This is a genomic window from Streptomyces sp. Tu 3180 (genome assembly GCF_009852415.1).
Lineage (GTDB): Bacteria > Actinomycetota > Actinomycetes > Streptomycetales > Streptomycetaceae > Streptomyces.
In genome coordinates this window covers 856340-912831 of sequence record NZ_WOXS01000002.1, presented here as the reverse complement: position 1 = coordinate 912831, position 56492 = coordinate 856340, and the positions used below count along the sequence as shown (strand labels likewise).

Here is a 56492-nt window from a genome sequence, read left to right as displayed (position 1 = left end):
AGGCCGAGTTGCGGCATGTCCAACGAGACCGTGGCCTCCTGGGTGTGGTGGGGGTCGAGGTTGGCGACCACGAGCACGACGTCGTCACCGCTGCGCTTGCTGTACGCGATGACGGCGTCGTTGTCGGTTCCGTGGAAGCGGAGGTTCCTGAGGTGATGGAGCGCGGGGTGTGCCCGCCGGATGGTGTTGAGGCGGGTGAGGAGCGGGGCGATGGTGCGGCCCTCGCGTGCGGCCGCATCCCAGTCGCGGGGCTTGAGCTGGTACTTCTCGCTGTCGAGGTACTCCTCGCTGCCCTCGCGCAGCGGGGTGTTCTCGCACAGCTCGTAGCCGCTGTAGATGCCCCAGGCCGGCGAGAGGGTGGCGGCCAGCACCGCGCGGACCTCGAAGGCGGGCCGGCCGCCGTGCTGCAGGTAGGCGTGCAGGATGTCGGGGGTGTTGGCGAAGAGGTTGGGCCGCATGTAGCAGGCCGCCTCCCCGGACAGCTCGGTCAGGTACTCGGTCAGCTCCTGCTTGCTGTTGCGCCAGGTGAAGTAGGTGTAGGACTGCTGGAAGCCGATCTGCGCCAGGGTGTGCATCATCGCCGGGCGGGTGAACGCCTCCGCCAGGAAGATCACGTCCGGGTCGGTGCGGTTGATCTCGCCCAGCACCCGCTCCCAGAACACCACCGGCTTGGTGTGCGGGTTGTCCACCCGGAAGATCCGCACCCCCACCCCCATCCAGTGCCGCAGCACCCGGCAGGTCTCGGCGACCAGCCCCTCCAGGTCCGCGTCGAAGGCGATGGGGTAGATGTCCTGGTACTTCTTCGGCGGGTTCTCCGCGTAGGCGATCGACCCGTCCGGGCGGTGGTGGAACCACTCCGGGTGCTTGTGCACCCAGGGATGGTCCGGCGAGCACTGCAGCGCGAAGTCCAGTGCCACCTCCAGCCCCAGCCCGGCCGCCCGCCGGACGAACGCGGCGAAGTCCTCCAGGGTGCCCAGGCGCGGGTGCACCGCGTCGTGCCCGCCCTCCGGCGAGCCGATCGCCCAGGGCACGCCCACGTCGTCCGGCCCGGCGTCCAGGGTGTTGTTGGGGCCCTTGCGGAAGGTGGTGCCGATCGGGTGGATCGGCGGCAGGTAGACCACGTCGAAGCCCATCGCGGCGATCGCCGGCAGGCGCCGCGCGGCGGTCTCGAAGGTGCCGTGCGGCTGCTCGGGGGTGCCCTCGGAGCGCGGGAAGAACTCGTACCAGGACCCGAACAGCGCCCGCTCCCGCTCCACCAGCAGCGGCAGCGGCTCGCTGCTCGTGACCAGCTCCCGCAGCGGATGCCGGGCCAGCACCGCGTCCACCTCCGGCGTCAACGCCGCCGCCAGCCGGGTGGCACAGGGCAGGGAGTCGTCGCGCAGGGTCCGTGCCGCGGCGAGGACCACGTCCTGTCCGTCGTCCTGCGGGACCCCGGCGGCCGCCCGTTCGTGGAGATCGGCGCCCTCCTCCAGGACCAGACCGGCGTCGATGCCCGCCGGGACCTTGATGGTGGCGGTCCTGCGCCAGGTCGCCACGGGGTCGCCCCAGGCCTCGACGCGGTAGGTCCACCGGCCCACGGTGTCCGCCGCGACCTCCGCGCCCCACCGGTCCGTGCCGGGCGCCAGCTCCCGCATCCGGGTGAACGGCCCCGGGTGCCCCTCGGGGTCCTTCAGGACGACGTTGGCGGCCACCGCGTCGTGCCCCTCGCGAAAGAGAGTGGCCGTGACCTCGAACGGCTCGCCCACGACGGCTTTGGCCGGCCGCCGGCCGCACTCGACGGACGGCCGGACGTCCCGTACCGGGATGCGGCCGATGGTCCGGGTCGTCTTCATGGGTCTTGCACCTCCGCCGTGCTCGACGCCGGGCCGACGCCCGGTCGTGGGGACCAAACTGCGGCGGGAAGGCCCTTACCTTCCCGCCGGGGAGCGCCGCTTGGCCGTCGGCGGGCCCCGCCTGGCCGGGGCGGCCGGACGGGGCCGGTCGTTCTGTTCCTGCAGGTAGGTGACGAGGGGGGTGCGCAGGTACCGTTCGGCGGCGTCCGCCGCCTCCCGCGCGCAGCGCTTGCCCATCAGGACGCAGAGGGTGTAGCCGGAGTCCTCGAAGGTGGCCCGTACGGTGCGATCGGCCGGTGCGGCGAGCATCACGCGTTCCCAGGCCCGGTAGCGACGCAACTGCCGGGCAACTTCGGCTCTGGCGGGTAGCAGCATGGCGCCGTTCACCTTTCCGTGGCTCGATGGGGGCGCGTTGTCCCGGCGGTCGGGCGGAGGCCGTGCGCACGGGGGCACGGAACCGTAACGGCGATCGAGGTCTTACACATGGTGCACGGGTGATGACGCAACGTCTTGTTGGCTTTTCAATCACCCATGGCGGCCCGAGGCGTCCGCTCGCCGGCGGTCCCGTCCCGGTGGTGCGCTCGTGTTGCACGAATGGACCAACCCCCTCACGCTGAAGGTGACTCAGAAGCGATGACCGCTCGCGTTCCGTGTTCGGGGCCCGTCCCGCGAGGGCGAGGAGGAACGGAGCTTCGCGGTGAGGAGCCAACGACCATGAAGACCGCAGTGCCCTGCTACTACCACCTCGACGTGGAAGTCAGCCCGGAGAAGGTGGGACAGGTCAGCCGCATACTGGCCGCTCACCTGCGGTTCTGGGACCTCGAGAACCTGATGGAGCCCGTCTGCAGCGGCACCGAGATGCTGCTGCGGGCCATCGACGAGCACGCCACCGACAAGAACACGTCGATCGAGATGTGGTGGAACGGCCAGCACCTCATCACCGCCGTCGGTGACAACGACCGCGGCCTGCGCCCCGACCAGGAACTGCGCGGCTGCCTGGAGCACATCGCGGCGAGCAGCGACGGCTGGGGCTGCTGCGCCACCGAGACCGGCGGCAAGGTCATCTGGTTCTCGCAGCGCGCCCGCGCCGGCGAACGCGTCCCGCTGGTGCCGACCGCTCCCGACCCGCGCGAGAGCGAGGGCCTGGACGTGCCCCGCGAGGTGTCCGTCACCCAGCTGACCGGCCGGGTCCGCACGACGGACGGTGTCCTGGAGGAGACCCGGTGACCCGGTCGCGGAACCGGATAGGGGCGCCCGTGTGGAGCGGGCGCCCCTATCCGCTGGGTGCGGCCTTCGACGGGGAGGGCACCAACTTCGCCCTGTTCAGCGAGGTCGCCGAACGCGTCGAGCTGGTCCTGGTGGACGACCACGGCCGCCACGGCACGGTCCGGCTCACCGAGGTCGACGGCTTCGTGTGGCACGGCTACCTCCCCGGCGTCGGCCCCGGGCAGCGCTACGGCTACCGGGTGCACGGACCGTGGGCCCCGGCGGCCGGCCACCGCTGCAACCCGGCGAAGCTGCTCCTCGACCCCTACGCCACCGCGGTGGACGGACAGATCGACAACCACCCCTCGCTGTACGAACGCAGCCCGCACGGTCCCGATCCGGCCGACAGCGCCGGGCACACCGTGCTCGGCGTGGTGACCGATCCGGCCTTCGACTGGGGCGAGGACACCCGGCCCTGCCGCCCGTACGCGGACACCGTGATCTACGAGGCCCACGTCAAGGGCCTGACCCGCACCCATCCCGACGTGCCCGAGGAACTCCGCGGCACGTACGCCGGGCTCGCGCACCCCGCGGTCGTCGGGCACCTGACCTCGCTGGGCGTCACCGCGGTGGAGCTGATGCCGGTGCACCAGTTCGTCCAGGACGGCGTGCTCCAGGGCCGCGGCCTGGCCAACTACTGGGGCTACAACACCATCGGCTTCTTCGCCCCGCACAATGCCTACGCCGCCCGTGGCAGCCGCGGGCAGCAGGTCACCGAGTTCAAGGAGATGGTGCGCACCCTGCACGCGGCCGGGCTCGAGGTGATCCTCGACGTCGTCTACAACCACACCGCCGAGGGCAACGAGAAGGGCCCCACGCTCTCCTTCCGGGGCATCGACAACTCCTCGTACTACCGCCTGGTGGACGGCGACTGGTCGCACTACTACGACACCACCGGCACCGGCAACAGCCTGCTGATGCGCCACCCCTACGTGCTCCAGCTGATCATGGACTCGCTGCGGTACTGGATCACCGAGATGCACGTCGACGGCTTCCGCTTCGACCTCGCGGCCACCCTGGCCCGGCAGTTCCACGAGGTGGACCGGCTGTCGGCGTTCTTCGACCTGATCCAGCAGGACCCGGTGATCAGCCGCGTCAAGCTGATCGCCGAACCCTGGGACCTGGGCGAGGGCGGCTACCAGGTGGGCAACTTCCCGCCGCTGTGGTCGGAGTGGAACGGCAAGTACCGTGACGCCGTCCGGGACTTCTGGCGCGGCGAGGAGCACACCCTCGCCGAGTTCGCCTCCCGGCTGACCGGCTCCTCCGACCTGTACGCGCACAGCAGGCGCCGGCCGCGCGCCAGCGTCAACTTCGTCACCGCGCACGACGGTTTCACGCTGCGCGACCTCGTCTCGTACAACGACAAGCGCAACGAGGCCAACGGCGAGGGCAACCGGGACGGCGAGAGCGCCAACCGGTCCTGGAACTGCGGCGCGGAGGGCGACACCGACGACCCCGCCGTCCTCGAGCTGCGCGCCCGGCAGCAGCGCAACCTCCTCGCCACGCTGCTGCTGTCGCAGGGCATCCCGATGCTCTCCCACGGGGACGAACTGGGCCGCACCCAGCGCGGCAACAACAACGCCTACTGCCAGGACAACGAGACCTCCTGGATCGACTGGCGGCTGACCGGCGAACAGCGCGAGCTGCTGGACTTCACGCGAAGGCTCATCTCCCTGCGCCTCGCCCACCCCGTGCTGCGCCGGCGCCGCTTCTTCCGCGGCGAGACCGTGCGCCACGCGGACCAGCCGCTGCCCGACCTGGTGTGGCTGCTGCCCGACGCGCAGGAGATGACCGACGACGACTGGCGGCGCTCCGACGCCCACGCGATCGGCGCCTTCCTCAACGGCGACGCCATCGTCGAACCCGACCCCCGCGGCCGGCTGCTGGTCGACGACTCCTTCCTGCTGCTGCTCAACAGCCACTGGGAGGCGGTCGACTTCCGCCTGCCGGACGCCGCCTACGGCGAACGCTGGACGGCACTGATCGACACGGCCGATCCGGCCGGCGCCCCCGACGAGCGCGAGTACAAGGCCGGCACGGTCCTCACCGTGGACCCGCGCGCCCTGACGCTCCTGTCCCGTCCGTCCCGCCTGTCCCGCACACCACGGTGACCGGCGGCGGCCCGGCCGGAGGGGGCGCGCCCGGGTCAGCGTGCGCGGCGCGAGGTCACGGTGAACTGGGCGCCCTCGTTGTCGCGCAGGACGGCCTCGTCGTCGGTGAGGGACAGCACGCTGCCGCCGTGCTGCTCGGCCGTGCGGGCGCAGGCGGCCACGTCCTTCACGGCGAAGTGGACCTGCCAGTGCGGCCTGATCCGGGGATCGGGAGCCGACTCCACCGCCCCCGACTCGATGCGGGCCACCAGGTCCCCGCCGCTGCGCAGCACCACTTCCTCGCCCTCGTACTGGACCTCGCAGCACCCGGGCTTGTCGGACGCCCAGTCGAAGACCTGGCCGTAGAAGATCGCGGCGTCGAACGCGTCACGGGTGTGCAGCCTGACGAACGCCGGCTGCGCGCGGCGCCAGGTGGGCCAGTCGGTGAACAGCTCGCCCTCCCAGACGCCGAAGGTCGCCCCGTCCCGGTCGGCCAGCAGTGCCGCCCGCCCCGGGGCCAGGGAGATCGGGCCGACCGCCAGGGTGCCGCCGCGCTCCTGCACCCGCGCCACGGCCTCGTCGGCGCTGCGCACCGCGAAGTACGGCGTCCACGCCACCGCCATCTGCCACATGCCGGCGACCGCCGCGATGCCGGCCACCGGCGCGCCGTCGGCCAGGGCGATCCGGAACCGGTCGCCGAGGCGGACCGGCCGCCACTGCCAGCCGAGCACGGCCCCGTAGAACTCCTCGGTCGTCTCCACGTCACGGCTGGTCAGGCTCACCCAGCAGGGCGCCCCGAACACGGAGTGCGTCGAGAAGACGTCCGTCGCGCCGGCGGGGGAGGGCATGTCGTGGTTCATGGCAGTCGCGTCCTGATCTCGTCGGGCCTGGCAGCCACCGGCAATGCCCCCAGTGTCCGCCCTGTCCCGGTCCGGGCGCCTGCCGAGTACCCCGGCGGGAGTGCCGAAACGGTGCGCGGGGCCGCCCTCGGGCCGCCCCGGTGGCGCAGGGCGGGACGAGTGGCGACGATGGATGGATCGGACACTGGGTGAAGGCACTCAAGCACCATGCGAAGGCACCACGAGAGCGGCACACCGAACCCGGAGGTGACCATGCCCACGGACGGGGGCCCGGACCGCATCCTCCAGCTGGAGGAAGAGGTACAGCAGCTGAAGGACGCGGTCGTCTCGCACGCGGTGGTCGACCAGGCGATCGGCATGGTCGTCGCGATCGGGCGGGTCTCGCCCGATCAGGGGTGGACGGTGCTGAAGGAGGTGTCCCAGCGCACGAACATCAAGCTCCGCAGCGTCGCCGAGATGATCCTCGTCTGGGGGCGCACCGGACTCATGCCGGCCGAGGTACGGGCGGTGCTGGAGGACGTGCTGGACCGGTCCGGCCCGACCCAGATCCCGGGTGCGCCGCCGGAGCGCTGATCCGCCCGGCGGCGCACCCGTTCAGCCGGTCTCGGTCAGCAGTTCCTCGCGCAGGTGGGCGAAACAGCTGCTGAGCAGCCGGGAGACGTGCATCTGCGAGATGCCGAGCTGCTCGGCGATGGTGCTCTGCGTCATCCCCCGGAAGAACCGCAGGTAGAGGATGATCCGCTCGCGCTCCGGGAGCGCCTCGAGGCAGGGCCGGACCGCCACCCGGTCGACGACCGTGTCGAACGCCGGGTCCGGCCCGCCGACCGCGTCCCCGAGGGCGTAGCCGTCCGTGCCGGGCATCTCCGCCTCCAGCGACAGCGTGGAGAAGCACTCCAGCGCCTCCATGCCGGTCCGCACCTCGCTCTCCGTCAGCCGGGCGTACCCGGCGATCTCGGAGACCGTGGGGGGCCGCCCCGGAGTGGTCTGCGCCAGCTCCCTGACCGCGTGCCGCACGCGGTTGCGCAGGTCCTGCACCCGGCGCGGGACGTGCAGGGTCCACATGTGGTCACGGAAGTGGCGCTTGATCTCCCCGGTGATGGTCGGCACGGCGTACGCCTCGAAGGCGTTGCCGCGCGCCGGGTCGTAGTGGTCGACGGCCTTGACCAGACCGAGGGCCGCCACTTGGTACAGGTCCTCCAGAGCCTCACCGCGCCCCCGGAAACGGACCGCGATCCGTTCGGCCATGGGGAGCCAGGCCTCGACCAGCTCGTCGCGCAGCATCTTGCGCTCGGGCCCTTCTGGCAGCCGGGCCAGGCGTGCGAAGTCCCCGGCCGTGTCGGGGGCGTCGTCGTGGGGGTGCGGCTTCGTGGGACTGCCGGTACGCATGGTGCGCACCTCCCTGAACAGGTGCCGGGTGGACAGACACCGCGGGAAGCACTGACTCGGACCACGGCAGGCCCGGGGCCGGCGAGCCGGTTCCCGCGGACGTGCCTCCTGTCCGAAGCACTGAGATTTCTTTTCCCGTACCCCACCATTGTGAAACGGTTTCCCGAATTCGGCGGTCCGGCATTTCACGGGGTGCACGTTCCGGAACCGAGGCAATTCGCGGCGTGAATTCCCGGTGGCGGGACGGGCGGGCCGCACCCCGCCCGCCCCGCGGCGTGCCGGGCCGCTCCCGCGGCGCGCCGGTGATCACGGCACCGGAGTGATGTGCGGCACGCCGCCGCGGCGGGCGGGGCGGCCGGTCGGGGGGATTCCTCCAGCGCAGCGCTTGATCAACGATCAGATGGGGGCGAACTGCCTGACCACGGCGCATTCCGCTCATTTGACAGTGCCCTCGGCCCACAGATAGGAAGCAGCCACGGAAGTCGAGAGGTGCACTGTGTACGAGCCGAACGTGGTCGGGGACTGGCAGGAGTACGACGAGCATGCCGGTCTGCGGGTCCGCGTCCACCGTCTGGAGGCGGGCGAGCCGCCGCGCGGACGGGACGACGCCGCCGAGGGGCTGACGTATTTCAGTGTCCGGGTGACCGTCGAGAATCGCGGCGACAAGGCCGTCGGAATTCATCTCGAGGACGGACAGATCGACGTACGGATCGGTCCCGACGGGGAGAGCGCCTTCATCGACTGGCGCAACTCGCAGTTCATCGAGGGCTTCGACGTCTACCCGCTGCGCCGCGCCACCGCCGTGCTCTACGCGGCCGGCCCCGAGGCGGCCCTGAGCCACGTCGACGTCCAGGTGCAGCTGCGGGTGGACGAGGAGTGGACCGGCCGCCGGCTGTGGGCGGGCCGCGTCGGTGCGCACGAGAGCGCGGCCGGGACCCCCGTGGGCGCGTGCCGGGACAGCCTCGCGCACCAGGTGAGCGTCTTCCTGCAGGAGCAGGCGGAGGAGGGCACCGCCTGAGCCGGCGTCAGTGCGGGATGCCGTCGATGATCTCGCGGGCGCCCTGACGCAGCAGGGCCACGGCGACCGACGTGCCGAGCGTGGCCGGGTCGAGGCGGCCGGCCCACTCGTGCGCGTTCAGCCGGGTCTTGCCGTCCGGGGTGAAGACGCAGGCGCGCAGGGACAGTTCGCCGCTGCGGTCCACGCGTGCGTACCCCGCGATCGGGCTGTTGCAGTGCCCCTGCAGCACGTGCAGGAACATGCGCTCGGCGGTGGCCTCCCGGTGGGTGTCCGGGTGGCCGAGGGCGCTGATCGCGTCGATGAGGTCGGTGTCGCCCTCGCGGCACTGCAGCGCGAGGATGCCCGCGCCGATGGGCGGCATCATCACCTCGGGGGAGAGGACCTCGCTGATCACCTCGCTCCGGCCGATGCGCTCCAGGCCGGAGACCGCGAGCAGCAGGGCGTCCACCTCCCCGGCCGAGAGCTTCGCCAGCCGCCGGTTGGCGTTGCCGCGCAGCGGCACGCACCGCAGGTGCGGGTGGGTGGCGGACAGTTGGGCGACCCGGCGCACCGACGAGGTGCCGATCCGGGTGCCGGCCGGGAGCTCGTCCAGGGCGAGTCCGTCCGGGTGCACGAGGGCGTCCCGGACGTCGTCCCGCTCCAGGAACGCGGCGAACACCGTGCCCGCCGGGAGCGGCCGGTCGGCGGGCACGTCCTTGACGCAGTGCACCGCGACGTCCGCCTCACCGGCCAGCAGCGCGGCGTCCACCTCCTTGGTGAACGCGCCCTTGCCCTCCACCTTCGACAGATCGCCCAGCCACTTGTCCCCGGTCGTCCGCACGGGGACGACCTCGGTGCGCACACCGGGACGGGCGGCCGCCAACTCGGCCCGGACCCGGTCCACCTGGGCGAGCGCCATGGGGGAGTCGCGGGAGACGATACGGATCAGTTCGGGCAAGGACATGCCGACACGATAGACCCTCCCCGCCGCTTGCGTACCGGACGGACGAAGAAGGCGGGCCCGGCCTCGAGCCGTTCGGGAGCCCGGGCGGCGGGCCGTCCGGACTCCCGGCGCAAGTGCGGTCAGGCGTTCGGGTCGAACGGGATGCCCGCGGGCTTGGCCGCGGCGAGGTGGGAGGCGAAACTCCCGTCCTTCAGGCCGAAGTTGGCGCTGCCGAAGTCGTAGGAGACGAGCCTGTCCCGCAGTCCGGCCGGGTAGCCGTTCCAGCCGACCAGCGTCGGGTACTGCCAGCTGCCCTCGTGGTTCTCCGGCGGCTCGTCGCCCGCTCCCGCGAGGCGGAAGCAGTGCGTGCTGATGCCGTCCTTGTGATACACGATCTTCGGGTGCGTCCCGTCGAAACGGACCGCCGAGCGCGCGTGGATCGAGAACGAGCCGTGGTTGGACGTCGAGACGTACTGGGCGGTGTTGTTCTGCACCCACACCACGACGTGCTCCCAGTCGTGGCGGTGGCCCCCGAGGCTGGTGCCCGGCAGGGCCTGGTCCTTCTCGAAGTACAGGGCGTAGACGACGGCGCACCAGCCGTTGTTGCACTTGGAGCGCGCGTAGCCGTTGGTGTTGTCCAGGTCCGACGCGTCACGGCAGTTGCCGTTGAGGGCGCCGGTCGGATGGAGACCGGTGTTGACGGCGCCGTCCGGGCCGATCGCCGCTGTGGGGTAGCAGCCGTCGGTGTCGTAGTCGTAGGCGGGCTGGAACGTCTGCTCCAGGCTGTCGGCGTTGGCCGGCAGGGCGGGCGGCGGTGCGGCGAAGGCGGTGGCGGGGAAGGCGATGACCAGTGCGGCCGCACCGGCGAGGCCGGTCAGCCACCTCCTGCGGTGCGTGCGGAACGCGGTCGACGACACTGCGTCCTCCTCTTGACTCGGGCGCAGCCCAACGGCTGTGGGGGGCAAGGGAGTTCAGAATCACGGCTGCGTGCTTCCGTGCCAAGGGGGCCCAGGCGTACCGGTGGTGAAGCCCGGCCCAACACTCGACGAGGCCGGCGCCGGATCGGGAGGGTCGTCCGGAATGTCGACGTCCGCCGCCCGCCGGACCGCTCTGCGGGGGCGTGCGGGACCGCGGCGACCGGAAGCTCGTGCGCCGTGCTCGTCCGGGGCGGCACCCCGCCGTGCGGGACCGCGGGCACGTCACCGGGTGCGGCGACCCGGGCGGGGGTGCGGGGCGCGCGCCCGTACCGGGGGCGCGGCGCACCGCCGCCGTTCCCGGGGAGCGGTCACCGCGCGCCGGCCGGAACGCGCCCGCTCCCCGAGGGGGTGCGCCCGGACGGCGGCGGCGCGGGTCCGGACGCGGGCCGGCAGGGGCGTCCCGCAATTGATTGAGTTACGCAATGAGATGGTAAAATGGCCGCATGCCCACACCCTCGCTCCCCGACACGCCCGCCTCCGCGGAAGTGGCCGAGATCGAGCGTGCGCTCAGCCGCATCACCTATCTGATCTCGCGCGCCCGGCAGCACGAGCGGCTGACGGCCCTGGCGGGTGTGCCGCTGGACCGCGCCGCCCTCGCGCTGCTGCGGCAGATGGCCGACGTGGAGCCGATGCGGCCGGGGGAGCTGGCCGCCCGGCTGGGAGTGGAGGCCTCGCACGTCACCCGGACGGTGCAGCAACTGCAGAAGGCCGGCCACGTCACCCGCGTCCCGGACCCCGACGACCGCCGCGCCCAGCGCATCGAGCTCACCGGGACCGGCCGGCAGGCCATCGCCCGGATCCGCGAGACCGGGGCCCGGGCCATGCAGGTGGCGCTGGCCGACTGGTCCCCCGAGGACCTCAGGCAGCTCGCCACCCTCTTCCACCGCATGGTCGACGACCTCCTCGCCCACTCCGCCGACGAGGAGGCGGAAACCGCCCGGACCCCCTGACGCCGCCTCACCGCGGGTCCGTCCCCCGCGCCTTCGCGGGGACCGGGACGGGCTCGCGCAGCCCCCGCAGCAGGAGCCGCCCCAGCAGCGGCAGGGCGATCAGCGGCAGCAGGGCGGTGCGCAGCGAGGTCGCGTCGGCCAGCGCGCCGAGCGCCGGGGCCGCCAGTCCGCCGGCGCTCACCGCCAGCCCCAGCGTGACCCCGCTCGCGGTACCCACCCGCCGGGGCAGGAAGTCCTGGCCCAGGGTGATGTGCAGGGAGAACGGCACGTAGAGGCCGGCCGACGTCAGCGCCACGAACACGTACACCGCGGGTCCCGGCACCAGCGCCACCCCGGCGACCGCGAGGACGGTCAGCGCGTAGGAGCGGCGCACCACCGTGAGCCTGCCGTACCGCTCGGCGAGCCGGCCCCCGGCCACGGTGCCCACCGCGCCCCCGGCGTAGAGCAGGCACAGCGCGGCCGTGCCGGCCGCGTCCCCGCCGCCGGCGCGCTCACGGACGTACAGCGAGACGAACGCGCTCAGCCCGACGAAGACGACCGACCGGCAGACCACGGCACCGGACAGCCGCAGGAAGGACGGCCAGTCGTCCCGGCCGGCCGCCACCGGGGCGCCCCTGCCGGCCGTGCGGGACCCCGCCGGGCGCACGGCCGCCGCGCACAGCACGGCGCCCGCCAGGGCCGGGACCACCAGCAGCGGGGAGGCGCGCAGCCCGCCCACGGCGACCACGGCCGCGACGAGCGGCGGAGCCAGGGCGAAGCCCACGTTGCCGCCCAGGGAGAAGCGGCCCATCGCCGTGTGACTGCCGCCGGCCGCCGCACGCGCCGCGCGGGCCGCCTCCGGATGGTAGGCGGCCACGCCGACGCCGGAGACGGCCGTCACCGCCAGGGCCAGCGGGTAGGAGCCGGCGACCCCGCTGAGGGCGACCCCGGCTCCGGCGGCCAGCGCGCTCAGCGGCAGCAGCCACGGCATCGCCCACCGGTCGGTGAGCGCGCCGAACAGCGGCTGCACCAGGGAGGACACCAGGGAGGCGGCCAGGACGAGCCCCGAGGCGGCCGCGTAGGAGTAGGCGCGCTCGGCGACGAAGTACGGCACCAGGGCGGCCACGGTCCCCTGGTACACGTCGACGCACGCGTGCGCGAGGGTCATCAGCGTGATCGGGCGGCCCCGGCGCGGTGAAGGGAGGTCTGCGGTCACCCCACGATCCTCGGCGGGCGGCCGGCCGTCCTGCTTCCGATAATCTGCCGAGTTGTGTCGCACATCCGCCACGCCCCCACCGCCCCCACCCGCGCACGCCGGCTGACCGCGGGGGAGCGGATCGACGCGCACCGGCACGACGACCACCAGATCGTCTACGCCGGTTCCGGCGTCGTCGAAGTGACCACCGACGCGGGCACCTGGTTCGCGCCCGGCACCCGGGCCATCTGGGTCCCCGCCGGGACCGTGCACGCCCACCGGGCCCACGGCCGCCTCGAACTCCACCTGGTCGGGCTGCCCGCCGACGACAACCCGCCCGGCCTCCACTCCCCGGCCGTGCTCGCCGTCGGCCCGCTGCTGCGCGAACTGATCCTCGCGTACACCCGCGAACCCGCCGACGACAGCCCCGAACGCGCGCGCCTGCTCGCCGTCCTGCGGGACCGGCTGCGCGTCTCGCCGCAGCAGCCGCTGCGGCTGCCCGCACCGGCCGACCCGCGCCTCGCCGCGGTGTGCGCCCTCGTCCACGCCGACCCGGCCGACGGGCGCACCCTCGCCGCCCTCGGCGCGGCGACGGGGGTCGGCGAACGCACGCTCAGCAGGCTCTTCCGGCGCGAACTGGGCATGACCTTCCCGCAGTGGCGCACCCAGTCACGGCTCTACCACGCCCTGCGGATGCTGGCCGACGGACTGCCCGTGACCACGGTCGCGCACCGCTGCGGCTGGTCCTCCGCCAGCGCGTTCATCGACGTCTTCCGCCGTTCGCTGGGCTACACGCCGGGAACCCACCGCGGGCGGCCGTGACGTACGCGGGACCGGTGGCCCCCCACCTGCTTACCGCCCGGTAATATCGCGCCGCCGGTCGTCTGAGGAGGAACCATGGCCAGGTCCGAACGCTCGCCCCTGCTGCTCGCCGGCCTCCTGGCCGCCGCGGGCACCGCCCACTTCGCCGCCCCCCGCCGGTTCGACCCCCTCGTGCCGCGCTCCCTGCCCGGGTCGCCCCGGGCCTGGACCCACGCGAGCGGCGCCGCGGAGCTCGCGCTGGCCGCCGGCGTGGCGCTGCCCCGGACCCGCAGGGCCGCCGCGCTGGCCACGGCGGCCTTCTTCGTCGGGGTGTTCCCCGCCAACGTGAAGATGGCCGTCGACTGGCGGGACCGCCCCGCCCCGCAGAGGGCCGCGGCCCTCGGACGCCTGCCCCTGCAACTGCCGCTGGTGCTGTGGGCGCGCGGCGTCGCCAAGGGCGCGGAGGGCCGGTCGTGACCGGGCGGGTGGAGAAGGGCGACACGGTCGAGGACTTCGCGCTGCCGGACGAGACGGGCACCGTCCGCCGGCTGTCCGACCTGCTCGCCGAAGGGCCGGCGGTGCTGTTCTTCTACCCCGCCGCGCTGAGCCCCGGCTGCACCGCGCAGGCCTGCCGCTTCCGCGACCTGGCCGCCGAGTTCGCCGCGGTCGGCGCACGGCCGGTGGGCATCAGCGGGGACGCCGTCGAGCGGCAGGCGGAGTTCGCCGGACGGCACACCCTCGGCATGCCCCTGCTCTCCGACGCCGACGGCACGGTCCGCGAGCGGTTCGGCGTGAAGCGGGGGATCTCCCTGGCGCCGACCAGACGGGCCACGTTCGTCATGGGCCGGGACCGGACCGTCCTGGAGGCCGTGCGCAGCGAGCTGCGGATGAACGCGCACGCCGACCGGGCGCTCGCCGCGCTCCGCGACCACCGCGCGTGAGACCGCCCGGGGTGCCCGGCCGAGGTTGAGACGGGGCGGCGATGGGATGATCCTGGACCAATGGAGGACGCCTCCGCCGCGGTGGTCGTCGATGCCCGCGGCATCGTGACGGGGTGGAGCGAGGGTGCCCGGCGGCTGACCGGCCACCCGGCCGAGGAGGCCGTGGGACGGGCCGCACGGGAACTGCTCGCCGGGGACACGCCGTCCGGCGCACCGCCCGTTCCGTCGGGCGACGTGGTGCTGCGCCACCGCGACGGCCGGCCCGTACCGCTCCACCTGACGGTCTGCCCCGTGTCCGGCGCGGGCGACGCGCCGGGCGGGTACGTGATCACCGTCGGGCCGCCCGGACCCGTCGGGAGCCCCCTGGTGGGACAGGCCTTCCAGCAGGCGTCGATGGCGGTGTCCGTCCTCGACACCGAGCAGCGCTTCCTGCGGCTCAACGATCTCGCCCGCGAGGCGCTGGGCAGGTCCGAGGAGGACCTGCTCGGGCGCTCCTTCCTGGACGTCGTGGGGCGGACCGAGCGCACCCTGGGCCTCCACCGGCAGCTGCGCCGCGTCGCCGAGACCGGCGAGCCCCTGCACCACGAGAGCTTCGGCCGGGCGCCCGGCGACTCCCGGCTGCACGCCTGGAAGGTGGAGATGTGGCCGGTGCGGGGTCCCGCCGGCGAGGTCGTCGGCACCGCGATGGCGGGCTTCGACAGCACCGAGCAGCACCACGCCCGCCGGCGGCTGGCCCTGCTCAACGGGGCGGCCACCGCCATCGGCACCACCCTGGACGTCGTCCGGACCGCCGAGGAACTGGTGGAACTCCTGGTCCCGGGGTTCGCCGACTTCGCCGCCGTCGACCTGCTCGACTGGGCCCTCGGCACCGAGGAACCACCAGCTCTTCCGGACAGCGAGGCCCCGCTGCGCCGCGTGGCGCACCGCTTCGCCACCGGGGGCGCCCCCGGGACGGACGCGCCCCCCGGCCGGGCGGACGCGCACCCGCCCTCCTCCCCATCCGCGCGGGCACTGCGGGAGGGCAGGGCGGTGCTCGGACGCGCCGGCGAGCCGGACTTCGACCGGTGGATGCGCGAGCGCGGCGCACCGCGGCCGGTGGACGGTGTCCCGGCCCCCGCCGGCGTCCACTCGCTGCTGGCCGTGCCGCTGCGCGCCCGCGGCACGACGCTCGGCGTCGCGCTCGCCGTCCGCACCACCCACCCCGACCCGTACGTCCCGGACGACGCCGTCCTCGCCGAGGAACTCGCCGGCCGCGCCGCCGTCTGCGTCGACAACGCCCGCCGCTTCGCCCGCGAACGCGCCACCGCGCTGACGCTCCAGCACAGCCTGCTGCCGCGGGAACTGCCCGGGCAGGCGGCCGTCGAGGTCGCCCACCGCTATCTGCCCTCCGGGTCGGCGGCCGGCATCGGCGGCGACTGGTTCGACGTCATCCCGCTGGCCGGCAGCCGGGTCGCCCTGGTCGTGGGCGACGTCGTCGGTCACGGCATCCCCTCCACGGCGGCCATGGGCCGGCTGTGCACGGCCGTGCGCACCCTCGCCGACGTGGACCTCCCGCCCGACGAACTCCTCACGCACCTCGACGACCTGGTCACCCACCTCGCCGCCGGCCACCGCGACGACATGGGCGAGCTCGGCGCGACCTGCCTGTACGCCGTCTACGACCCCGTCTCGCGCCGGCTGGCCGCGGCCTCCGCCGGGCATCCCGCTCCCGCTCTCCTGCTGCCCGACGGCACGTGCCGGCTCGTCCCCCTGAGCGCGGGGCCGCCCCTGGGCGTCGGAGGGCTGCCGTTCGAGGTGACGGAGCTCCGGCTGCCCGAGGGCTCCGTCGTCGCCCTCTACACCGACGGCCTCGTCGAGGCCCCCGGCCGCGACATCGACCACGCCATCGAGGAGCTGCGCCGTGCCCTGGCGGTGCCCGCCGACTCGCTGGACTCCCTGTGCGACAGCGTGCTGAAGGCCGTACTGCCCGGGGAGCCCGGCGACGACGTGGCCCTGCTGCTGTCCCGCACCCGCGCGCTGGGCGCCGAGCAGGTGGCCACGAGGAACGTGCCGCCGGACCCCGCCGAGGTGCCCGCCGCCCGGCAGTGGGCCACCGAGCGGCTGACCGCGTGGGGGCTGGACGAGATCGCCTTCGTCACCGAACTCGTCGTCAGCGAGCTGGTCACCAACGCCATCCGGTACGGCGCGCCCCCCGTCCAGCTGCGGCTGATCCGCGACCGCACCCTGATCTGCGAGGTCGCCGACGCCAGCTCCACCTCACCGCACCTGCGCCGCGCCCACGCCTACGACGAGGGCGGCCGCGGCCTGCTGCTGGTGGCCCAGCTCACCCGGCGCTGGGGCAGCCGCCAGACCGACGGCGGCAAGACGATCTGGGCGGAGCAGCCGCTGCCGGACGGCTGATCCGCCGGGCCGCCGCTCACGTCCCGTCGCGGGGCCGCCGAAAAGCGGTGGGGTCACCGGGAAGGGGCGGGTGAGCGGGGCCCGGGCACCCGGTCAGAACTCCTCGTGCACCTCCGGGTCACCGCCGATCCGCCGGTGGGCGCGGTCGGTGAGGGTCCGCATCTGGGCGGCGTCCAGCTCGAAGCCGAAGACGTCGAGGTTCGCGCGCTGCCGCTCGGGGTCCGACGACTTGGGCACGGGGAGCGCGCCGAGCTGGATGTGCCAGCGCAGCACCGCCTGGGCCGGGGTGACCCCGTGGGCCTCCGCGACGGCGGCGACGGCCAGGTCGTCCAGGAGCCGCGAGCCCCGGCCGAGCGGGCTCCAGCTCTCGACGAGCACGCCCTTGTCCGCGTGGTGGGCGCGCAGCTCCTCCTGCGGGAAGAAGGGGTGCAGTTCGACCTGGTTGACCGAGGGCAGCACCCCGGTCTCCTTCTCCAGCCGCTCGATGTGGGCGGGCGTGAAGTTGGAGACGCCGATCGACCGGACGAGCCCGTCCTCGCGCAGTCTGATCATGGCCCTCCAGGAGTCGACGTACCGGTCGACCCGGGGGAGCGGCCAGTGGATCAGATAGAGGTCGACGTACTCCAGGCCGAGCCGGGCGCGGGACTCCTCGAAGGAGGCGAGGGTCTCCTCGTAGCCGTGGTGGCGGCCCGGGAGCTTCGTCGTCACGACGATCTCCTCGCGCGGGACGCCGGCCCGGGCCACGGCACGGCCGACGCCGGTCTCGTTGCGGTAGTTGGCCGCGGTGTCGACGAGGCGGTAGCCCGTCTCCAGGGCCGCGGTCACCGCGCGCTCCGCCCCGGCGTCGTCCATCGGCCAGGTGCCCAGGCCCAGGGCGGGGAGCGTCGTGCCGTCGTTGAGGGTGCGGGTCGGGATGCTGATCACGACGAGGCCTTCCCGTTGACAGTGTCGTGCGTCCAGCCTCGGGGACGCGGCGGGGGCGATCAACCGGGCGGACGGACCGGCCTGCCGCCGGCGGCGTCCCCGACGCCCTGTCGCCACGGATCCGTATCGCTGCCACGATCCTCCCGGAGGGCCGGTCCGTACGGGGACCGTACGGGCGACGACGGAGCGGACGGAGCGGACACGCATGACGACGGACAGGGACCGCGCGGCGGACGGAGAGCGGGCCGTGGCGGTGGAGGTGCGTCCGGTCGCCGGGCACATCGGCGCCGAGATCACCGGTGTCGACCTCGCCGGCGGGCTCGACGACGCCGTGATCGCCGCGATCAGGGCGGCGGTGCTGCGCTGGAAAGTGGTGTTCTTCCGCGGGCAGCGCCTCGACCACGCCGGACACGTGGCGCTGGCGCGCCGGTTCGGCGAACCGGTCGTGCTGCCCCGGCGCGGCAAGGCGTCCCCGCCGGACTTCCCCGAGATCGAGACGACCGCCGACCGGCTGGAGCTCGGCGGGCGGTTCGGCATGGAGCACGACGAGTGGCTGCGGCGCCGGCGCCACACCCTGCTGCGCGGCTGGCACTGCGACCACGGCGCCCGCGTCGACCCGCCCGCCGCGACGATCCTGCGCGCCGAGACCGTTCCGCCGTACGGCGGCGACACCACCTGGTCGAACCTGGCCGCGGCCTACGCCGGACTGTCCTCCCCGGTACGGGAGTTCGCCGACCGGCTGCGCGCCGAGCACCGGCTGGGGGTCGGCTACCAGCCCCGTCCGGGCGACGACGCCTACGTGCGCCACCTGCTGGACCGTCAGACCGCCTCCGAGCACCCGCTGGTGCGCGTCCACCCCGAGACCGGCGAGCGTGTGCTGTTCGTCAACGGCTACTACGTCGAGCAGATCACCGGCCTGTCCCGGCCGGAGAGCGCGGCCGTCCTCCAGATGCTGCTGGAGCAGGCGACCCGGCCCGAGTACACCGTGCGGTTCCGCTGGGAGCCGGGCAGCGTGGCGTTCTGGGACAACCGGGCCACCATCCACCTGGCCCCGGGCGACACCGCCCATACCGACCACCCGCGGATCATGCACCGGGTGATGCTCGCCGGTGACGTGCCGGTCGGTGTCGACGGCCGTCCCTCGGAGCCGCTCGCCGGCACCGCGCCGGGACGCTGGTGACCGGCCGGCGCGGACACCTGCCGGCGCCGCGCACCGAGCGCCCCGCGTCGGCCGCGGCACGGCCGGCGCGGGGCACCGGGGGCTCCCGCCCCGCGTCCCGTCGCCGGCGAACCGCGGTGGGTGCCGGGCCCGTTCCCCCGGCGCGGGGCGGGTCACGGCCGCCGTGACACCCCGGGCCCGGCCCGGCGCTACTCGAACCGCGTGACGTCGCCGGCGCCGTGCCGCACGATCTCCGCCTCGCCGCCCGAGAAGTCGATCACCGTCGTCGGCTCGGTGCCGCAGTCGCCGGAGTCGAGGACCGCGTCCACCATGTGGTCGAGCCGGTCCTTGATCTCCCAGCCCTGGGTCATCGGCTCGTCCTCGCCGGGCAGCAGCAGGGTGCTGGACAGCAGAGGTTCGCCGAGCTCCGCGAGCAGGGCCTGGGTGACGACGTGGTCGGGGATGCGCACGCCGACCGTCTTCTTCTTCGGGTGCTGCAGCATGCGCGGCACCTCCTTCGTCGCCGGCAGGATGAACGTGTAGCTGCCCGGAGTCGACGCCTTGACCGCGCGGAACACGTCGTTGTCGATCCGCACGAACTGGCCGAGCTGCGCGAAGTCCCGGCACACGAGGGTGAAGTGGTGCCGGTCGTCCAGCTTGCGGATCGTGCGGATCCGGTCGATGCCGTCGCGGCTGCCCAGACGGCAGCCGAGTGCGTAGCACGAGTCCGTGGGGTATGCGATCAGGGCGTCGGAGCGGATGCTGTCGGCGACCTGGGCGATGGTGCGCGGTTGGGGGTTGTCGGGGTGCACGTCGAAGTACTTCGCCATTCACTGAGCTTATGCCGTCCGCGGAGGGCGGACCGCACGCGCCGGACCGCGCGCGGGGGCTCCGGCCCCGTCGTCCCGGACGCGGGCGCCCGCCGGGGCCGGGCTCCGCGCACGGGTGGGGTAACGTCCCTGACCTGGGCCGGGAACGGCGGACGAACGAGGGGAAGGCCGAGGTGACGGGCGGCGGCATCCGGGGGACGGGGACGACGGCCGGGGTGCACCCGGCGTGGGCGCGGGAGCTGCTCGAGCACCTGCGGCCGGCCGGACGGGACGTCCGCAGGGTCGTCGACTGGCTGGCCGGCACCGTGCGGGCGTCGGTGTGCCTGCGGGACGCCGACGGCACGCTTCTCGCCGGGGTCCGGCTGCCGCTGGACGAGGTGCTGGTCGCCGACATCACCTCCGGCCGGATCGCCTCCGCCGCCTGGGAGGGGGAGGGGCGCCACCTGCGTCTGGTGAGGGTCGGGCACCCCTCGCGGACCTGCGTCCTGGCCGTCTCCCGCGACGCTCCCTTCGACCGGCACGCCTCCGACGTCGTCACGCACACCGCCCAGGTGGTCGAACTCCTGCTGACCGCGCACGAGTCCACCGCGGCCGGGCACCGGCTCCGGCGGGCCACCGCCGATCTGCGGCTGGCGATCCTGCAGCTGCTGATGGTCGAGGACACCGTCGCGGCCCGCCGGGTCGCCGCGGGACTGTGGCCGGGCCTGCTCGACGCCGACATGGCGTGCGTCTACGTCGTCGAGTCCGACCCGGGACGGCGCGACCGGCTCGCGGAGGAGTGCCTGGACACCACGGGGGAGGAGGCGCTGGTCGTGCGGTGTCCGGCCATGGACGGACACGTGATCGTCGTCAGCCCCCGCGAGGCCACCGCCGGCGATCTGCGGTCCCTGGTCGGACGGCACCCGGACACCTTCCTCGGCGGCAGTGCCCGCCAGAGCCTCGCCCGGACCGCCACCGCGTACGGACAGGCCGTCAGCGCGCTCGCGGTGGCGCACTTCCGGGCGGACAAGACGGCCGTGTACGCCGAGCGCACCCATCCCGAGCGGCTGGTCGACCCGGCGGCGCTGCGCGGCTGGACGGCGCGGGTGCTGCGCCCGCTCGACGCGCTGCCGCACCACGTCCGCGCCGAACTCCTCGCCACCACCCGCCTCGGCCTGGAGTTCACCGCCGTCAACACGGCCAAGGTGCTCGGCGTGAGCCGCAACACCGTGCGCGCCCGCATGGAACGCGTCGAGACCATGCTAGGCGCCGACTTCGACGACCTCACCGCCCGTGCCGTCGTGCACCTGGCGCTCCACACCCAGATCAACCTCCTGGACGGGCAGTCGGGTGCCGACCCCGGCGCGGCCTCCCCGCGCCTGGCCGACCTGCTGGCCGGTCCCGCCGTGCGCGCCTGGGCGCAGGACCTGCTGGGCCGGCTGGACCGGGACGCCCGCAACCTCCGCCGCACCCTGCGCACCTGGATCGCGGCCGGGGGCAACGCCGAGCGGGCCGCGCAGGCGCTGGGCGTCCACGCCCAGACCGTCCGCGAGCACGTGCGCGGCGCCGAGCCGGTCCTCGAGCGCCAGCTCCTGGCGGCCGGAACCGACCTGTACGAGGTCGTCCTGGCCCATCTGGCGGTGGGCGACCTGGAACAGCCGGTGTTCACGGGCGTGCCGCAGGCGTCCCCGCCCGGGTGAACCCCCGGCCCGGGCCCTCGTCCACGCGCGTCCCGTGCGCGCCGCACGGGACGAAGCCGGGTCTTTCGGACTCACTTGTGCACGGATGAGCCCTCGGGCCGCCGCAGCGGGCATCGGTGCGGTACACACGCCGTCCCCGCTCCGCATAGGTTCGAGCCATCGCGGGGGCACGACCGGAACGGGGGACCGGTCGGTGCCCCCGCCGCTTCTCGGCCGCACGGCCGCCGTGGAACCCGGACGGGCCGGCGCCGACGCGGCCGCCGGCCCCGGCCGTCCCGGCCCCTGGCGGCGAACCGCCCCCGGCGCGGCCCGCGTCGTCACCGCCGCGCCGCCGCGCCCCCGCACGGTGCGGCGGCCCGCGGCACGCCGCTTCCGCGGCGCCGCTCGCGTCGGCACGGTGTGCCCCCGGCGAGGACGGGTACTCGGCCCGCGCTGTGGAGGCCCGCCGCCCGGACGACGCGGATCGGGGCGGCGGACCCGTGACGAGAGCACCGCGAACAGGAGGCCTCAATGACCAGCGAGACGGAGACCGGCGGCGTGACCGGCACGCAGGACAAGGACTACAACCTGATCTGGTACGTCGAGGCGTGCCTGAGCAACGCGCTGCGCCTGGAGACCTACATCCAGGACGCCGAGCGCGCCAAGGACACCGAGGTCGCCGACCTCTTCCGCAAGGCTCAGGCGGACAGCCGCAAGGGCGCCGAGCTGGGCAAGGAGCTTCTGCGCGCACGGCTCAGCGGCAGCTGAGCACGCCGCTCCTCCGGGCCCGGACACCGTGGGCGACCCGGTGTCCGGGCCCTTCGCCGTCCCGGGGACCGGACCGCCGCGCCTCCGTGGCCACCGTGCGTGACCGTCCGGGTGCTCCGAGTCGCCGTCCCGTGCGATCCGCGGCAGCATGACCCTCGTACGCACACACCGGTGGAACGCGCGCGACGGCCGTGCGCCGACCCCGGCCCGGAATGTTCAAGATTGGACCGCCGTGGCGTGAGTGACGTCGCGGCGCCGGGTACCCGGGCCGTCCGCCACGACCGGCCGGCGGCCGGCACCGCCCGTCCCGGCCCGCCCGCCACCAGCCATGAGCAGCCGAAGGAGCTCACGATCATGACGGACGTATCGAGCCAGGGTCCCGCTCCCGGCGACGAGCGCAGGGTACTCACCAACCGGCAGGGCCATCCGGTCTACGACAACCAGAACCAGCGCACGGTCGGCGCCCGCGGCCCGGCCACGCTGGAGAACTACCAGTTCCTGGAGAAGATCAGCCACTTCGACCGGGAACGCATCCCCGAGCGCGTGGTGCACGCCCGCGGCGTCACCGCCTACGGCTACTTCGAGGCGTACGGGAAGTGGGGCGACGAGCCGATCTCCCGCTACACCCGGGCCAAGCTCTTCCAGGAGGAGGGCAAGCGCACGGACCTGGCCGTCCGCTTCTCCACCGTCATCGGCGGACGCGACTCCTCCGAGGCCGCCCGCGACCCCCGCGGCTTCGCGGTGAAGTTCTACACCGAGGACGGCAACTGGGACCTCGTCGGCAACAACCTGGGCGTCTTCTTCATCCGGGACGCGATCAAGTTCCCGGACGTCATCCACGCCCTCAAGCCCGACCCCGTCACCTTCGAGCAGCAGCCGCGCCGCATCTTCGACTTCATGTCGCAGACACCGGAGTCGATGCACATGCTGGTCAACCTGTTCAGCCCGCGCGGCATCCCCGCGGACTACCGCCACATGCAGGGCTTCGGCGTGAACACCTACAAGTGGGTCAACGCCGAGGGCGACACCAAGCTGGTCAAGTACCACTGGATGCCCAAGCAGGGCGTGCGCAGCATGACCGAGGAGGACGCGGCCAACGTCCAGGCCCAGGGGCTCGGTCACGCCACCAAGGACCTCTACGAGGCGGTGGCGCGCGGCGAGTACCCGGAGTGGGAACTGCTGGTCCAGATGATGGACGACCACGACCACCCGGAACTGGACTTCGACCCGCTGGACGACACCAAGACCTGGCCCGAGCAGGACTTCCCGCCGAAGCCGGTGGGCAGGATGGTGCTGAACCGGATGCCGGAGAACTTCTTCGCCGAGAACGAGCAGATCTCCTTCGGCACCGGCGTCCTCGTCGACGGCCTGGACTTCTCCGACGACAAGATGCTCGTCGGCCGGACCTTCTCCTACAGCGACACCCAGCGCCACCGGGTCGGCCCGAACTACCTGCAACTGCCGGTCAACCAGGCCAAGAACGCCGAGGTGCGCACCAACCAGCGCGACGGCCAGATGACGTACTACGTCGACGGCGGCGGCGAGAACCCGCACGTGAACTACGAGCCGTCGATCACCGGCGGTCTGCGGGAGGGCCAGTACCCGACGCACGACGACCAGGGCCCGGAGATCCGGGGCCGGCTCACCCGCAAGCGCATCCCGCGCACCAACGACTACCTGCAGGCCGGCCAGCGCTACCTGCTGATGGAGGACTGGGAGCGCGACGACCTGGTGAAGAACTTCGTCACCCTGATCTCCCAGTGCGACCGGGAGGTGCAGGAGCGCATGGTGTGGCACTTCCTGCTGGTGGAGAACGACCTCGGCCGCCGGGTCGGCGAGGGGCTCGGGATCATGCCGGAGGACGTCGCCCACCTGGAACCGCTCGCGAGCCAGGACCTCACGGACGAGGACCGCAAGCGGCTGGCCAGCCTCGGCGACAACCCGCCGCGCGACGTGGAGGGACTCACCATGACCCACTGCGTGCCCGACGAACGGCACGTGGTGACCCGGTGAGCGGTCACCCGGCCGCCACCGACCGCGCGACGGCGAGCGCCCGCTCGGCGTAGCCGCGGCCGAACAGCACGGCGTGCACCAGCAGCGGGAACAGCTGGTGCACGCCGACGCGTGTCTCCCACCCGCCGGCGAGCGGCGCCGTCTCCCGGTAGCCCTCCAGGACCGCGTCCAGCCGGGGGCAGCCGAAGAGACGGAGCATCGCCAGGTCGGTCTCCCGGTGCCCGCCGTGCGCGGCCGGATCGATCAGCCGGACGTGCCCGTCGGCGCCCCACAGCACGTTGCCGTTCCACAGGTCGCCGTGCAGCCGCGCGGGCGGCTCGGCGGGCCCGGCGAGCTCCGGCAACCGCTCGCACACCCGCTCCACCACACCCGCTTCCGCACGGCGCACGGTGCCGTCGTCGACCGCCCGGCGCAGGTACGGCAGCACCCGGTGCTCGGCGTACCAGTGCGGCCAGTCGTCACCGGTGACGTTGCGCATGGGGGCGGGCCCGACGAACGCCTCCACCGGACCGCCCGGCGGCGGCGCCCCGAACGCGGGCGCTCCCGCGGCGTGCAGCCGGGCCAGATCGCGGCCGAACCGGACAGCCGCCCGCTCCCCGGGCCGCCCCTGCGCCACCCGGTCGACGACCAGCCGGCGTTCGTCGTGCCCGTGCACGGCCGGCACCCGCACCGTCCCCGCCCCGGCCAGCCAGCGCAGCCCCGCCGCCTCGGCCCGGGCCGCCTCCGCGCCGTCGGCGCGCTTGACGATCACCACCCGGCCGTCGTCGAGGGAGACCTCGGTGAGCGAACCGGACAACGGGCGCTCGCCGGTGACCGCCCGCCCGGTGAACCGCGCCGCGACGGCCCCCGGCCCGTCACCGCCCTGGACCGCCGGACCGGGACGCACGGTCATGGGCGGGGCTCCTCACCTGTGCGGACGGTACGGACGAGGCCCCCAGGGTACGGGGCCCCGCGCCCCCCCACGCGCGGCCGGCCGGTCACGCGGGACGGTGAAAAACCCGCCGTCCGCCGATCGAACGGGCCGTCCCGGGGGAGCACTCCGGCATGACGAGTTCACCGTTCCAGCGCACCCTCACCCTGCCCGCCACCGTGTGCGAACAGGCCGCACAGCACCTGGAGCAGGCCTCCCGGCGCACCGTCGAGGGAGCGGGGGCCCCGCTGAAGGCGTTCCGCGCGGCCGCCGACAGCGACTACACCCTCCCGGTCTCCATGGTGGAACAGGCGGCGTCCTGCCTGCTGGTCCTGGCCACCGAGACCGCCCAGAGCGTACGGCCCTCGGCCCTGCGCGCCACCATCGCCGTCGCCCTGCGCCTGCGCGACGCCGTCGAGGCGGTCCACCAGCCCGCGCTCACCACCCGGTTCTGGTGAGGACGCGCACTGCCGCGTGTGACGGCGGAGCAGGGGGGCACTCCGGCCGTACCGAAGCCGAGGAGGTGCCATGACGGCGCAGGAATCCGACTACGACGAGGGCGGGACGCCCCTGGGCGGCTACGCCGCGCTCGCCACCACGTTCGCGGCGAGCGTCGCCCTGTTCACTGTGGTGGCCCGGCGCCGCGGGGTGCGGCTGCCCGACACCGTGCCGCCCTGGGACCTCGTCCTGCTGGCGACGGCGACGTTCAGGGGCTCCCGGCTGCTGTCCAAGGACAAGATCACCAGTTTCCTCCGGGCGCCGTTCACCCGGCGGGAGAGGGAGGCCGAGGCCGGCGAGGTGATGGACGAGCCCCGCGGGAACGGGGCGCGCCGCGCCGTGGGCGACCTGGTGTCCTGCCCCTTCTGCACCTCCGCCTGGGTGGCCGGCGGCCTGGTCTGCACGTACGCCTGCGCGCCGAGGGCGGCCCGCCTGCTGTGCGCCGGCCTGACCGCCGTCACGGCGGCGGACTGGCTGCAGTACGCCTGGAGCCGGACGGAGCAGTCCGCGCAGGGCTGACCGGACCGGCCCGTGCGGGCCCGCCGAATGGTCCCCGCCCGGAAGGGAACCCGGCGAGCCCGCACCACCGACACCCCAGGAGAAGGCCATGAGTCTGTTGCGCGTCGTCGGCCGCCCGATGCTGGCCTCGATGTTCGTCGCGGGCGGACTGGAATCCGTCCGCCACCCCAAGAACGTCGTCCCGGTCGCCGAGCCCGTCGTACGGCCCGTCACCGACCGCGTCCCGGTGCTGCCGGACAGCACCGAGCAGGCCGTACGGCTGAGCGGCGCCGTCCAGGTCGTGGCCGGGCTGCTGCTGGCCGCCGGACGCATGCCCCGCCCCGCCGCGCTCGCGCTCGCCGCCACGCTCGTGCCCACGACGCTCGCGGGACACCGGTTCTGGGAGGAGGAGGACCCGGAGCAGCGCGGCCAGCAGCTCATCCACTTCCTGAAGAACCTGTCGATGCTCGGCGGCCTGCTGATCGCCGCCGACGACACCGGCGCCGCCCCCTCGCTGCTGTGGCGCAGCCGGCACGCCGCCCACGACCTGCGCCGCGACGCCCGCCTCGTGCAGCGGTCCTTCCGGGCCGGGACCCGCCCCGCCTCGGCGGCCGGCCGGGTCCGCGCCGTGCTGCCCCGCTGACCCCTCCGGCCGCGTTAGCCCCCGGGAGGCCGGGGGACCCGGTGCCGGGTGGCCCCGGCCGGGTGCCACCACGAACCGGAGGTGAAGAGGGATGGGACACGGCGGAAACGTCATCGACGAGCTGGTGACCGACCACCGGGAGGTCGAGGAGCTCTTCGGCAGGATCGAGGCGCTGCCGCCCGGCCACGAGGACCGCAAGGTGTACGCCGACCGGGCCACGATCGAGCTGGTCCGGCACTCGGTGGCCGAGGAGGCGTACCTCTACCCGGCCGTGCGCGAGCACGTGGAGAACGGCGACGCCCTGGCCGACCGGGAGCTCGAGGACCACGCCAAGGCCGAGCAGATCATGAAGGACCTGGAGGGCTGCGACGCGGGCGACGCCGAGTTCGACCGGCTCGTCGGCATGCTGATGACCGAGATCCGCGGGCACATCGCCGACGAGGAGCAGAACCTGTTCCCCATGCTGCGCGCCTCCTGCTCCCCGGACAAGCTCGACCAGCTCGGCGACAAGGTCCGGCAGGCCAAGAAGACGGCCCCGACCCGGCCGCACCCCGCCGCCCCGGACAAGCCCCCGGCGAACAAGCTGCTGGCACCGGGAACCGGCATGGTCGACCGGATCCGCGACGCGCTGAGCGGACGCGGCAAGCACGCCTGACGAGACCCGGGCCACACGAGGGCGTGTCCGGGCGCCGCGGAAGGGGCCCGTCGCTCCGGCGGCGGGCCCCTTCCGCGTGCCCCCACCCGCACCCTCGTGCCCGGCCGCTGTGATCAACCCCACTCGTCATCCCAAGTACCCGACACAGCAGCGCGTTTGGTGCGCGCCCCGCGGTGACGCCCGGACGTTCGGAACCGACTCGGCGGTCCCTTCTGCCACGATGGTCCGCGCCTTGTCCCGGTGACGGGAGCCGCCGCGCAGCGCAGCCGGTGTTCCGCTTCCCGCACCCTCCCCAGAGTCCTTCGACTCGTCTCCGAGTGGCGCACTGTGTCTTCCTCACCCACCCCCGCCCGGTCCACCCCCGTGCCGGTCCCCACCGCCCCGGCCGCCGAAGCCGCGTCACGCTCGCCCTGGCGGTCGCTGAGGCACCGCAGCATGCGCTGGTGGTCCGTGGCGAACTTCGTGTCCAACGCCGGTACCTGGATGCAGCTCACGGTCCAGAACCTGCTGGTCCTCCAGATCACCGGATCCGCCGCCGCGACGGGCCTGTCCATGTCCGTCCAGGCCGCGCCGGCCCTGCTCATGAGCGTCCTCGGCGGCGCGGCGGTCGACCGGTGGCCGCGGAAGCCGACGGCCGCCGTCAGCCAGGCGCTGCTGGCCCTGATCGCGTTCACCACGGCCACCCTGGTGGCGCTCGACCGGCTCGACATGACGTCCCTGATGGTGCTGGCCGCCGTCACCGGCATCGTCGCCACCGTCGACAACCCGGCCTGCGCCCTGCTGGGCAACGACCTCGTCCCGGCCGAGGACGTGCCCTCCGCCATCGGAGTGGGCGCGCTGGTGTTCAACGCGGGCCGGCTCGCGGGCGCCGCGCTCGCCGGGGTGACGGTCGGGTTCCTCGGCACCTGTGCCGCCTACTTCGCGAACGGGTTCTCCTTCCTCTTCGTGACCGCGGTCATCCCCTTCCTGCGCCCGGCGCCGGGAGCGGCCCGGCCCGTGGCCCGAAAGGGCGGGCGCCCCCAGCGGGACATGACCGTGCGGGAGGGGCTGACCTTCTTCGCGCGCCGGCCGCGCCTGCTCGCGCTCGCCGGGGTCACCGGGGTCAGCGCGGTCTTCGGCCGCAACTACGGGCTCACGCTCGCCGTCCTGGTCACCGGGCCGCTCGCGGGTGGCGCCGGGGCGTTCGGCACCGTGTCCACCGTCCTCGCCGTCGGCGGGATCATCGGCGCGGTGCTCGGCGCGCGGCTGCGCAGGCCGTCCGTGCGCCTCGTCGGCGCGCTGGCGGCGACGGGCGGGCTGCTGCAGGTGGTGGCGGGGACGTCCCCGTCGCTGGCCGTGCTGCTGGTGCTGGTCCTGCCGATGGCCGTCGTCGAGTCCGTCTCCGACACCGCGGGAACGGCCGTCCTGCAGACCGACCCGCCCGCCCGTCTGCGCGGACGCGTGCTCGGCGTCTGGAGCAGCGTCGGCACCGTGTGGAGCCTGGGCGGCCCGCCCGCCCTCGGCCTCCTCATGGAGCTGGCCGGACCGCGCGGCGCCCTGATCAGCGGTGGACTGATCATCGCCGGGACGATCGGGGCGGGCCACCTGCTGAGGGGCCGCAGGACCACCACGCCGGTGGCGCTGCGGACGGGGGAGGGCGACGTGACCGGCCGGGCCGCGCTGGAGACGGCCGCCTGACCCGAGCGGCCCGCCGCCCCCCGCGGATCGAGCGGCCCCGCCGCGGGCGCCGGGCCGTCGGAGACCCCGGCGGCCCGGTCGGCGGGCCCCGCCGGTGCGGCCGTCATGTGCCCGTGGGCCGGCTCGGGGCGGCCCGCGGTCAGCGGTCCGCCCCGGCGCGGAACCAGGCGATCGTGCGCCGCAGCCCCTCCTCGGCGTCCACCCTCGGCTCCCAGCCGAGCTTGTCCCGGGCCAGCGTGATGTCCGGGCAGCGCACCGCCGGATCGTCCACCGGGCGTTCGATGAAGCGGATCTCCGACCCGGAACCGGCGAGTTCGACGACGAGGCGGGCCAGGTCCAGCATGGTGATCTCGCCGGGATTGCCGATGTTGACCGGGCCGCGCATCCCGTGGGCGGCGGCCGCGAGGACGCCCCGCACCGTGTCGTCGACGTAGCACAGCGACCGGGTCTGCTGCCCGTCCCCGGTCACGGTGAGGGGCTCGCCGGCCAGCGCCTGCCGTACGAAGGTCGGCACGGCACGGCCGTCGTGGCCGCGCATCCGCGGGCCGTAGGTGTTGAACAGCCGCACGATGCAGGTGTCGGTGCCGTGGGTCTCGGCGTGGGCGGTGGTCAGCGCCTCGCCGAAGCGCTTGGCCTCGTCGTAGACGCTGCGCGGGCCGACCGGGTTGACGTTGCCCCAGTAGCGCTCGTCCTGCGGGTTCTGCTGGGGGTCGCCGTAGACCTCCGAGGTCGAGGCCAGGACGAAGCGGGCCTCGGCGGCCTGGGCGAGCCGCAGGGCGTTGCGGGTGCCGAGGCTGCCCGTCTCCATGGTGTGCAGCGGCATCCGCAGGTAGTCGGCGGGGGAGGCCGGGGAGGCGAAGTGCAGCACGAGGTCGGGCGGCCGCCGCACCGGCAGCTCCTCGGCCACGTCGGCCTGCACCAGCGTGAACCCGGGCCGTTCGAGCAGCGGGGAGATGTTCTCCGGCCGGCCGGTGCTGAAGTCGTCCACGCAGGTGACGGCGGCGCCCGCGTCCAGCAGGGCGGCGCACAGGTGGGAGCCGACGAATCCGGCGCCGCCGGTGACGACGGCGTGCTCCCAGTTCCGGGATATGGCGGTGGTCATGTCGCTCAGCCCTCCGTCGGAGGCGTCGGGAACCGGGCCGGCCGGGGGCCTGCGGCGCCGGGCCGGGCCGTCGAGCCCCGGGGGTGTCGGGCACCCCTCGGATCAGGGTGGGCCGACGGCGTGGACGCGGCACGGCCGTGTACTGCGATCGGGTGAATGACGGAGCGTGACGACGGCTGCCGGCACACGGTTCTCACAGGTGGGAGGCGTGGTGACGGCGCGTTCGCGGTGCGCGGCGGGCGGTGCGGGGCCCGTCCCGGCGGACCCCGGGCGCGGAGGGCGGGCGGCGCGGCCGGCGAGGGCGGGCCCCGCCGGGCTCGCGCGGCGGCTCAGGCGATGAGGGTGTGGTCCGGGTCGAGCCGGTCGAGCAGGCCGGAGTGGTGGAGCCCGGCCACGGGCGCGAGCAGGTCCGGGTGGCGCAGCAGCGCCGCCGCGCTCCGGTCGGTCTCGTCGGGGGCGAGCAGCCGCCGGAACTCGGTCGGCAGGCCGCCCGTGTGCCCGCCGCCCCGGCCGAGCACGGCCACCGCGCGGGAGGCCAGCTCCGGGTCGGTGAGCAGGCAGGCGGCCCAGCTGGCCACGACCTCGTCGACCCAGGTGCGCCAGGCGTCCGCCGCGACGTCCTCGCCCGTGTCGGCGCCGGTGACCCAGTCGAGCCGCGCCGAACCGCCGGGGCCGGCCAGCCCCAGCAGGGCCGCGTCCATCGCCGTCGGGTACCTGAGCCACGCCGCGACCGTCACGGCCTGCCGTGCCTGCACCTCGCACAGGGCGGAGGCGAGCGCCCCGCCGGGAGCGGGGAAGGAACGGGTCAGCCACTGCGCGGTCGCCGCGATGACCGGGGAGAGATCTGCTTGCACTGCCGGGCCGTCCCAACGGGTGAAGTAAGGGGAACCTCACCGGCACGGTAGTCCCCGGCCCGTCCGTCCCGACGTGATCCGCACCTCGTTCGGCACGTGGTCTCGGACACACCCGTTCGGGCGGCTCGCCCCCCGGCGGGGTGTCCCGGTGATCCGCCGGGGCACCCGGCGACCATGGACGTACTCAGCCGCCCCCTGATCGACCGCACCCTGCCGCTGCTCGCCGAGGGCTACGCCTGGCTGCCCAACCGGATGCGCGACAGCACCGGTCCCGTGGTGCGCACCCGGCTCCTGGGCCGGCCCGCACTCGCGCTGCGCGGACCGGAAGCCGTGCGGTTCTTCTACGACGAGCACAACGTGCACCGGCACCGCGCGATACCCGAGCCCGTGCTCTCCACCCTGTTCGGCCACGAGGCGGTGCACACCCTCGACGGTGACGCCCACCGCGCCCGCAAGGCCCTGTTCCTGCCGCTGCTGGCACCCGGCCGCGTCGCCGGGCTGGTCGAGCAGGTGACCGCGGCCTGGGACGACGCCGTGCCCGCGTGGGGCCGGCGCGGCTCCGTCGTGCTGTTCGACGAGGCGAGCACGGTGCTCACCCTCGGCGTCCACCGCTGGGCCGGGATACCCCTGGAGGACTCCGCGGCCGGGGCGGTGGCCCGCGACATGATCGCGATGGTCGACGGCTTCGCCACCGCCGGGCCGCGTCACCTGCGGGCCCGGCGCGCCCGCGCCCGCCAGGAGGACCGGCTGGCCCGGCTGGTGCGGGACGTGCGGTCCGGCGAGGCCACCGCCCCCGCGGACTCGGTGCTCGACCTGGTGTGCCGGCACCGCGACGCGGACGGCGAGCCGCTCGACGAGAAGACGGCCGCGGTGGAACTGCTCAACGTCGTCCGCCCGACGGCCGCCGTCGCCTGGTTCGTCGCCTTCACGGCGCACGCCCTGCACCGGTGGCCGGAGCACCGCGCGCCCCTGGCGGACGGCGACGCCGCGTTCACCGCGGCGTTCACGCACGAGGTGCGCCGCTTCTACCCGTTCGTGCCGTTCCTCGGCGGTCTCGCCGCACGGGACCTGTTCTGGCGGGGCGAGTGGGTGCCGGCCGGGGGACTGGTGGTGCTCGACGTGTACGGGCAGAACCACGACGCGTCGCTGTGGGGCGATCCGTACGCCTTCCGCCCGCGGCGCTTCCTCGAACGGCCCGTCGAGCGCGACGAGCTGATCCCGCAGGGCGGCGGCGACCCGGCCACCGGCCACCGCTGCCCCGGCGAGGGCATCACCATCGGCGTGCTGGAGGCGCTCGCGGTGCGGCTGGCCCGGCTGGAGTACACGGTGCCCGAGCAGAACCTCACGATCCCGCTGAACCGCGTCCCGACCCGCCCGCACAGCGGCGTCCTCCTCGCCGACGTGCGCCGGCCCGACGCCGGGACCACCGCGGGGACCGCCGTGAGGACCGCGGCGGGGGACGGCCGCGGCGCCGGGGCGGTCCGGTAGGCGGGACGGTCCGGCGGGCGCGGCCTCAGCCCGCGCGCTCCTCGTGGTGCCGCGCCCAGGCCTCCTGCCGCACCTCGGGGCGGAGCAGCACGTCCGCCGCGGTGCACGCCAGGGCCCCGGCCGCGGCGACGAGCACCTCGCGGGCCCGCGGGGAGGCGGCGGCCGCGGCGAACCCGGGGGTGTGGTCGGAGCCGTCCGCCCCCATGATCGCGACGAAGGGGTGGATCGCGGGCACCCGGGCGCTGACGTTGCCGACGTCCGACGACCCGAGGTACACGCCCGGGGCGGGCGGGGTCAGCGCGATACCCGACCGGGACAGGTGCGCGGCGAACCGCTCGGAGAGCACCTCGCTGTCGCGGAAGTGCTCGTAGCGCACGGTGGCCCGCTCCACCTCGACGGTGGTGCCGGTGGCGCGGGCCACGCCGTCGGCGCACACCCGCAGACGGTCCGTCAGCTCCTCCAGCGCCCGGGTGGTGGCGGCGCGGAGCCCGAACAGGCCCTCGGCGTACTCGGGGACGATGTTGGTGGCCGTGCCGCCGTGGGTGACGATGCCCTGCACGTGCGAGCCCTCCGGCAGCCGGCGTCCGAGCACGGCCAGGACGTTGAACAGTTCCACGAGCGCCGCGAGCGCGTCGATCCCCTCGGTCGGGTTGCCGGTGGGGTGTGCCGCGCGCCCGTGGAACGCCACCCGGTACTGCACCTGCGCGGTCAGCGGCGCCCGCGCCCAGTCGTACACGCCGGGGTGGAACATCAGCGCCGCGTCGACCTCGTCGAACACCCCGGCCTCCACCTCGAGGGCCTTCCCGCCGCCGCCCTCCTCGGCGGGCGTGCCCACCGCCAGCACGCCCCCCGCGCCGGCCGTCTCCGGCACGGCCCGCAGGGCGAGCGCGGCGCCCAGGCCGGCGGCCGCGATGAGGTTGTGGCCGCAGGCGTGGCCGAGGCCGGGCAGCGCGTCGTACTCCAACAGCAGGGCCACGGCGGGGCGGTGACCGCCCGAGCGCGCGGTGAACGCGGTCGGCATCCCGGCCGTCCCGCGCTCCACCTCGAACCCGGCCCGTTCCAGCTCGCCCGACAGCAGGGCCGCCGCCCGGTGTTCGGCGAAGGCGTACTCGGGGTCGGCGTGCAGCCGGAGGGCGACGTCCCACAGCGCGTCGGCCCGGCCGGCCACCTCCGCGCGGATGTCCCGGTGGACGTCGTCGACGGTGCGGGCCACGTGTGCCTCCTCGGCGTCGGTGAGGTGCGGTCGGGTGCCGCGTATCCACCGGGTCTCACCGCGCGCCGTCCTGACACCCGCCGTTCCCGCGCCCGCCACCCGTTCGCGGCCACCGCGCGGGTCCTGCCCGCCGAGGGGGACGGGCGGCCCCGGCCCCTCCCGGGGAACAGGCCGGCGCCGGCCGCGGCAGGAGGCCGCCGCCGGCGCCGAGGGGCCCGTACCGGTCACGGGGTCACAGGCGCTGCCACAGGGCCGGTGTGCCGGCGGGCGCCCACGCGCCCTGGGCCTGGTGGGTCTGCAGGCACTGGTAGCGCACGCCGTCGCGGGTCACCGTGTCCCCGGCCTCGTAGACGCGGCCCGCGGCCCACTCCTGCGCGGTGCCGTCCTGCGGGGCCGGCGTCGTCACCTGCGCGGCGGCCGTGGTCAGCGTGAGCCCGAAGTCGGCGAGGACCGGGTTGACCGGCTGGTAGAACGTCGTGCCGCCGCCGGTGCAGTCACCGGAGCCGCCGGAGGTGACGCCCTGCGCCTGGGCGCCCGCGACGTACGGCCCGCCGGAGTCGCCCGGTTCGGCGCACACCGTCGTCCGGGTCAGCCCGTCGACCCTGCCCTGCGGGTAGCTGACGCTCGTGCCGTGCTGCTCGATGGTCCCGCAGTGCCATCCGGTGGTAGAGCCGGAGCGGCACACCGACGCCCCGACGAGCGCCTGTACCGAGCCGGTGACCTGCACCTCCTGGCCGTCCTGCGCCTTGACGTCGGGCGTGGGCGTCCACTGGTCGCCGGTGGCCACCCACGCCATGTCCTCGCCGGGGAAGGTGGAGGCCCGGAAGGTGCCCTGCGCCGTCCGGTCGTACCCGGTCGTCGTGTCGCCGGGGCGGCCGCAGTGGCCGGCGGTGACGAAGCCCGGCTGCTCGCCCCCGGTGACGGAGAAGCCGACGGAGCAGCGCGCGGAGTCCTCGATGTAGAAGGCGTCGCCACCGGTGATGTCCTGCAGCAGACGCGGCCGTTCCTGCGTCATGCGGATCCCGACGTCCTCGCCCTCGAGCCCCGCGGCCTCGACGAAGGCGGCCCCCGCCTCCTGGCTCGTCGCCTGCACCACGACCCGGTTCTTCGGCACGTCGACGTACCACACGGGCGTGTCGAGGGTCTTGACGCGGTCGGCCGCCGCGTCCAGCTTCGCCTTGGCCGCCTCGAGGCCGGCCAGCGTCCGCTCCACGACGACGGCCTTCGCGCCCTGGGCCTCGATGGCCGGCACGTCCTCGGCGCCGGTGGTCGCGACCGTGAGCTCCCGGGAGGTGTCGCCGCGCACCCAGGCCCCGGCGAACCGGTCGCCCAGGGCGAGGCGCAGCCGGCCCGCGCGGGTGCCCGCCTCCGCCTCGTTGACCAGCCGTTCGGACGCCTGAGCCGGCGTCAGTCCCAGGTCGCGCTGGAGGGCGCCGAGCAGAGGGGGCGACGGCCGGTCGGCGCCGAGGGTCCGTGCGGCGCTCGGCGCGTTCCCCGCCACGGGCGCGGAGTCGGCCGCCGCGGCGGCGGGGAGGCCGGCGAGCACCAGAGCTCCGATCGCGGTGGCGGCCGACCGGCGCGCCGTCCGGGCATGTCTGTGGGCCATTCGGTACGTCTCCTTCGTTCGGGGTGGAGCTGTCGCGCGCCCGGCGGGGAGCGTCAGACACCCCTAGGCCTTGCCCGCCGCGCCGGGGGCGATGTCGCGGGCGGTCCGCTTTCGCGCTTTGGTGGGCGAACGGACGCCATGTGCAGTACCGGGGCGCGACGGACGTGTTCCGGGGCGTCAGACGGGCTGCAGGCCGGGCGAGCCGGCCTCGGTGACGAAGGAGGCCGCCGTGGACACGGGCGCGTCGGGCGTCGTCACGGCGGGGACGACCCGGAAGTCGGCCCGGGCGGCGGTCCGGCCCAGCTCGACCCGCACGAAGCCGCGCCGGCCGTCGTAGAACCTCAGGTGGGGATTGGCCCGCACGAGGGTGTCCCAGTTGGCCGGCCGCTCCGCGCCGTCCCTGCCGCTGGCGACGGAGGTGCAGGTCAGCTCCGTGCCCAGGGTCGCGGAGGCGGGGTCGTCGAAGTCGTCCTTGATGTCGAAGGCGTACCCCGCGTGGACGTCGCCGGTGAGCACCAGCCAGTTGGCGGCGCCGGCCGCCTTCGCCCCCGCGACGAGACGGCCGCGGCCGGCGCGGTAGCCGTCCCAGGCGTCCATGGAGAGCCTCGCCTCGCCGGTCAGGTCGAACTTGCGCTGCGAGAAGCACACCTGCTGGGGCATCACGTTCCACAGCGCCGTCGAGGCGGCCCACCCGTCGATCAGCCAGCGCTCCTGGGCGTCCCCGGTGAGGGTGCGCGCCGGGTCGTCCGACTCCGGCCCGGGGACGTGCAGTCCGTCGCCGTAGGCCTGGTCGGAGCGGTACTGGCGGGTGTCGAGGACGTCGAACTGGGCGAGGGTGCCCCAGTGCAGCCTGCGGTACAGCCGGGCGTCGGGGCCCCGGGGGAGCCGGTCGGCGCGCAGCGGCTGGTTCTCCCAGTACGCGCGGTAGGCGGCGGCGCGGCGCACCAGGAACTGCTCCGGGTCGCTGCCGTTCTCGTCGACGGCGCCCGCGTAGTTGTTCTCCGTCTCGTGGTCGTCCCAGGTGACGACGAACGGGTGGGCGGCGTGGACGGCACGCAGGTCGGGGTCGCTCTTGTAGAGCGCGTAGCGCAGCCGGTAGTCCGTCAGGGTCGTCGTCTCGCGGTCGAACACGTCCGGCAGCACGGCGTCGGTGTAGCCGCGGGCCCCGCCCGCGGAGTCCACGGCGTACTCGTAGAGGTAGTCGCCGAGGTGGAACACCACGTCGACGTCCTCCTGCGCGAGGTGCCGGTGCACGGTGTAGTAGCCGTCGTGGTACGCCTGGCAGGCGACGGCGGCCAGCCGCAGGCTCGCGGTGTCGCTGCCCGGGCCGGGAGCGGTGCGGGTGCGTCCGGCGGGGCTGATCCAGGTGCCGGTGCGGAACCGGTAGTGGTAGTGGCTGTCGGGTGCCAGGCCCTGCACGTCCACGCGCACGCTGTGGGCGTACTCGGGGTGGGCCAGGGCGGTGCCCTGCCGCACGACCGCGGCGAAGGACTCGTCCAGGGCGACCTCCCAGGAGACCTCGACCCGCTGCTGCCCGAGCCCTCCGTCCGCCTCGAAGGGGGCCGGGGCGAGCCGGGTCCACAGGAGCACCGAGTCGGGCAGCGGGTCCCCGGAGGCGACGCCGAGCGTGAACGGGTCCCGGGTGATCCGGGCCGCCGGGAGCTCGGGCGCGGCGAAGGCGCCGCGCGCGGGCAGGCCGGTGGCGAAGGCGAGGGCGGCGGCCGCCGCGGTGACGGTCAGGAACCGACGGCGCGCCGGATGGCGCGCGGCGGCGCGCAGTTCGGCCTCGTGCGGGGTGAAGGCGCGTTCGGACGGTGGTCGGAGACGGCCCGGCGGTGCCATCTGGTGTCCTCTCCTGCGGGTCGGGGCGCGACGGCGAACGGCACGACCGGCGGACGGCTCCGGCCCTCGCCCCGCGCGGGGCGGCGACGGGTGCGGGCCGGCGACGGGTGCGGTCCGCGCCCCGGGCCGTGGTGTGGCGACATCGGCCGCGGAACGCGGAGCCTGCATGTTAAGCAGACGAAATGCATGAAACGGGCGTGCCGTGCGGGGTGTTCACGCGGGAGGCGGTACGCACGCCGGGCAACGAGAAGCGCCGCCGGTGCGGACCGACGGCGCTGGGGAGGGCGGGGGAGCGGGGCGGCCGGGCTAGCCGGTCGTCACCCGCGCGCCGGCGCCGGTGCGCGCCCGTTCCGGGACCGGCAGGTGGTAGACGTGGAAGGCGCGGCCGATGACCGGCTGGGCGACGTTGCGCACCCTGACGCCCCCGGTGGTCATGCCGTGCTCCGTGCCGGCGTGCGCGTGCCCGTGCACGGCGAGGTCGGCACCGGCCGTGTCGATCGCCTCGGCCAGCAGGTAGCTGCCGAGGAACGGATAGATCTCCAGGGGCTCCCCGGCCAGGGTCTCCGGCACGGGGGAGTAGTGGGTGAGGGCGATCCGCACGTCGCAGCCCTCCTTCCCCAGCCGCTCCAGGGAGGTCCGCAGGCCGTCGGCGCACCGGCGCGAGTGCTGGACGAACTCCTTCATCACCGGTTCGCCGAACTCCCCGGCGCAGCGCCCGGCGAACCCGCCGCCGAACCCCTTGGTGCCGGCCACCCCGATCCGGACGTCCCCGCCGTCCACGACCGTCCCCTCCCCTTCCAGGACGTGGGCGCCGGCGTCCCGCAGGAGGGCCGTGACCTCGTCCGGCCGGCCGTCGTGGTGGTCGTGGTTGCCGAGCACGGCGACCACCGGGACCCCGAGCCCCTGGATCTCGTCGGCCACCACGCGGGCCTCCTCGGGCGTGCCGTGCCGGGTGAGGTCCCCGGCCAGCAGCAGGAGGTCGGCGCACTCGGGCAGGGTCTCGAACGCGGGGCGCAGCGCCCCCTTGGTCTCGGGCGCCATGTGGATGTCCCCGACGGCGGCGATCCGGATCATGACAGCTCCTCCGCGTGATCGGGGGACGAGGTCTCGCTGACCACGATGTCGCAGTGCACCTCGAGCCCGCTGAGCTCCTCGCGCACGGTGCCCAGGACGTCCTCGCGGCACTGGGCCGAGGGAACGGTCCCGGTGACCAGCACGGACTCGCCGCGGACCTCGATGCGCACGCCGAGTTCGCCGAGCTCGCCGGAGGCGAGACGGTCCTGGAGATGGGCGACGCGGTACTCCGGGCTCCGCGCCGCCGGCGTGCCGCCTGCGGATGCGGCGTCGTGGGCTTTCATGATGTTCCTTCCGCGGACGTGTCAGATGACGTTCAGGCGTTCCAGGAGGAAGAAGAAGGCGGCGGGCATGGGCTCGTCGCCGCAGTCGTGCCGCACCCGCTCCCAGTCGACCTTCTCGCGCAGGGCGCGGGCGATGGGCAGCACCGCACCGAAGTCGCAGTGGTGCTCCGAGAAGGCGGCCATCAGGCTCCACAGCAGATCGGTGGGCGCCAGGACCGGCATGCGCACCGACTCCACCGAGAGCTCCTCCGCCCGGTCGAGCATCTCCAGGGAGACGGGCCGGTGTGCCAGCTCGAAGATGATGTCGACGTCCTGGCCGAAGCACGTGGCCTTGATCAGCCAGTCCTCCGGCGGGGTGTAGACCGTCAGCCCGGCCTCGCGCAGCGTGGCGGCCACGGGCTCGGCGTCCTCGGGGCGGACGCAGAAGTCGACGTCGTGCTGGAGGTTGCCGCTCCCGCCGTGGGCGTGGACGGCGACGCTGCCGGCCAGCGCGAAGTGGTGGCCGGCCCGCTTCAGCACCGCGCCGACCTGCTTGGCCGCCTCCAGGATGGCCTGGTTGCGGTCGCGGGGCAGGTCGGGTTCCCCTTCCTCGGACCGTCCGTCGTACCGGGCCGCGGCGGCCGGGGACACCTGTCCCGGGGCGCCCGTGGCCAGACGGAGGTCCGGGGTCCCCGGGCGCCGGACGAGCGTGGCGTCCTCACCGTTCTCCGTCATGACCACTCCTTCCCCGATGCCTTCACCGGCCGCACTCCGCACGGCCGCCGCCCGGTGTCCTGCCCGGGACGGTCCTGTGTGCCGCATTGAGTACCCGGCGCGCCCGCTCCGACACGGACGGACGGGCACGGCGTGCGAACCGCCCGCCGCCGCACCGCGCGGGGACCGCCGCGGGACGCGCGGACCACCACAGGGGGTACAAGAAAAGCGCCACAACCGGCCACGACTGAATATGGGACAAAAGGCAGGGAACGTGAAGAACGACCCTGGGTGACGCGCCGGTGGAGGTCGACATGGATCAGAACACATCTCGTTCGTCGGATCTTCCGCAGCCGCTGCGGGCCGTCGCCTCGGGACTGCGGCATCTGCCGGGTGCGGAGCAGGTGGGCAGGGTGGCCGGCGGCGCCCTGGACGCGATCGGCGCCGTGTCCCCGCGCGGGCGCCGGATGGCCGTCTACACGGGAGCCGGCGTGCTCGGTGTGGCGGGTGTCGTCGAGTGGCCGGTGGCGCTGACCGGCGCGGCCGTCGCCTGGCTCACCCAGCCGCGCCCCGGACCGCGTCCGGAGGGCACGCGGTCCCCGGACGGCGGCGCACCGGCCGCCGTCGACGAGCGGCGAGGTGCCCCCGCCCGGACCGGAGGGGAGCCGGAACCCGCCTCCGAGTCGCTCGCCGACCGCGGCCCCGGCGACCGGCTGACCCCCTCCGGCCACCGGCACGAACCGGCGGAGCAGCACGTGCAGGAACAGCCCGCCAAGGTGGGCGACACGGCCACGGCGTCGGCGCTCAGGCAGGTCGCCGAGGCCACCACGCACCACGGTCCGCCCGCCGCCCACCAGCCGGGCGGCGCGCAGGGGCGGCCGCACGACGACCGGCACACCGGCTGAGCCGGGAACACGGGACAGCCTCCGATGCTCATACGTTTCGACGTCGCCCCTCTCGCCGGGGCCGTGGCGGGAGCCGCCGCGGGCGCGGCCCGCTCCACCGCCCAGGGCATGACGTCCGTCCACGACACGACGCGCCGCGTCCGCCACGTCGCCCGCAACGCGCTGAGCGGCGACCGGCACTGGCGGGCCGGACACCGCGTCCACCTGGCCCTGCGCCACCCCGACGGCGCCGTCGGGCCGCTCGCCCGCAAGGTCGCCGCCGAACTGCTCGACCACCCGGACGTCCTGACGGCGTACTGGGACGAGGGGCTGTCCCGTCTGGTGGTGACCGCGGTGACGGACGCGGCGGGCGACCGCGTGACCGAGCGGGCCGTCGCGCTCGCCACCCGCCTCGGGCTGAGCGAGGACGCCGACCCGGAGGAGGGCGAGGACGAGGCCGCCCACCCCGGCGACCCCCGCGAGGTGCGGGTCGCCGCCGCCGCGCTGCTGCTGGACGCGGCCGGGGCGGCCGGCGCCCTGACCGCCCGGTCGCTGCGCCTGCCGCGCAGCCCCAAGGCGGTCACCGCCGGCGTCACCCTGCTGCGTGAGAACCCCCGCTTCCGCGCCCTGCTGCGCGGGCGGCTCGGCCGCAGCGGCATGGAACTGGTCCTGGCCGCCGCCAACGCCGCCGCGCACGGCGCCGGACAGTCCCCGGTGTCCCTGGCGCTCGACGGAGTGCTGCGCACCGGCCAGCTGACCGAGGCGGTGGCCAGGACCGCCGCCTTCGAGGCCCTGCACGACGACATCTGCCTCGAACGGCGCACCAGCATCCCCTGCCCCACGGAAACCCGTCCGCCGCTGCGGGTGACGCCCGCCCAGGCCTACGCGGCCCACGCGGGCACCGGCAGCGTCGCGGGCGCCGTCGCCGCGCTCCTCGTCACCCACGACACGGGGGAGGCCGCCGAAGCCGTCCTCGCCGGATCGCCCAAGGCCGCGCGGTACGGCCCGGCCGCCTTCAACGCGGCCCTCGGCACCCACCTCGCCCGCTCCGGCGTCCTCGTGCGCAGCAGGGAGAGGCTGCGGCACCTGGAGATCGCCGACTCCCTCGTGCTGCACGCCGACGCCCTGCGCAGCCACGCGCACGGCGGCGCCGCCCCCGACGGCGCGTCCGTGGTGTTCGACGACCCGGTCGACCCCTGCGCCGAAGCCGTCCTCGACGCGGCCCGCAGGGCGGGACTGCACGTGGTGATCACGGGCGGCTCCGACCTGAAGGACATCACCCGCCTGGCCGACGAGGTCGCCCCGGCCGACCTGCCGTTCCGCGACGTCGTACGGGCCCTGCAGAACGACGGGCACATCGTGGTGAGCGTCGCCCGCGTGGGCGCGGACGGGAACGCCGACGTGGCGGACGGACTGCCCGCCGCCGACATGGCCATCGCCCTCACCGACGAGCGCTCGGCCGTCGCCTGGGGCGCCGACGCGCTCGCCCCGAACGGACTCGGGGACGTGTGGCGCCTGCTGACCGCGATTCCGGCGGCACGCCAGGTGGGCCGCCGCTCGCAGACGCTGGCCCGGGCGGGCGCCGCCCTGTCCGGACTCATGGTGGCCCGCGGCGGCACGCCCGGGGGGCGTCTGTGGCGGCGGCTCACCCGGCACGCCCCGGTGAACATCGCGGCGGTCGGCGCCCTGCTCGCCGGCGTGACCGCGGCCGCGCGCGTGGCCACCGCCACGCCGCCCGAACCCCGGCTGCACGTGCCCTGGCACGCCCTGGAACCGCACGAGGCCCGCGACCTGCTCAGCACCCCCCGCACCGACGCCGAACCCAGCGGGCTCGCCCTGTTCGCCGACCAGGCGTGGCAGCGGGCGGCACGGCTCACCCGCACGCCCGCGGCGGCCCCCGCCCGCTGGACCTGGGAGGCGGCCGGCGCCGTCCGCCGGGAACTCGACGACCCCCTCACGCCCGTCCTGGCCACCGGCGCGGTCGCCTCGGCCCTGCTCGGCTCGCTCGTCGACGCGCTGCTCGTGGTCGGCGCCATGGACCTCAACGCGGTGGCGGGGGGCCTGCAGCGGCTGCGCGCGGAACGCGCGCTGGCCCGGCTGGCCGCCCGGCAGCAGCCCAAGGCGCGCCGGCAGGACAGCCACCGGAACACGGTCACCGTCGACGCGGCCCGGCTGCGGCCGGGGGACCGGATCAGCCTCGGCGCCGGCGACGTCGTACCGGCGGACGCGCGGCTGCTGGAGGCGGACGGGCTGGAGGTCGACGAGTCGGCGCTCACCGGCGAGTCGCTGCCGGTGACCAAGGCCCTCGAGCCGACCCCCGGCGCGCCGGTGGCCCAGCGGACCTGCATGGTCTTCGAGGGCACCACCGTCGTGGCCGGCCGGGCCGTCGCCCTCGTGGTGGACACCGGCGACCGCACCGAGGCGGGCCGGGCCGTCGCCCTGGCCGCCCGCACCCCGCCGCCCGCCGGCGTCCAGGCACGGCTGCAGGAACTGACCCGCAAGGCCCTGCCGGTGACCCTCACCGGCGGCGCGCTGGTGACCGGGCTGTCCCTGCTGCGCGGCAGCCCGATCCGGCGGGCCGTCAGCGGCGGTGTCGCCGTGGCCGTCGCCGCGGTCCCCGAGGGCCTGCCGCTCGTCGCGACCGTCGCCCAGATGGCGGCCGCCCGCCGGCTGTCCCGGCGCGGCGTCCTGGTCCGCACCCCCCGCACCCTGGAGGCGCTCGGCCGGGTCGACACCGTCTGCTTCGACAAGACCGGCACCCTCACCGAGAACCGGCTCCGCCTGGTCAAGGTGGCCACCCCCGACGGCACCGTGCTCGCCCCGGACACCGAGCGGGCCGTGACGGTCGTGCGGCTGGCCGCGCGGGCCTGTCCGCAGGAGGAGACGGGCGAGGGGCGCCGGATCGCGCACGCCACCGACGAGGCGGTCCTCGACGTCGCCCCGCCCGACGACTCCTGGACCGCCGACGGCGAACTCCCCTTCGAGGCCAGCCGGGGCTACGCGGCGGCGGTCGGACGGGACGCCGCGGACACCGGCGGGCTCCTCGTCGTCAAGGGCGCCCCCGAAACGGTGCTCCCCGCCTGCCGGGACCTCCCCGACCACGCCACCGAGACGGCCCACGACCTCGCGGGGCGGGGACTGCGCGTCCTCGCCGTCGCCCACCGCCCCTGCCGGACGGCCGACGCCGCCGCCGAACTCGACGCCGGCCTCGCGGACCTGGAGTTCGCCGGGCTGGTCGCCCTGGCCGACGTCCCGCGCGACACCTCGCAGGCGCTGCTCGCGGAGCTGCGCCGCTCCGGCATCCTGCCCGTCATGCTCACCGGCGACCACCCGGAGACCGCCCGCGCCATCGCCGTGCAGCTGGGCTGGCCGGAGGACACCGAGGTGGTCACCGGGGACGAGCTCGTCGCCATGGGACGGCGCGACCGGGTCCGCGCCCTGCACGGCGCCGCCGTCGTCGCCCGGGTCGCGCCCGAACAGAAGCTGCACGTCGTGGAGGCCCTGCAGCAGGCCGGCCGGGTGGTGGCGATGGCCGGCGACGGCGCCAACGACGCCGCCGCGATCCGCGCCGCCGACGTCGGCGTCGGCATCGAGGCCCGCGGCTCGGCCGCCGCCCGCAACGCCGCCGACATCGTGCTCACCACCGGTGACCTGTCCGTCCTGGTGGACGCCGTCGGCGAGGGCCGCGCCCTGTGGCGCAGCGTCGCCGACGCGGTGAGCATCCTCATCGGCGGCAACGCCGGCGAGGTCGGCTTCAGCGTGCTGGGCACCCTGCTGGCGGGCTCCTCGCCGCTGTCGACCCGTCAGCTGCTGCTGGTCAACCTGCTCACCGACATGTTCCCGGCCATGGCGGTGGCGGTGACACCGAGCGACGACCCCTCCACGGCGGCGCACGCCGAGACCGGCCCGATGGGGCTCGACGTCCTCGGCGCACCCCTGCTGCGCGCCATCCGGCGCCGGGGCGTGACCACCTGCCTCGGTGCGGTCACCGCCTACCTGATCGGCCGTCTCACCCCCGGCACCGAACGCCGCTCCACCACGATGGCCCTGTGCGGCGTGGTCGGCGCGCAGCTCGTGCAGACCCTCTCCGGCCGCCGCCACAGCCCCCTGGTGTGGGTGACGGCGCTGGGCTCCGCCGCCGTGCTCGCCGCCCTCGTGCAGACCCCCGGCGTCAGCCACTTCTTCGGCTGCACCCCGCTCGGGCCCCTCGCCTGGGCCGGCGTGGCCCTGGCCATCGCCCTGTCGGCCCTCGCGCCGCGCCTGGAGCGCCTGGAGCCGGTACGGCACCTGTACGGCGCGGCGTCCCGGCTCGCCCTGCGCCTCGGCGACTCCGCGCGGCAGACCCGCCACCTGATGCACAGCGGCATCGCGCGACCGGTGGCGTGACGGTGTCCGCGGCGGCGTCCGCGCACCGCCCGTCACCGGCCCACCGGATCGCCCCCGGCGCCGTCGGACCGGCTGCGCGGCACGATGTGGCCGCCGTGCCCCGGTCCGGCGGCCGGCCGCAGGCGGGCCGCCTCGCGGCCCGACCGCGCGTCGGCCAGGTGCACCTCGCCGTGGCCGCCCCGGGTGACGGCGGCCCGGTCCGCGCCGGGCGGCGCGGCGACCGCCCGCCGCTGGACCCCCTCCCACGGGGTGCCGCCGCGCAGCGTCGGCCACAGCGTCCGCCGCACCGGGTCCAGCCGCAGGTACCAGCCCCGGGCCGGTGACCCCCAGGGGATCACCGGTTCCGCCCCGACGGCGCGCTCACCCGGGTGCTCCGGCGGTAGCGGGACCCCGCGCCCCGGTCGCTGCCCCGCGGCCCCGGCGGATCCCGGCCTGCGCCCCCAGACTGGAAGAGCAGGGCGGCAGCCCCGGCACCCCCGGGGCGCCGCGGACACCGGCGGGCGCCGGGCGCGCCCGGCGCCGAAGCCCGCCGCAGAGCAGAATGGGGTGAGGATCGGCATGAAGGGCTACGTCTTCCACGGTCCCGGGCAGTCCGCCTGGGAGGAGGTCCCCGACCCGGCCGTCAAGGAACCCACCGACGCGATCGTGCGGGTCGACGCCGTCACCATCTGCGGGACGGACCTGCACATCCTCAAGGGCGACGTCCCCGAGGTCCGCCCGGGCACCGTCCTGGGGCACGAGGCGGTCGGCGAGATCGTCGAGACCGGGGGCGACGTCCGCACCGTGCGTCCCGGGGACCGGGTGCTGGTCTCCTGCATCTCCGCCTGCGGGCGCTGCCGCCACTGCCGCGAGGGCGTGTACGGCCAGTGCCTGGACGGCGGGGGCTGGGTCCTCGGCCACCTGATCGACGGCACCCAGGCCGAGTACGTCCGCGTCCCGTACGCCGACCTCTCGGTGCACGCGGTGCCCGGCACGCTCACGAACGAGGACGCCGTGCTGCTGGCCGACATCTTCCCCACCGCCTACGAGGTGGGCGTGCTCAACGGGCGGGTGCGTCCCGGCGACACCGTCGTCGTGGTGGGCGCCGGGCCGATCGGGCTCGCCACGATCGCCACCGCCCGGCTGTTCTCACCCGAGCGCGTCATCGCCGTGGACCTGGCCGCGCCCCGGCTGGAGGCGGCCAGGGCGTTCGGCGCCGAGGCCGTGGCCGACGCGGGCGAGGCCCCCGAGCAGCTGGTCGCGGACCTCACCGGCGGCCTCGGCGCGGACGTGGTCGTCGAGGCGGTCGGCGTGCCGGAGACCTTCGAGATGTGCACCCGCATGGTGCGGCCCGGCGGGCACCTGGCCAACGTCGGCGTGCACGGCGGCCCCGCCACGCTGCACCTGGAGGACCTGTGGAGCAGGAACGTCACCGTCACCACGGGGCTGGTCGACACCCGCTCCACGCCCACCCTGCTGCGGATGGCGGCCGCAGGCCGGCTGCCCACTGGGCGCATGGTCACCCACACGTTCCCGCTCGACCACATGCAGGAGGCGTACGACGTCTTCGGCAACGCCGCCGAGACCGGTGCGCTCAAGGTCGTCCTCGGCGTTCCGCAGCACGAGGTCGTCCCCGTGCACCCGACGGCCTGACGGGGCCTTGCGGCCCTCCGCCCGACGGGCCCGCGCCGCGCCGCGGAACGGGACCGTCCGGCCCGTGCCGACGGGGCGGCGAGGGTCCACCCTGGAGAAGTGACGCCGTGGCCCCGGCGGACCGGCCGGCCCCCGGTCCGCCGCGGTGTCCGGAGCGTGCGCGAGGAGGTGACGTCCCATGGCGAGGACGCACGGGGCGGGGGTCCGCAGGGTGCGGCTGTGGCGCTGGCGGAGGAACCCGCTGCGGCGCCGCAGCGACCTGGTCGAGGCCTGGGTCCTGCTCGCCGCCCTGGTGCTCGCCCTGACGGGCGCGGTGCTCGCCGGCCTGGCGGCGGCCGGGGCCGTGGACGGGGCGCTCGCCGAGCGCCGGGACCGGACCCGCGCGGTCCCGGCCGTGCTGACCGAGGACTCCGCCCGCACGCCGCCCGCGGCCGTCTCCGAGAACGGGGACGGCGGCGTGTGGGCCCCGGTGCGGTGGACCGCCCCGGACGGCACCGGCCGCACGGGCCGGACGGAGGTCGAACCGGGGAACGAGGCGGGTACCGCGGTCACCGTGTGGACGGACCCCGCGGGCCGGCTGGTCTCCCCGCCGCCCACGGGCGCGGAGGCGCGGTTCCAGATCGTCATGGCCGGCGTCACGATCGGTGTCGCCGCCGCCGGACTGGGACTGCTCGGCGGACGGCTCGTCCGAGGCGGGCTGCAGCGGCGGCGCCTGGGGGAGTGGGAGGCCGAGTGGCGGCTGGTCGAGCCGTCGTGGCGGAAGCGGATGACGGGCTGAGGCCACGACGGCCCGCGCGGGGCGGGCCGGTGCCGTGACGACGCCGCGGCCCCCGGCCGGAGGGCCGGGGGCCGCGCGGGCGCGCGTGTCGCGCAGGGGAGGGGGACCGACCCCGGCGGGTCAGACCGCGCCGCGCCAGGCGCCGGTCTCCCGGCCGCGGTGCTCGATGAACTCCTTGAACCGCTTGAGGTCCCCGGTGGCCTGCCGCTTGACGAAGCCGAGCTTGTCGCCGACGGTCTCGGCCAGCCCCTCGGGGTCGTAGTCCATCTGCAGCATCACCTTGGTCCTGGTGTCGTCCAGACGGTGGAAGGTGACCACGCCGGCCTGCTTCGCCTCGCCGTCCACCGTGGTCCACGCGACGCGCTCGTCCGGGATCTGCTCGGTGATCTCGGCGTCGAACTCCCGCTCCACGCCTCCGATCTTCGTCACCCAGTGGGTGAGCGTGTCGGTGCGCTGCTCGATGCGCTCGACGCCGTCCATGAACTCCGGGAAGCTCTCGAACTGGGTCCACTGGTTGTAGGCGGTGTGGACGGGGACGCCGACCTCGATCGATTCCTCTACCTGCGACATGGATCAGGTACCTCGCTTTCCGATGGGGACGGAAGTACGGGTACCGGCTTTCGCGCCGATCAGTCACGGAAATTGCGGCGCACCGGCCGTCCCCGCCCGGACCGTCAGCCGGCCGGCTCCGCCCTCTCCCGGCGGCAGTGCAGGAAGATCTGGGGTTCCGGCCGGGCGTCGGGATGGGTGGGGGTGAACATCACGCTCCTCTCCGACAGCACCGTCAGCCCCGCCCCGCGCACCAGCGCGGTGACGTCCTGGGCGGCGAAACTGGTGACCCGCACGGCCTGCCCCATGAACACGCCGTCGAAGTCCTCGACGTCCAGCGGCACGGTGGCCAGCACGAGGAACCCGCCCGGCCGCAGCGCCCGGGCCAGCCGGCGGACGAGACCGGCCTGCTCCGCACGCGACATCTGGAGCAGCGAGAAGTACACGCAGACCGCGTCGAACGCCTCGTCCTCGAGCGCCGTCGTGCGGATGTCGGCGCACCGGAACTCACCCTCGGGCACCTGCCGGGAGGCGATCTCCACCATCACCGGGGAGACGTCGACGCCCAGCACCCGGTGACCGGCCCCGGCGAGCGCGGCGGCCGTGGGACGTCCCGTCCCGCTGCCCACGTCCAGCACCCTGCTGCCGGGCCCGAGCCGCTCCAGCAGCCACTCCAGCGACGCCCGGTGGGCGGCGGAGGAGGCGAACGCCTTCTCGTACTCGCCGCCCAGCGCGTCGAACACCGTCGCTGCCGGTGACATGCGAACCCCGTCGACCACGACCCACCCCGTCTCCACGTTCCGATGCGGGGCATCGTGCCATCCCCGGGCCGCCGTCACAACGGAGCGCCGGGGACGGCGCGGACCCGGACCGGCTTGCGGCCGCGGGGACGGACACGGCAGGGTCGGGGTGTGCCGACCCTGCTGATCGTCCACCACACGCCCTCGCCCCACTGCCAGGCGATGTTCGAAGCCGTCCTCTCCGGTGCCACGGCCCCGGAGATCGAGGGCGTCCGGGTGGTGCGGCGGGCGGCCCTGTCCGCCACCGCCACCGACGTCCTGGAGGCCGACGGCTACCTCCTGGGCACCCCGGCCAACCTCGGCTACATGGCGGGCGCGCTCAAGCACTTCTTCGACCAGGTCTACTACCCGTGCCTGGACACCACCCGCGGCCGGCCCTTCGGTTTCTACGTGCACGGCGGGAACGACGTCACCGGGGCGGTGCGGGGCATCGACTCCATCACCACGGGTCTCGGCTGGCGCCGCGCCGCTGATCCCGTGAAGGTCACCGGCGCACCGCAGAAGGCCGACGTCGAGCGGTGCTGGGAACTGGGTGCCACGCTCGCCGCCGGCCTGATGGAGTGAGGACGCGCGGGGTCCGTCAGGTCTCGTCCATCCGGCGCCGGTCCTGTTCGTCCCAGGCCCGGGTGTCGCGCGGCTGGGTGTACGGCTCGGCCTCGGGCGGATGACCGCCGGCGATGGCCCGCTGCCGGGCGACCTCCGCGTCGAACTCCAGCCCCAGCAGGATCGCCAGATTGGTGATCCACAGCCAGACCAGGAACACGATGACACCGGCCATCGTGCCGTACGTCTTGTTGTACGAGGCGAAGTTGGCCACGTAGAACGCGAACCCGGCGGAGGCGATCAGCCAGATCACCAGGGCCAGGAAACTGCCCGGGGTGATCCAGCGGAACCCCCGGATCTTGGTGTTCGGGGCCGCCCAGTACAGCAGTGCGATCATCATCGTCACCAGCACGACCAGCACCGGCCACTTGGCGATGGACCACACCATCACCGCGGTGTCGCCCAGGCCGAGGGCGTCGCCCGCCCGGCGGGCGAGGCCACCGGTGAAGACCACGATGAGCGCACTGACCACGGCCAGCACCATCAGCACCACCGTCATGCCGACCCGCACCGGCAGCACCTTCCACACCGGGCGCCCCTCGGGCATGTCGTAGACCGCGTTCGCCGAGCGGATGAACGCCGCCACGTAGCCGGAGGCCGACCACACCGCCAGGACCAGGCCGACGATCGCCATGATCGAACCGACACCCGAGTTGCCCTGCAGTTGCTCGACCGCCCGGGTGATGATGTCGCGGACCGCCCCGGGGGCGAGCTGCTGGACGTTCTCCATCACCTTGTCCGTGGCCGACTTGCCGGCGACGCCCAGCAGCGAGACCAGCACCAGCAGCGCCGGGAACAGCGACAGCACGCCGTAGTACGTGAGCGCGGCGGCCCGGTCGGTCAGCTCGTCGTCCTGGAACTCGCGCAGACTGCCCTTCAGCGCCGCGCCCCATGACCGCTTCGGCAGCTCGACGGGGGAGTCCGGCGCGGCCCGTTCCACCTCGTCGCTCGGTCCGGGTTCCTCCGCCGTGCGCTCGGCCGGGGGCCCCGGCTCGGGCTCGTTCGTCGCGGACGTGCCGTCGGGCCGGCCGTTCCGCCCGGGAATATGCAGCTTCATGGCCGCCGGGTAACCAGGGAACGGCGCGTTAAGCCGCGAGCGGGGGCGGCTCCCGCCGCGGGGTTGTGGGAGCGCTCCCAAAGAGGGCAGGATCCCGGACATGAACGCGTCTCCCGTGATCCGCCCGTACCGCCCCGGCGACCGGCCGGCCCTCGACGACATCTGCATCCGCACCGCGCACAACGGCGGGGACAGCCGCCCCTTCTACCGTGACCCCGACATCTTCCCCGCCACCTTCGCGGCCCCCTACGTCCATCTCGAGCCGGAGCTGGCCTTCGTCCTGGACGACGGACGGGGCCGGGCGGTCGGGTACATCCTCGGCACCGCCGACACCCCCCGTTTCGCCGAGGCCTTCCGCACCGTGTGGCTGCCCCTGGTCGCCGACCGCCACCCCGAGCCGTCCGGGCCGCCGGACACCCCGGACGAGGCGATCGCCCGGCTGCTGCACCACCCCGAGCGGATGGTGGTCCCGGAACTGGCCGCCTATCCGGCGCACCTGCACATCGACCTGCTGCCCGAGTGGCAGGGGCGCGGTCACGGCCGGGAGCTGATGCGGAGGTTCCTCACGGCCCTGCGGGACGGGGGAGTGCCGTCCGTCCACCTCGTCATGGCGACGGCCAACAAGCCCGCCCGGGCCTTCTACGACCGCATGGGATTCCACGAGATCGACGCGCCGCTGGACGATTCGGTCGCCTGCCTCGGGCGCACCACGGGGGACCTCGACCGGCTCTGACGGACGGCTCCCCGTCCCGTCGAACGAATCGAACGCGCCACGGCCCGTGCGGAAGTGGCGCGAACGGATGTTGCCGCTCCGTCCCGACGGGCGCAGCCTGTGCGTTGGGAGCGCTCCCATGTGCTGCCCACGGGCCTCGTGCGCCCACCCCCCACAACCCCCGCACCGGAAAGAAGGAACCCGTGATTTGGCGTGTCCATGACTTAGCTGTGGCGCTCCGGTCCCGTCTGACCCTCACGCTGAGCGTCGTCGTCGCCTCGCTGCTCTGTCTGATCCCCTGGAGCGGCACCGCCGTCGCCCACGGCTCGGTGATCGACCCCGCCTCCCGCAACTACGGCTGCTGGCAGCGCTGGGGGAGCGACTTCCAGAACCCGGCGATGGCCCAGCAGGACCCCATGTGCTGGCAGGCGTGGCAGGACGACCCCAACGCCATGTGGAACTGGAACGGCCTCTACCGCAACGGCTCCGGCGGCAACTTCCAGGCCGCCGTCCCCGACGGCCAGCTGTGCAGCGGCGGGCGCACCGAGGGCGGGCGCTACAACTCCCTGGACGCGGCGGGCCCCTGGAGGACGACGAACGTGGGCAACAACTTCACCGTGAAGCTGTACGACCAGGCCAGCCACGGCGCGGACTACTTCCTCGTCTACGTCACCCGGCAGGGCTTCGACCCCGCCACCCAGCCGCTGGGCTGGGACGACCTCCAGCTGGTGGCCCGCACCGGCGCGTACGCCCCCGGCCAGAACTACTCGATCCCGGTGAGCACGTCCGGCCGCAGCGGCCGCCACGTCGTCTACACGATCTGGCAGGCCTCGCACATGGACCAGACGTACTTCCTGTGCAGTGACGTGAACTTCGGCTGACCCGGCGCCACTTCGCCGTCACGTCCCGAGGTCCCCGCCGGACGGGCCCGTCCGGCGGGGACCTCGGTGTCCGGGGGTCTCGTTCTCCGGGATTCCGCGAGGAGACCGTGAGGCGTTTGAACACACGGCGGTCCGCCTGCGTATGGGGCGTGGGAAATCCATGCCGACCCCCCACGACAGAAGCGTAGGAGTACTGCCTTGGCACGCAACACACGCAGACGCCCCAAACAGCGCGCGACTCTTGCCGCCTTCGCCCTGATCCTGGGCGGAGGCGGGATGATGGCGGCCAACGTCTACGCTTCCGCGACCGAGGAGGGCGGGACGGGCGCCGGTCAGGCGCAGGTCCTCTCGGGCGCCACGATCGACTGCCCGGACGTGGCCACGGCCGCCCAGCTGGCGTCGGTGCCCCAGGAGGCGCGGGCGGAGGTGGACAAGGAACTCGCCGCGCTGGACGCGCAGATCGCCGATGCCTACAAACGGCTCGGGGAGTCGGCCGACGCCCTTCGGCAGGACCCGGGTTTCGCGGACAACGCGATAGCCGGGCCGCTCGAGGAGAAGCGTTCCGCGACCCTCGCTCGCATCGCGACCGCCGTCGACCGGGTGGGCGACAGGCCCGAGGGCCTGGAGGGACTCGCCGCCTGCGCCGTGCGGGAGTCCGGCAACGCCCCCGCGCAGCAGGACGCCGGGCAGGAAGGCGACGGCAACGGGGGCGAGCAGGCGGGCGACGGAGGCGACGGCCAGGACCAGCAGGGCCAGGACCAGCAGGGCCAGGGGCAGGGCGGAAACGGCGGTCAGGCCGGCAACGGTCCCGTCGCCGGTGACTACGTCGACATCAAGAGCGTCCAGCCCGGCGCCTCCGCGCCGGAGCAGACGGAGAAGGCCTCCCGCGGCACCTTCACCAGCGAGTGCGGCGTCAACGAGAACGGCCTGTTCAACTCGGACAACGTGATCGCCGCCCCGGGTGTCAGCAACGGCGCCCACCACTTCCACGACTACATCGGCAACCAGGCCACCAACGCCTTCTCCAGCGACGAGGAACTGGCGAAGGCGGACACGAGCTGCGAGGACCAGGGCGACAAGTCGTCGTACTACTGGCCGGTGCTGCGCCTGCAGAACGGGACCCAGGAGCAGGACGCCGACTCCCCGGGCGGCGGCATCGAGGGCAACGTCGGTGAGATCGTCACGCCCAAGGAGGTCACGCTGACCTTCGTGGGCAACCCGCAGGGCGAGGTCACCGCCATGCCCCGGTTGCTGCGCATCATCACCGGCGACGCCAAGTCGTTCGTCAACGGCCCCGCCAACGCCAACGCGTCGTGGAGCTGCACCGGTTTCGAGGACCGGCAGCTGAAGGACAAGTACCCGCTGTGCCCGCAGGGCAGTGACGTCGTGCGGACGTTCAAGTTCCAGAGCTGCTGGGACGGCCGCAACACCGACAGCGCCAACCACCGTACGCACATGGCGTTCACGGACGCCGCCGGCAACTGCCCGTCCGGTTTCCGGGCCGTGCCGCAGCTGGTCCAGCGCATCGTCTACGACGTGGACGCGCCGAGCCTCGAGGACGGCGGCAGGACGACACCGCTGTTCGCGGTGGACTCCTTCCCGGAGCAGCTGCACAAGCCGATCACGGACCACGGCGACTTCATCAACGTCTTCGACGAGGACCTGATGAGGGAGATGGTCGACTGCATCAACGAGGGCCGCACCTGCGGTTCCGGCGCCGGCGGCGGCAACGGTGACGGCGGCGACGGCGACGGTGACGGCGGCGAACCGAGCGAGGAGCCGAGCGAGGAGCCGCAGCAGCCCGAGCAGCCGGAGGAGCCCACGGCCACGCCCGGCGACCCGGGCCAGGACGGCGGCGACCAGGGTGACGGCGGCGACCAGGGCGGCGACAAGCCCGGCGACGGCGGCGACCAGGGCGACGGCGGACAGGAGCAGCCGTCGGAGCCCCCGGCCGAGAACCCGACCGAGGACCCGGTGGAGAAGCCGACCGAGAACCCGGCCGAGACCCCGGCCACCGAGGAGCCCTCGGGCGACAACGGCACCGCCCGGCCCGGGCAGCCCGATGTCTACGCCTCGTCCCCGGCCGGGGACGGCGAGGGCGCCGGCGCCGACGGCCAGGACGGCGGCCGGGACGCCGGGGACGACGGCGGCCAGGAGGCCCAGGCCGCCGAGGTGCCCGGCAGTCTCCCCGAACTCGGGACCGAGGACAGGACCGAGGCGCAGGCCGGGACCGGCAGCCTCGCCGAGACCGGGGCCCAGCTCTGGCCGGCCGCGCTGGGCGGAGTCCTGGTGGTCTTCGGGTTCTTCGTCCTGCGGAGCGTGCGGCGCGGAGCCTGATCCGCCACGGCACGTGAACGGCGGCAGGGCCCCTCAGGGACCCTGCCGTCCCGCGTTTCCCGGCGGTCCCGGCCCTCAGGACGGAGTGCGGCCCGGAGACGCCGGCGTGCCCTCCCCCTCCGCGTCGATGTGCGGCATGGCCCTGTCCAGCAGGCGCGGCGTCCACCAGGCGCGCGGACCCAGCAGGGTCATGACGGCCGGCACCATCAGCAGCCGCACGACGGTGGCGTCGATGAGGACGCTGACGGCCAGGCCCAGACCCAGCATCTTGACCACGACGTTGTCGCTGACGACGAACGCCGCGAACACGCTCACCATGATCAGCGCGGCACAGGTGACGACCCGTGCGGTGATCTCCAGCGCGTGGGCGACCGCGCCCTCGGCGTCGCCGGTGCGCACCCACGCCTCGTGGACGCGGGAGAGCAGGAAGATCTCGTAGTCCATGCTGAGCCCGAAGATGACGGCGAACATCATCATCGGCACGTAGCTCTCGATCGGCACCGTGCCGGAGACCCCGAGCGCCGGCCCGCCCCAGCCCCACTGGAAGACGGCGACGACGACTCCGTACGAGGCGGTGATGGACAGCACGTTGAGGACGGCTGCCTTGACGGCGGCCAGCAGACCGCGGAACACCGCCAGGATGATCAGGAAGGCCAGGGCGACCACCACGCCGATGATCAGCGGCAGCCGGCCGGCGACGATGTCGCGGAAGTCGACCTGCGCCGCCGTCGTCCCGGTGACGTACGTCTCGGCGTCCGTGCCGCGCACGGCCTCCGGCAGGGTGTCGTCCACCAGGCGGTTCGTCAGGTCGGTGGTCGCGGCGCTCTGCGGGGACTGTGCCGGGTACACCGTGCCGACCAGGACGTCGCCGTCCCGGGGTGGGCGTCAGGGGGGTGACGGCGGCCGCGCCGCCGACCCCGTCCAGGGTCTTGCGGGCCTGCGAGGCGAGGCCGGAGCGCTGGGACTCGGGTACGGAGGACTGGTCGATGACGATCGTGAGCGGGCCGTTGGAGCCGGGACCGAACGCGTCGGTCATCAGGTCGTAGGCGCGGCGGTCCGTGAAGGAGGTGGGATCCGCGCCGTCGCCGATGTGGCCGAGCCGGATCGAGAACACCGGGACGGCGAGGACGGCGATCGTGGTGACGCCCGCGGCCAGGTAACGCCACGGTCTGCGCTCCACCCGCCGGGCGTACCGGTGCCAGGTGCCGTGGGGCTCGGCGCCCGGCCCGGCGTCGGTCTCGGCCACGGGCCGGCGCACCCGGTAGCGGTCGATGCGTTTGCCGATCAGGCCCAGCAGGGCCGGCACCAGGGTGAGCGCGCCGACGACGGCGGAGACGACGGTGACGGCGGCGGCCAGCCCGAGCTTGGCGATGAACGAGACGCCGGACGCGGACAGCCCCGCCAGCGCGATGATCACCGTGCAGCCGGAGACGAGCACGGCCCGCCCGCTGGTGGCGGTGGCGTGGCCGGCCGCCCGCACCGGATGCTCGCCGTCCATGACGTCCTGCCGGTACCGGGTGATCAGGCCCCGCCGACGGAACGGTTCGCGACCTGCAGTGCCATCAGGACCACGAGCCACGCCACGACGACGATAACGAAGTGCCGTGCGCACCACTCGCCCAGCCGCCGCAGCGCTCCCGCCCCCGGTCTCCCCCCGGCCCCCTCGTCGTCGTGTCTGGAAGGCATGGGTGCGATCCCCTCCGCCCGGCCGAGCGGTTCCCGGCACTCCCTCCATCACAGACACGAGGGATCATGCGGGCATCCCGGGCCGGTGAACGGGTGGGGCGGCCGCACCGGGCCGGGGCGGCGGCGACGGGAGCCGCGCTTTCGGGCACCGCCGTGTGACACTGGGCGAAGGCCGCGGTGTGGTCCGAACGGAGCGCCGGCCGGGAGGGGAGCCGTCATGGACCGGGGGACGGGACGCGTGCACGGGAACGGTGACACGGACGAGGACGCGGCGGCCGCACGCCACGCCCGTTTCGGACGCCTGCCGGAACCGGTCCGGGTGGAGGACACGGTCGAGGAGCGCCCGGCCGCCGCGCCGGACCCCGCCCGGCACGCCTACGACCCGGACGAGTGGCTGGTGCGCTACTGCCTCTGAGGCCGCCCCGGCGGCGCCGGCGCGGCCCCGGCCGCCCCGCCGTCGTGGGCGGAGCCGGGAGGGGGCGTTCCCGCGCGGGCCCCGCGCCGTGCGCGGCGGCACCGCGGGTCCGTCGCGCGCTGCCGCGTGACGGGGACCACCGCGATCACCCCGGCGTGTGAAAACCGTGAAGACCGTGCGCCCGCGTGGTGCGTCAGTCCCGGTGTCCTGGGTAAGAGCGGCGTACGCCTCTGGTGGAACAGCAGGCGCGTACGCAGTCCCTCTGGCGGGCGGGCAGCCCTCCCGTCACCGGACCGGAGGACGCCATGGCCGGGACCGACGAGCCGCTCCTGAGCGCCGCGTCGCTGGACGACGCCCTGGGGGCGTCCCTGGCCGACACCGTGCGGGGCACCGGTGCCTCGGTCGGGGCGCTCTACCTGTCCGAGGGGGCGACCGGCGTGCTGCGCCTGGTGTGGCTGTGCGGCCTGCCGGCGGAGTTCTTCGCCCCGTGGCAGCGTCTGCCGCCGACCGCCCCGGTGCCCGTCGCCGACGCCGTTCGCGAGGACCGGCAGGTCTGGATCGGCGGCCAGGACGAGATGGCCCGGCGGTATCCGCGGACCGCCGCCGTCCTGCCCTACCCCTTCGCGCTGGCCGCGATCCCGCTGACCGGGGCACGCCGCCGCTGGGGCGGCCTCGTCCTGATGTGGCCCGCCGACCGCCCGAGACGGCCGACCGCCCACGAACGGCACGCCGTCACCACCGGCGTCCGGAACCTCGCGCGCCTCCT

52 protein-coding genes and 1 pseudogene (2 of these 53 running past the window's edge) are annotated in these 56492 nt (G+C 74.7%); 29 read left to right on the top strand and 24 right to left on the bottom strand.

The features are described from left to right. Together GL259_RS04990 and GL259_RS04985 are read right to left on the bottom strand one after the other, a co-directional pair. Positions 1–1832, bottom strand: the 5' portion of a protein-coding gene (locus GL259_RS04990; RefSeq protein WP_159529523.1) for an alpha-1,4-glucan--maltose-1-phosphate maltosyltransferase. 166 nt of this gene lie to the left of the window's left edge; the window shows 1832 of its 1998 coding nt (coding positions 1–1832); the start codon lies at positions 1830–1832; its stop codon lies beyond the left edge, outside the window. Positions 1833–1907: 75 nt separating this feature from the next. Continuing rightward, on the bottom strand, positions 1908–2207 hold the full coding sequence (locus tag GL259_RS04985; protein WP_159529521.1) for a DUF5133 domain-containing protein: 300 nt from the start codon (positions 2205–2207) through the stop codon (positions 1908–1910). 339 nt (positions 2208–2546) lie between these two features. On the opposite strand from GL259_RS04985, the gene GL259_RS04980 reads away from it, so the two are divergent. Both GL259_RS04980 and glgX read left to right on the top strand, forming a co-directional pair. Then, positions 2547–3059, top strand: a complete 513-nt coding sequence (locus GL259_RS04980) for a pep a2 (RefSeq protein ID WP_159529519.1) — start codon at positions 2547–2549, stop codon at positions 3057–3059. Beyond that, positions 3056–5209 (top strand): glycogen debranching protein GlgX, encoded by a 2154-nt coding sequence (gene glgX / locus GL259_RS04975; protein WP_159529517.1) that lies wholly within the window; start codon positions 3056–3058, stop codon positions 5207–5209. Before GL259_RS04980 ends, glgX begins: the two co-directional genes overlap by 4 nt. A 35-nt stretch (positions 5210–5244) precedes the next feature. Here glgX and GL259_RS04970 read toward each other — a convergent pair whose 3' ends face one another. Then, positions 5245–6048, bottom strand: coding sequence for a VOC family protein (locus tag GL259_RS04970; RefSeq protein ID WP_159529515.1), 804 nt, complete (start codon positions 6046–6048; stop codon positions 5245–5247). Between the two features lie 246 nt (positions 6049–6294). On the opposite strand from GL259_RS04970, the gene GL259_RS04965 reads away from it, so the two are divergent. Continuing rightward, on the top strand, positions 6295–6621 hold the full coding sequence (locus GL259_RS04965; RefSeq protein ID WP_159538402.1) for an ANTAR domain-containing protein: 327 nt from the start codon (positions 6295–6297) through the stop codon (positions 6619–6621). A gap of 21 nt (positions 6622–6642) precedes the next feature. Here the strand turns inward: GL259_RS04965 and GL259_RS04960 are convergent, their stop codons facing one another. Then, positions 6643–7434 carry an RNA polymerase sigma factor SigF gene (locus tag GL259_RS04960; protein WP_159529513.1) on the bottom strand — a complete coding sequence of 264 codons (792 nt, stop codon included), beginning with the start codon at positions 7432–7434 and terminating at the stop codon, positions 6643–6645. 496 nt (positions 7435–7930) lie between these two features. Here GL259_RS04960 and GL259_RS04955 point away from each other — a divergent pair, with 496 nt between their 5' ends. Next, positions 7931–8452, top strand: coding sequence for a hypothetical protein (locus GL259_RS04955; RefSeq protein WP_159529511.1), 522 nt, complete (start codon positions 7931–7933; stop codon positions 8450–8452). 7 nt (positions 8453–8459) lie between these two features. Here GL259_RS04955 and hemC read toward each other — a convergent pair whose 3' ends face one another. After that, entirely contained in the window at positions 8460–9395 is a 936-nt protein-coding gene (hemC, locus tag GL259_RS04950; RefSeq protein ID WP_159529509.1) for a hydroxymethylbilane synthase, read from the bottom strand. 119 nt (positions 9396–9514) lie between these two features. Then, complete coding sequence (locus GL259_RS04945) at positions 9515–10291, bottom strand: NPP1 family protein (protein WP_159529507.1); 777 nt, start codon at positions 10289–10291, stop codon at positions 9515–9517. Positions 10292–10794: 503 nt separating this feature from the next. Between GL259_RS04945 and GL259_RS04940 the strand changes: the two genes are divergently transcribed. Continuing rightward, complete coding sequence (locus tag GL259_RS04940; RefSeq protein ID WP_159529505.1) at positions 10795–11301, top strand: MarR family transcriptional regulator; 507 nt, start codon at positions 10795–10797, stop codon at positions 11299–11301. Between the two features lie 7 nt (positions 11302–11308). Here the strand turns inward: GL259_RS04940 and GL259_RS04935 are convergent, their stop codons facing one another. Beyond that, on the bottom strand, positions 11309–12448 hold the full coding sequence (locus GL259_RS04935) for an MFS transporter (RefSeq protein WP_159538400.1): 1140 nt from the start codon (positions 12446–12448) through the stop codon (positions 11309–11311). Between the two features lie 102 nt (positions 12449–12550). On the opposite strand from GL259_RS04935, the gene GL259_RS04930 reads away from it, so the two are divergent. The 4 genes from GL259_RS04930 (at position 12551) to GL259_RS04915 (ending at position 16617) form a co-directional block, all read left to right on the top strand. Further along, complete coding sequence (locus GL259_RS04930) at positions 12551–13297, top strand: helix-turn-helix transcriptional regulator (protein WP_159529503.1); 747 nt, start codon at positions 12551–12553, stop codon at positions 13295–13297. 75 nt (positions 13298–13372) lie between these two features. Then, positions 13373–13753, top strand: a complete 381-nt coding sequence (locus GL259_RS04925) for a hypothetical protein (RefSeq protein WP_159529501.1) — start codon at positions 13373–13375, stop codon at positions 13751–13753. After that, complete coding sequence (locus GL259_RS04920) at positions 13750–14217, top strand: peroxiredoxin (protein WP_159529499.1); 468 nt, start codon at positions 13750–13752, stop codon at positions 14215–14217. Before GL259_RS04925 ends, GL259_RS04920 begins: the two co-directional genes overlap by 4 nt. A gap of 60 nt (positions 14218–14277) precedes the next feature. Beyond that, entirely contained in the window at positions 14278–16617 is a 2340-nt protein-coding gene (locus GL259_RS04915) for a SpoIIE family protein phosphatase (protein ID WP_159529497.1), read from the top strand. A 93-nt stretch (positions 16618–16710) separates the two neighbouring features. Here the strand turns inward: GL259_RS04915 and GL259_RS04910 are convergent, their stop codons facing one another. Continuing rightward, on the bottom strand, positions 16711–17541 hold the full coding sequence (locus GL259_RS04910) for an aldo/keto reductase (protein ID WP_159529495.1): 831 nt from the start codon (positions 17539–17541) through the stop codon (positions 16711–16713). A gap of 205 nt (positions 17542–17746) precedes the next feature. On the opposite strand from GL259_RS04910, the gene GL259_RS04905 reads away from it, so the two are divergent. Next, positions 17747–18721 (top strand): TauD/TfdA family dioxygenase, encoded by a 975-nt coding sequence (locus GL259_RS04905; RefSeq protein ID WP_159529493.1) that lies wholly within the window; start codon positions 17747–17749, stop codon positions 18719–18721. Between the two features lie 188 nt (positions 18722–18909). On the opposite strand, the gene GL259_RS04900 is transcribed toward GL259_RS04905, so the two are convergent. Continuing rightward, complete coding sequence (locus GL259_RS04900; protein ID WP_166461426.1) at positions 18910–19530, bottom strand: L-threonylcarbamoyladenylate synthase; 621 nt, start codon at positions 19528–19530, stop codon at positions 18910–18912. A 173-nt stretch (positions 19531–19703) separates the two neighbouring features. Here GL259_RS04900 and GL259_RS04895 point away from each other — a divergent pair, with 173 nt between their 5' ends. From GL259_RS04895 to GL259_RS04885, 3 genes are all read left to right on the top strand, one after another. Continuing rightward, positions 19704–21209, top strand: a complete 1506-nt coding sequence (locus GL259_RS04895) for a helix-turn-helix domain-containing protein (RefSeq protein ID WP_159529491.1) — start codon at positions 19704–19706, stop codon at positions 21207–21209. A gap of 510 nt (positions 21210–21719) precedes the next feature. Then, entirely contained in the window at positions 21720–21956 is a 237-nt protein-coding gene (locus tag GL259_RS04890; RefSeq protein ID WP_159529489.1) for a hypothetical protein, read from the top strand. Positions 21957–22310: 354 nt separating this feature from the next. Beyond that, positions 22311–23969 carry a catalase gene (locus GL259_RS04885; protein WP_159529487.1) on the top strand — a complete coding sequence of 553 codons (1659 nt, stop codon included), beginning with the start codon at positions 22311–22313 and terminating at the stop codon, positions 23967–23969. 4 nt (positions 23970–23973) lie between these two features. On the opposite strand, the gene GL259_RS04880 is transcribed toward GL259_RS04885, so the two are convergent. After that, positions 23974–24861, bottom strand: a complete 888-nt coding sequence (locus GL259_RS04880) for a fructosamine kinase family protein (protein WP_159529485.1) — start codon at positions 24859–24861, stop codon at positions 23974–23976. A 152-nt stretch (positions 24862–25013) separates the two neighbouring features. Between GL259_RS04880 and GL259_RS04875 the strand changes: the two genes are divergently transcribed. The 5 genes from GL259_RS04875 to GL259_RS04855 all read left to right on the top strand — a co-directional run bounded on the left by GL259_RS04875 (position 25014) and on the right by GL259_RS04855 (position 28850). Continuing rightward, positions 25014–25337 (top strand): hypothetical protein, encoded by a 324-nt coding sequence (locus tag GL259_RS04875; protein WP_159529483.1) that lies wholly within the window; start codon positions 25014–25016, stop codon positions 25335–25337. A gap of 70 nt (positions 25338–25407) precedes the next feature. Continuing rightward, entirely contained in the window at positions 25408–25896 is a 489-nt protein-coding gene (locus GL259_RS04870; protein ID WP_159529481.1) for a DUF1360 domain-containing protein, read from the top strand. Positions 25897–25984: 88 nt separating this feature from the next. Continuing rightward, positions 25985–26518: a DoxX family protein gene (locus GL259_RS04865; protein WP_159529479.1), complete on the top strand. Its 534-nt coding sequence runs from the start codon at positions 25985–25987 to the stop codon at positions 26516–26518. A gap of 91 nt (positions 26519–26609) precedes the next feature. Next, positions 26610–27173, top strand: a complete 564-nt coding sequence (locus tag GL259_RS04860) for a hemerythrin domain-containing protein (protein WP_159529477.1) — start codon at positions 26610–26612, stop codon at positions 27171–27173. 363 nt (positions 27174–27536) lie between these two features. Next, a complete protein-coding gene (locus GL259_RS04855) occupies positions 27537–28850 on the top strand; it encodes an MFS transporter (protein WP_159529475.1) in 1314 nt (437 codons plus the stop codon). 139 nt (positions 28851–28989) lie between these two features. Here GL259_RS04855 and GL259_RS04850 read toward each other — a convergent pair whose 3' ends face one another. Beyond that, a complete protein-coding gene (locus GL259_RS04850; protein WP_159529473.1) occupies positions 28990–29952 on the bottom strand; it encodes an NAD-dependent epimerase/dehydratase family protein in 963 nt (320 codons plus the stop codon). 329 nt (positions 29953–30281) lie between these two features. Next, positions 30282–30806 carry a hypothetical protein gene (locus GL259_RS04845; RefSeq protein WP_159529471.1) on the bottom strand — a complete coding sequence of 175 codons (525 nt, stop codon included), beginning with the start codon at positions 30804–30806 and terminating at the stop codon, positions 30282–30284. Positions 30807–30980: 174 nt separating this feature from the next. Here GL259_RS04845 and GL259_RS04840 point away from each other — a divergent pair, with 174 nt between their 5' ends. Then, positions 30981–32294: a cytochrome P450 gene (locus tag GL259_RS04840; RefSeq protein WP_159529469.1), complete on the top strand. Its 1314-nt coding sequence runs from the start codon at positions 30981–30983 to the stop codon at positions 32292–32294. Positions 32295–32319: 25 nt separating this feature from the next. On the opposite strand, the gene GL259_RS04835 is transcribed toward GL259_RS04840, so the two are convergent. The 6 genes from GL259_RS04835 to GL259_RS04810 form a co-directional block, all read right to left on the bottom strand. Continuing rightward, positions 32320–33507, bottom strand: a complete 1188-nt coding sequence (locus tag GL259_RS04835; RefSeq protein ID WP_159529467.1) for an amidohydrolase — start codon at positions 33505–33507, stop codon at positions 32320–32322. Between the two features lie 232 nt (positions 33508–33739). Beyond that, positions 33740–35113, bottom strand: coding sequence for an alpha-lytic protease prodomain-containing protein (locus GL259_RS04830; protein WP_159529465.1), 1374 nt, complete (start codon positions 35111–35113; stop codon positions 33740–33742). 177 nt (positions 35114–35290) lie between these two features. Continuing rightward, a complete protein-coding gene (locus GL259_RS04825) occupies positions 35291–36955 on the bottom strand; it encodes an alkaline phosphatase D family protein (RefSeq protein WP_159529463.1) in 1665 nt (554 codons plus the stop codon). A 306-nt stretch (positions 36956–37261) separates the two neighbouring features. Then, positions 37262–38029 (bottom strand): metallophosphoesterase, encoded by a 768-nt coding sequence (locus GL259_RS04820; RefSeq protein WP_159529461.1) that lies wholly within the window; start codon positions 38027–38029, stop codon positions 37262–37264. Further along, positions 38026–38313, bottom strand: coding sequence for a BON domain-containing protein (locus GL259_RS04815; RefSeq protein ID WP_159529459.1), 288 nt, complete (start codon positions 38311–38313; stop codon positions 38026–38028). The genes GL259_RS04820 and GL259_RS04815 overlap by 4 nt, the downstream gene beginning before the upstream one ends. Before the next feature lie 21 nt (positions 38314–38334). Continuing rightward, on the bottom strand, positions 38335–39027 hold the full coding sequence (locus GL259_RS04810) for a nucleotidyltransferase family protein (protein ID WP_159529457.1): 693 nt from the start codon (positions 39025–39027) through the stop codon (positions 38335–38337). A gap of 293 nt (positions 39028–39320) precedes the next feature. Here GL259_RS04810 and GL259_RS04805 point away from each other — a divergent pair, with 293 nt between their 5' ends. Together GL259_RS04805 and GL259_RS04800 are read left to right on the top strand one after the other, a co-directional pair. Continuing rightward, positions 39321–39911 carry a hypothetical protein gene (locus GL259_RS04805; RefSeq protein ID WP_159529455.1) on the top strand — a complete coding sequence of 197 codons (591 nt, stop codon included), beginning with the start codon at positions 39321–39323 and terminating at the stop codon, positions 39909–39911. A 24-nt stretch (positions 39912–39935) separates the two neighbouring features. Further along, the gene (locus tag GL259_RS04800) at positions 39936–44276 is read left to right on the top strand and encodes a cation-translocating P-type ATPase (RefSeq protein WP_159529453.1); all 4341 of its coding nucleotides are present in this window, start codon (positions 39936–39938) and stop codon (positions 44274–44276) included. 32 nt (positions 44277–44308) lie between these two features. Here GL259_RS04800 and GL259_RS04795 read toward each other — a convergent pair whose 3' ends face one another. Then, positions 44309–44614 carry a hypothetical protein gene (locus tag GL259_RS04795; protein WP_243762253.1) on the bottom strand — a complete coding sequence of 102 codons (306 nt, stop codon included), beginning with the start codon at positions 44612–44614 and terminating at the stop codon, positions 44309–44311. A 220-nt stretch (positions 44615–44834) separates the two neighbouring features. Between GL259_RS04795 and GL259_RS04790 the strand changes: the two genes are divergently transcribed. Together GL259_RS04790 and GL259_RS04785 are read left to right on the top strand one after the other, a co-directional pair. Beyond that, a complete protein-coding gene (locus GL259_RS04790; protein WP_159529451.1) occupies positions 44835–45908 on the top strand; it encodes a zinc-dependent alcohol dehydrogenase family protein in 1074 nt (357 codons plus the stop codon). Between the two features lie 178 nt (positions 45909–46086). Next, complete coding sequence (locus GL259_RS04785; RefSeq protein ID WP_159529449.1) at positions 46087–46686, top strand: hypothetical protein; 600 nt, start codon at positions 46087–46089, stop codon at positions 46684–46686. A gap of 120 nt (positions 46687–46806) precedes the next feature. Here GL259_RS04785 and GL259_RS04780 read toward each other — a convergent pair whose 3' ends face one another. Then, positions 46807–47256, bottom strand: a complete 450-nt coding sequence (locus tag GL259_RS04780) for an SRPBCC family protein (protein ID WP_159529447.1) — start codon at positions 47254–47256, stop codon at positions 46807–46809. Between the two features lie 104 nt (positions 47257–47360). Further along, complete coding sequence (locus GL259_RS04775) at positions 47361–47996, bottom strand: class I SAM-dependent methyltransferase (RefSeq protein ID WP_159529445.1); 636 nt, start codon at positions 47994–47996, stop codon at positions 47361–47363. 150 nt (positions 47997–48146) lie between these two features. Here GL259_RS04775 and GL259_RS04770 point away from each other — a divergent pair, with 150 nt between their 5' ends. Further along, a complete protein-coding gene (locus GL259_RS04770) occupies positions 48147–48599 on the top strand; it encodes a flavodoxin family protein (RefSeq protein WP_159529443.1) in 453 nt (150 codons plus the stop codon). Between the two features lie 16 nt (positions 48600–48615). On the opposite strand, the gene GL259_RS04765 is transcribed toward GL259_RS04770, so the two are convergent. Beyond that, positions 48616–49695 carry a YihY/virulence factor BrkB family protein gene (locus GL259_RS04765; RefSeq protein WP_159529441.1) on the bottom strand — a complete coding sequence of 360 codons (1080 nt, stop codon included), beginning with the start codon at positions 49693–49695 and terminating at the stop codon, positions 48616–48618. Positions 49696–49795: 100 nt separating this feature from the next. Between GL259_RS04765 and GL259_RS04760 the strand changes: the two genes are divergently transcribed. From GL259_RS04760 to GL259_RS04750, 3 genes are all read left to right on the top strand, one after another. Continuing rightward, complete coding sequence (locus GL259_RS04760; RefSeq protein ID WP_159529439.1) at positions 49796–50428, top strand: GNAT family N-acetyltransferase; 633 nt, start codon at positions 49796–49798, stop codon at positions 50426–50428. A gap of 209 nt (positions 50429–50637) precedes the next feature. Next, on the top strand, positions 50638–51288 hold the full coding sequence (locus tag GL259_RS04755; RefSeq protein ID WP_243762252.1) for a lytic polysaccharide monooxygenase auxiliary activity family 9 protein: 651 nt from the start codon (positions 50638–50640) through the stop codon (positions 51286–51288). Positions 51289–51567: 279 nt separating this feature from the next. Continuing rightward, positions 51568–53625 carry a DUF1996 domain-containing protein gene (locus GL259_RS04750; RefSeq protein WP_166461623.1) on the top strand — a complete coding sequence of 686 codons (2058 nt, stop codon included), beginning with the start codon at positions 51568–51570 and terminating at the stop codon, positions 53623–53625. Between the two features lie 75 nt (positions 53626–53700). Here GL259_RS04750 and GL259_RS04745 read toward each other — a convergent pair. Together GL259_RS04745 and GL259_RS04740 are read right to left on the bottom strand one after the other, a co-directional pair. Further along, positions 53701–55150, bottom strand: a pseudogene (locus tag GL259_RS04745) (MMPL family transporter); the annotation flags it as partial. Continuing rightward, complete coding sequence (locus GL259_RS04740) at positions 55147–55311, bottom strand: hypothetical protein (RefSeq protein ID WP_159529435.1); 165 nt, start codon at positions 55309–55311, stop codon at positions 55147–55149. The gene GL259_RS04740 and the pseudogene GL259_RS04745, both read right to left, overlap by 4 nt. Positions 55312–55528: 217 nt before the next feature. Here GL259_RS04740 and GL259_RS04735 point away from each other — a divergent pair, with 217 nt between their 5' ends. After that, positions 55529–55726: a hypothetical protein gene (locus GL259_RS04735; protein ID WP_159529433.1), complete on the top strand. Its 198-nt coding sequence runs from the start codon at positions 55529–55531 to the stop codon at positions 55724–55726. Positions 55727–56031: 305 nt separating this feature from the next. Next, positions 56032–56492 carry the 5' end (the start) of a SpoIIE family protein phosphatase gene (locus tag GL259_RS04730; protein WP_159529431.1) on the top strand. 1729 nt of this gene lie beyond the right edge of the window, so the window shows 461 of its 2190 coding nt (coding positions 1–461); it begins with the start codon at positions 56032–56034; the stop codon falls past the right edge of the window.

Bases quoted from the DNA above. Each gene is read 5' to 3' on its own strand.
- GL259_RS04840 (WP_159529469.1), top strand. From the start codon at position 30,981: ATGGACGTACTCAGCCGCCCCCTGATCGACCGCACCCTGCCGCTGCTC.
- GL259_RS04785 (WP_159529449.1), top strand. From the start codon at position 46,087: ATGGCGAGGACGCACGGGGCGGGGGTCCGCAGGGTGCGGCTGTGGCGC.
- GL259_RS04885 (WP_159529487.1), top strand. From the start codon at position 22,311: ATGACGGACGTATCGAGCCAGGGTCCCGCTCCCGGCGACGAGCGCAGG.
- GL259_RS04900 (WP_166461426.1), bottom strand. From the start codon at position 19,530: ATGGCGAAGTACTTCGACGTGCACCCCGACAACCCCCAACCGCGCACC.
- GL259_RS04935 (WP_159538400.1), bottom strand. From the start codon at position 12,448: ATGACCCTCGCGCACGCGTGCGTCGACGTGTACCAGGGGACCGTGGCC.
- GL259_RS04860 (WP_159529477.1), top strand. From the start codon at position 26,610: ATGGGACACGGCGGAAACGTCATCGACGAGCTGGTGACCGACCACCGG.
- GL259_RS04870 (WP_159529481.1), top strand. From the start codon at position 25,408: ATGACGGCGCAGGAATCCGACTACGACGAGGGCGGGACGCCCCTGGGC.
- GL259_RS04970 (WP_159529515.1), bottom strand. From the start codon at position 6,048: ATGAACCACGACATGCCCTCCCCCGCCGGCGCGACGGACGTCTTCTCG.
- GL259_RS04820 (WP_159529461.1), bottom strand. From the start codon at position 38,029: ATGATCCGGATCGCCGCCGTCGGGGACATCCACATGGCGCCCGAGACC.
- GL259_RS04735 (WP_159529433.1), top strand. From the start codon at position 55,529: ATGGACCGGGGGACGGGACGCGTGCACGGGAACGGTGACACGGACGAG.
- GL259_RS04875 (WP_159529483.1), top strand. From the start codon at position 25,014: ATGACGAGTTCACCGTTCCAGCGCACCCTCACCCTGCCCGCCACCGTG.
- GL259_RS04815 (WP_159529459.1), bottom strand. From the start codon at position 38,313: ATGAAAGCCCACGACGCCGCATCCGCAGGCGGCACGCCGGCGGCGCGG.
- GL259_RS04765 (WP_159529441.1), bottom strand. From the start codon at position 49,695: ATGAAGCTGCATATTCCCGGGCGGAACGGCCGGCCCGACGGCACGTCC.
- GL259_RS04830 (WP_159529465.1), bottom strand. From the start codon at position 35,113: ATGGCCCACAGACATGCCCGGACGGCGCGCCGGTCGGCCGCCACCGCG.
- GL259_RS04880 (WP_159529485.1), bottom strand. From the start codon at position 24,861: ATGACCGTGCGTCCCGGTCCGGCGGTCCAGGGCGGTGACGGGCCGGGG.
- GL259_RS04800 (WP_159529453.1), top strand. From the start codon at position 39,936: ATGCTCATACGTTTCGACGTCGCCCCTCTCGCCGGGGCCGTGGCGGGA.
- GL259_RS04850 (WP_159529473.1), bottom strand. From the start codon at position 29,952: ATGACCACCGCCATATCCCGGAACTGGGAGCACGCCGTCGTCACCGGC.
- GL259_RS04780 (WP_159529447.1), bottom strand. From the start codon at position 47,256: ATGTCGCAGGTAGAGGAATCGATCGAGGTCGGCGTCCCCGTCCACACC.
- GL259_RS04760 (WP_159529439.1), top strand. From the start codon at position 49,796: ATGAACGCGTCTCCCGTGATCCGCCCGTACCGCCCCGGCGACCGGCCG.
- GL259_RS04985 (WP_159529521.1), bottom strand. From the start codon at position 2,207: ATGCTGCTACCCGCCAGAGCCGAAGTTGCCCGGCAGTTGCGTCGCTAC.
- GL259_RS04925 (WP_159529501.1), top strand. From the start codon at position 13,373: ATGGCCAGGTCCGAACGCTCGCCCCTGCTGCTCGCCGGCCTCCTGGCC.
- GL259_RS04825 (WP_159529463.1), bottom strand. From the start codon at position 36,955: ATGGCACCGCCGGGCCGTCTCCGACCACCGTCCGAACGCGCCTTCACC.
- GL259_RS04740 (WP_159529435.1), bottom strand. From the start codon at position 55,311: ATGCCTTCCAGACACGACGACGAGGGGGCCGGGGGGAGACCGGGGGCG.
- GL259_RS04810 (WP_159529457.1), bottom strand. From the start codon at position 39,027: ATGACGGAGAACGGTGAGGACGCCACGCTCGTCCGGCGCCCGGGGACC.
- GL259_RS04790 (WP_159529451.1), top strand. From the start codon at position 44,835: ATGAAGGGCTACGTCTTCCACGGTCCCGGGCAGTCCGCCTGGGAGGAG.
- GL259_RS04940 (WP_159529505.1), top strand. From the start codon at position 10,795: ATGCCCACACCCTCGCTCCCCGACACGCCCGCCTCCGCGGAAGTGGCC.
- GL259_RS04960 (WP_159529513.1), bottom strand. From the start codon at position 7,434: ATGCGTACCGGCAGTCCCACGAAGCCGCACCCCCACGACGACGCCCCC.
- GL259_RS04905 (WP_159529493.1), top strand. From the start codon at position 17,747: ATGACGACGGACAGGGACCGCGCGGCGGACGGAGAGCGGGCCGTGGCG.
- GL259_RS04890 (WP_159529489.1), top strand. From the start codon at position 21,720: ATGACCAGCGAGACGGAGACCGGCGGCGTGACCGGCACGCAGGACAAG.
- GL259_RS04805 (WP_159529455.1), top strand. From the start codon at position 39,321: ATGGATCAGAACACATCTCGTTCGTCGGATCTTCCGCAGCCGCTGCGG.
- GL259_RS04915 (WP_159529497.1), top strand. From the start codon at position 14,278: ATGGAGGACGCCTCCGCCGCGGTGGTCGTCGATGCCCGCGGCATCGTG.
- GL259_RS04865 (WP_159529479.1), top strand. From the start codon at position 25,985: ATGAGTCTGTTGCGCGTCGTCGGCCGCCCGATGCTGGCCTCGATGTTC.
- hemC (WP_159529509.1), bottom strand. From the start codon at position 9,395: ATGTCCTTGCCCGAACTGATCCGTATCGTCTCCCGCGACTCCCCCATG.
- GL259_RS04750 (WP_166461623.1), top strand. From the start codon at position 51,568: ATGGCGGCCAACGTCTACGCTTCCGCGACCGAGGAGGGCGGGACGGGC.
- GL259_RS04775 (WP_159529445.1), bottom strand. From the start codon at position 47,996: ATGTCACCGGCAGCGACGGTGTTCGACGCGCTGGGCGGCGAGTACGAG.
- GL259_RS04980 (WP_159529519.1), top strand. From the start codon at position 2,547: ATGAAGACCGCAGTGCCCTGCTACTACCACCTCGACGTGGAAGTCAGC.